We start from the raw sequence: 56,801 nt of genomic DNA on the forward strand, positions 1-56,801 counted from the left end.
CGCCGATCAGGTCCTGGAGATTGGAGGATGCAGGCGGCAGGATGACCCGCCCGCCGCCGTCGGTGCTGCGGGCCGCGATCAGATCCTTGAGGAAGTCCGTCGCGGTCTTGCTGAGCTGGGTGATCCGGTTCTGCGTCACGTCCAGGCGTCCCGAGACGAGACCGTTGGTGTCGACGAGCTGGTCGGCAAAGCTCCAGTCCGCCCGCAGCGTGAGGTCGCTTCCCGTCGTCGCACCGAGTTCCAGACCAACGTCGTAGAAGCGGCCGGTGGTCGCTTCGGTCGAGGCCTTGCTCAGCGCCGCCTGGTTGTTCGTGATCGAATACCTCAACGACGAGGACAGCATCAGGGTGGAAACGTAATTCGCGCTCATCATGGCTCAGTTCCCCACGGCGGCCAGCAGGCTCTGCAGCATTTCATCGACGGTCGAAATGATCTTCGACGAGGCCGAATAAGTGCGCTCGACCTGGAGCATCAACGCCATTTCGTCGTCCATGTTGACGCCGTTGACGTTGGACAACGCCGTGATGCTGCGGTTGAGCAATGTGCTCTGGTACTCGGAGTTGGCGTCGGCGGTCTTGCGCTGGTTTTCGATCCAGCTCGCCGACGACGATGCGAAGTCGATCAGGCTGCCGCTCGGCTTGCCTTGCGTCGTTGCGTCGAACGGCTGCGCGGCATCCATGCCGCCGATGAGCTGCTGCAGCCGGGCCGAATAGCCGCCGTTGCCGGCGGTGTTGTATTGGTAGGCGGGGTTACCGCTGATCGCGCCGTCGCGCAGCAGATTCGGGTTGCCGCCCAGGCTCGGATCGACCGAGGCCGCGACCGAGATCGTGCCGGCGAGGCCCACCGAGACGGTCGCGCTCGCCGGCATCGCCGGCGCGCCCGGATAGGTGAAGAGACCGGGAACGTCGGGCAGCGCCGCGGCGGTCTGATCGCTTTCCCTGAACGTATTGATCAGGCCGCGCGCGATTTCGTCGAGCTGGCCCTGATAGGTGACGGTGTCCTGGTCGCGCAGCTGGGCGAGGCCTGCGAGCTTGCCCGACTTCAGCGGCATCACCGAATTGGCGCCGGTCACCGGGACCCCGTCGATGTAGACGGCGTTGCCCGTGGTGCCGGCGGTGTAGGCATTCGTCGGCGCAAAGCTCACCGTCCGCGCCGTCTTGTCGAACAGCACCACGCCGCTGTCAGCGTAGAGCGCCGCGTCGCCGTTGGGGCGGATCGACATGTTGACGCCGACCTCCTGCGACAGTTGCGAGACGATGCTGTCGCGCTGATCGAGATAGTCGGTGATGTCGTCGCCGGAGATCGTGCCTTTCACGATCGCGGTGTTCACGGTCTCGAACCGGGACAGCAACTGGTTGATGTTCTGAACCGACGTCTTCATGTCGGCATCGGCGCTTTCGCGGACCGACTGCACGGTCCGGGTCGCCTGGTTGAGCGCGGTCGCCATGTCCTTGGCGGACGCGACGGCCGCCTGCGCCAGGGTGGCGTTGTCAGGGGCGTTGGCATATTTCTGCAACGCCTGCTTCAGCGCGTTGAGCTGCGCCGTCGGCGACTGGTCGAGCTCCGGATCGTCCACCGTCGCGGTGGCGATCTTCTGCAGGCCGTCATAGATCGCGGTCTGCTTGGCGGACGACGAGGTCGCGATCAGGACGTTGTTGTAGAGGCCCGAGCTGGCGGCGCGCTGGATCGCCGCGACATAGACGCCGGCGCCGGGCAGATTGTCCAGCACGGTGAGCTTGCGCGAATAGCCGGTGGCGCTGGCACCGGCGATGTTGCGCGAGATGACCGACGACTGAACGCTCGACGCCATGAGCGAGGAGCGAGCCGAGTTGAGAGCGGCGGTAAGCGACATGGCGTGCTCTTGCCCGAAACGAGCGCCTAGGAGTTCAGCGCTTCAAGTTGACGACGACATCCAGCAGATCCGAGCCGGTCTGGAACGATTTCGAGTTCGCCGTGAAGCCGCGCTGGGCCTCGATCATGCCGGTGAGTTCATCCGCAAGGTCGACGTTGGAGTCCTCCAGGGCACTGGACTGGATCGTGCCGAGCCCACCCGTGCCGGCATTTCCGACCTGCGCGTTGCCGGAATTCATGTTGGTCGAATAGACGTTGCCGGGCTCGGGCGTCAGATTGTCGGGGCTCGCGACGTCGGCGAGCATGATGGTGTAGAGCGTCAGCTGCTGCCCGTTCTTGAGGATCGCCGTCACATGGCCGGAATCGTCGATATCGACCTTGTCGATCGCCGAGGGAACGCTGCCGTTGACAGTGGCCTTGAAGCTGAAGTCGGTGCCGACCTGGGTCAAGTTCGACAGGTCAAAGGTCATCGCCGCACCTCCGGGAACGGTGAAGGCGAGACCGGTCGGGCTCGCCGCGGCGAGCGCGCCCCTGCCGGCCGCCGTGGTGTCGAAGGTGAAAGTGGTGGCGGCGCCGAGCGAGGTGCCCGTCGCGGAGTCGTAGACCCCGATCTGCCAGGTATCCGAGCCGGCAGCCGTCGCCGTGTGGGACATATAGACGTCGAGCGTAACGGCCTGGCCGATATTGTTGTAGGCCACGATCGAGCTCTTCGATGAATATGACGCCGGGCCGGGCGGACCAGCAATGACAGCCGCTTTCGGATCCAAATTGCCGGTCGTGAGCGTCCCCGCCGTCGACGGCACCGGCACCTGCGAGACCTGGGCGATGTTGACGATCTGCATGCCGGACAGGCTGTTCTGCGAGAAATTGCTCACGTTGCCCGGCTGGCCCAGAAGATAGAAGCCGGCCGCGTTGACCAGATTGCCCTGGCTGTCGGGCACGAACGAGCCGGCCCGCGTCAGATATTGCTGCGTGTTGTTGGCGTTCGACACCACGAAGAAGCCATTGCCCTGGACGCGGAGGTCCGTGGTCGACGTGGTATACTGCGTATTGCCGCCGTCGCTGATGGCATAGCGGACCTTGGTTTCGACAGCGCCGGAATCGTAATTGCCGGAGCCGCTCTTCAGGATCAGCGAGGAGAACTCCGTCGAAGCCCGCTTGTAGCCCGTCGTGTTGACGTTGGCGATGTTGTCCGAGACCGTCGACAGCTTGTTGGACTGCGCGTTCATCCCGGAAACGCCGGTGCGCATAACACCATACAGGCTCATGAATTGGGCTCCTTTGGTAGGCTGCAGCTACAATGGGGGTTCTTGCTTGCGCGGGGCTGATGATTGGGCGCGATGCACAACTTGTCGTGGTCCGGTCAGCTCTGCTTCAGCTCGTCTTGGGCTGGCAGAACGAGCGCGCCTTGTCCGTCCACGCGCCGAAACCGCTCGAGACGAGATGCGCAACGATGTGACAGACATAGCGCTTCTGCGCCGGCTGATTGTTGGGACCCGCGTTGTAGCGCGCGACAGCCATGGTCCAGCTGCCCTCGCGCTGCTTCAACTCCTTCAGGAACCGCGCGGCGTATTCGACGTTCCCCGCGGGATCGAACATCGCCCGGACCGAAGCGAACTTGTCGCCGTGATAATAATGGTTGATCTGCATGCAGCCGAGATCGATCAGCTTGATGCCTTTGCTGCGCATCGCCTCGAAATTCGCGATTGCATCGTTGATGTCCTTGGCGAACACGGTCTGGCCGTCGGCCCCGAGCGCGTAAGGATGGAGCGCGCCGCGCCGGCCGGTCTCGGTGAGGCCCACCGCATAGAGAATGCCGAGCGGAATCCCATGCTGCCGGGCCGCGCGCGTCATCTCGCGCTCGCAGGGGCGCGCAGTCTCGGCGGCGGCTTCCGAAGCGCTCGCGTTACAGATAAACAGGGCCGCGACGGTGATGCGGCGCCACGTCCTGCTCATGACGCGTCTCCTGGTTGAACTGGCGCTCCTGGCGAGCCTGTTTCGCGCCGCCGTCGGATTGCCCCGACGACGTGTCGGCACCGCCGAACGCGCCTTGCGACTGCGGCGAGGATTGTTGCTGGCCCGAGAGCTGGGGCTGGGACTGGCCGGAGCCGCTCTGGAATCCGTCCAGCGAGCCGTGCTGGACCGGCGCGACGTCGGCGACGTAGCCGGCCGACTGCATGAGCTCGCGGATCTGGTCGCGCTGCTGGTCGAGCATCTGGCTCGTGTCCTTGCGCTCGGCCGCGAGCTGGACGGACACTTCGGTGCCGACGAGACGCAGGCGCACCGTGACGTTGCCGAGGGCGGGCGGTTCGAGATTGACCGTCAGGATCCTGAGCGGCTGATCCGGTGCGTTGGTCTGGGATGCGGCGAGATCGGGTGCCGCGGACGCAGCCGGTGCCGAGGACTCCTTCAGCTCGGCGACGACTGCATTGGCAACCTGCTGCGGGGCGTTGAACTGCGCCGGTGGCAGATGGGTTTCCTGCTGGACCACGGTGACCTTGGTTGTCTCGGGTAGCGCGGCGCGCGCCGAAGCCTTGGCAGCGCGCTCGACATCGGCCGTAACCGCCTCGAAGCCGGGTGATGCCGGCCTTGCGCTCGAGGCTTCCGCACCTTGCGTCAGCGCAGATTGCGACGCCGCCATCGCTTGCGAAGCCGCCGCCTGCGAGCGCGCGCCGGCCGGGGCAGGACTGGATGGACCGGCATCGCCGGTCGCCGCCTTCACCGCGCCCGGTGCCTCGTGCTTCGCCGAGGGCGACCGCTCGTCACGCGCGGGCGCGTCCTTGTCTGCGGAGGGCACTTGCATCTGCGGTTTCACGGCAGACACAGCAGCGATCTCCTGCCCGACCATCACAGCGATGCCGGATTGATCCTGGCGATCTGTCCCGGTGAGATGATCGACCGGACGTGGTTTCTCCGCCAGCTTGTCGGACTTGGTGTCGGAGGTCTCGTCCATGGACTTTGGATCAGCAATGGTCGCGACGCGTTCGCGCAGCGCCGCCTCCTTCGGCTGCTCCTGCTCGGCCGGATGGATCGGACACGTGCGCAGCGTTCTGGTCTTCGCGGCCGCCTCGCTGCCGTCTTCGCTCAGCGCCTGCTTGGCGAGGTTCGAGACGGTGTGGAGCAGATCGTTGAAGGACGAGTTCGCCTGTGGTTTGGTCGCGGCACCCTTTGCCGCGCGCGACCCGCGCATGTTGAGACTCTCGGCGAGACCGTTGAAGAGCTGTCCGGAGGTTCCACTGAGCTTGGTCATGGCCGGCGATCCTTGGTCAGGAGTTCGAGCTCCCCGAGCTGCTTCTGCGCGCGTGCGAGCGTCGCGGTCGATGACGCCAGATCGAGTCGCGCCGGCGTTGCCGGAGGCTTGTCCGCTGCCGCGGCGGATCCGCCCGCGAACGGCTTGCGAACGTCGAGCGCGAGCTGCACCGTGGCATTGAGAAGGGGGACGTCGCGTTCGGGCAGCTTCGACCGGTCGAGCGCCTTCAGTTCGGCGAGACCGCCGTCATATTCGTCGGTGAGCACGCGCGAGGCGCCGCGGAGGAAATGGGCGCGCTCGCGTTCCGCCGATGCATCCGCGCTCAGGGTCAATGCCCGCTCGCCCGCAAGTCGGGTCACGGTCAGCCGTCCGCGCACCATCGCGGCGCGCGCCATCATGAGATAGAGCTTGAGGCGGCTGGCGCGATCGATCTGCTCGAGCAAGGCTGAGATCCGCGCAAAGCGGCGCTCGTCGAGTGCCAGGCTCGATTGCGTCAGCCCCGCGGAGAAGCGCTGCCAGAAATCGCCCGCATAGATCGAGTTGCGGTAATGGCGGATATAGGCCAGCGTCAGGAACTCGAACTTCTCGAAATCCTCCGCCTGCCCCACCAGCAGGATCTCGCGCCGCAGGGCCGCCTCCTCGACCAGCGTGCCGGGCAACAGCAGGCGCGCATCGTCCAGGCGCTCGATCGCGAGCGAGGCCTCGGCGCGCGCGAACAGCGCGCCCTGAACCAGCGCGACCTGTCCGCCCAGTCCCGAAGGAATCGTCCGCGGCTTGATCTCCTTGAGCAGCTCCCGTGCTTCCTCTTGGCGACCCTCGACATAGGCGAGCGCACCGTTGAACAGCCGCTCGTCGACGTTCAACTTGTCGCGCGGCAGTTTGCGGACGATTTGCGGCGCACCGCCGCTGAGCAGGTAGATAACGACCGCCTGGCCGTTCCGCGGATTGCTCCACACCGCGGGATCGGCCGCGAGAAACTTCTCGCCGATTTGCCGGATCAGCGCGATATGACTGCCATGTGCGGCGGTGTCGCCATTGGCGATGCCGTCCTGCACCGCTTGCAGCGCGCGGACGAGCTCATAGGGTTCGCTGCCCTGGGGTGCAGGCTGGGCAAGCGCATTTGCCGCGATGAACGGCAGCAGCAAGACGGCGCGGCGCAGCAGCCTGATCAAGGTCGCTTCTCCCGGATCAGGATTTCGATCCGGCGGTTCTGGGCGGCCGCCGGATCGTTCGGGAGCTTCGGCCGCCGATCGGCGTAACCTTCGATGTGCTCGATCCGCCGCGCATCGACGCCGGAACGGACCAACATGTAATAGGCCATCTGCGCACGCGCGGTCGACAGCCTCCAATTGTCGTAGGTTTCCGATCGATACGGCCGATTGTCGGTATGCCCGCGGACGATGATCATGCCCTGGCGCTTCATCAGCAGCGGCCCGATCTTGTCGATCACGCGGATCAGCTCGGGCCGCGGCTCCGCCGAGCCGACCGCGAACATGCCGAAGCTCGCATCGTCGGTGAGGCTGACCAGGAGCCCTTCCTCGACCTGACGCACCTCGGCCGCCGGCCCCGCCCCTGCTTTGATGTCCGACAGCGCCTCCGCGACCGCGGACTGAAGCTGCTTGAGGGTGGGCTGCTGTGTTTGCGCCGCGTCGCGCGCCTCCGGCTCCTTCGCCGCATCGTTGGGACGAGCCTGCGGGGCGGTGCTCACCTGGACGCCAGCTTGGGCGCTGCCCTCGCGCGGCGACTGCGTCGGTGCGGCGCCCGGCGGCATCAGCGGCGACAGGCTTGCGGACGAGCTCTCCGGGCCCGGAGCCACGTTGCCGCCGGCATCATCCGTCCTGCTCCGGCGCGCCTGTACCTCGCCCGGATTTGCTCCGGCTGCGCCGTCTCGCGCGGAGGCATTCGGCTTCGGCTCGCTCTCGATGAAGCGATCGGCGTCCTTGGACGCCTGTGGCGCCAGCTTCCAATAGCCCGGATCGAATGGATCGCGATAGGCATCGCCTCCCTTGAGGCCGTCCTCTTCAGCGGAGGTCAGAGCGCCGGCGCGCCGCTGGCCCGTCGACTGGTTCGCGCTGTTGGCGATCTCGGCGAGCGTCGCATAGGGGTCACGGAACAGGACCTTCTCCTCGAAAGAGGCCGGCTTCTCAGCCGTCGGAGAATCGCCGCGCCTTTCCTCGTTCGTACCGGCCGGCTGACGCTTGCCGTCCTGGCCTTCGAACGACGACGGCTCCTTGTTGGAGAGATCCTTGAGGCCCTTTGGGGCAGGTGAGTTCTCAGCGAGCTTGATCGGATTGAAATAGCTCGCGACGACCTGCTTCTGGTCCTGGTTGAGCGCGTTGAGCAGCCACATGACCAGGAAGAACGCCATCATCGCGGTCATGAAGTCCGCATAGGCGATCTTCCAGACGCCGCCGTGATGCGCCTCCTCGGCGAAGGCGCTGCGGCGGCGGACGATCACGATCTCATGCTTGACCTCCTCCATGGCGGACTACCGGCGCGCTTCCTTGAGGCGTTCACTCCAGGCGGAGATCTGCGTCTCGATCACGGTCTGGTCGGCCACGACGCGCACCTCGAGCGTCTCGGCGGCCACGTATGCGATGCCCGTTCGCCTGGACGCCTCGAGCTGCGTCTTCACGAGGTCCAGCAGCTCGCTCGGGCCGGTGACCTTGAAGGCGGGCGCCGACGAGCTGCCGGTCAGCGCCGCGATCTGCTCGACCAGCGATCCGATCGCCTTGTCGCGCACCGCATCGGCGAGGAACGGCAGCAGGATCCGCGCCACGGAGCTTGCGATGTTGGTCTCGATCTCGCGGCAGGCCGCCTCGAAGCCGCTGACGATCGCGACCGCCTGCTGGTCGGACCATTTGGCCCGCTCTTCGCCGAGCCGGATCGCACTGCGGACGCGCTCCTCGGCCAATTTGGCGTCGCCTTCCGCGACGCCCGCGGCATGGCCGCGCCGATAGGCATCGTCCAGGAGATTGACCGGCGGCGCTTCCGTCGCGGGCGCAGGGGACTGAGCCTGAAGCTGCGTGTGGGCCTGCGGCTGCGATTGAGGCTGCGGATCGCGCCTCGCCTCCTTTGGCCTGGTCAGCACGTCCTGGATTTTTGGAGGCGGGGGCGGCGGCGACGACTTGACCCGGCCGTTCGCATCGAACTGCGTCAGGAGTTTTCCGATTGCCGCGTTCATGCCGCCTCCTCGCGTCGCATCCAGTCTTTAAGGATCGCCGCCGCCTGCATCTGATCGAGCCGGACGATCTGCTCGAGCCGCTTCTGCGGCGTTCGCTGCATCTTGCCTTCGAGGTCTTCGACGAGGTTGAGCTCGGCCTCCTCGCCGTCGGGCAGCGCAAGGGCCGCCGAGGCCTCGAGCTGGGCGGCCTCGGCCGCCTCGGCCTGCTCCTGCTCCGCGCGATGGGTCAGGATGCCGTTGACCGCCGGCCGCAGCCCGAACCAGACCAGCATCGAAGCCACGGCCAGGATCGTGATCGCGTTGATGACGCTGCCGAGCTGCTTGTTGATCATCTCGACGAAGCTGATCGGCGGCACCGGCGCCAGCTCACGCGAGCCCTCGATGAAATCGACAGCCGTCACCTGGATCTGATCGCCGCGCGCCTTGTCCAATCCGCCCGCGGTCGCCGCGAGCTGGCTGATCTCGGCGAGCTTGCTGTCGATGATGGCCTGGTTGCTCTTGTCGCCGAGATCGGCGACCAGCCGAGCGCGATTCACCAGGACGGCGATGAACAGCTTCTTGACGGAATAGCCGTCGCTGATCGTCGTTGTGGTCTTGGAGGAGACCTCGAAATTGGTGACGTCCTCGCGGCGGGTCTTGTCCTCGCTGGAGTTCTTGCCGCCGCCCGCATTCACCTGCTGATCGGGGAGATTCTGCTGCACCGTGGTCGGCGACGAGCGGTCGGCGTTCTGCGAGGATTCCTTCTCGCGTACGGCCCGCACCGAGCGCTCGGCGCGGTTCTCGGGATCGTAGACCGTCTCGTTGATCTGCCGCTTGTCGGTGGACAGCTGCGGAGCGACGCTCACCTCGAAATTGTCGAGGCCGAGATACGGCGTCAGCGCCTTGCGAATGCTCTCCTGCACCATGCCGCTGACCGTCTTCTGCAGGCTCGCCATCTTGGTTGGCGCGGCGCTGGCCTCGTCCTCTTCGGCGAGCAGCATCGAGCCGTCGGCATCGAGCACCGTCACCTTGTCGCGGCTCATGCCGGGAATGGCGGCGGCGACGAGATGCCGGATCGACTGTGCCGTGCGCGCCTCGATCGCGCCGTCGGTGCGCAGCACGACCGATGCCGAAGGCGGCTGCTGCGTGGCGCGGAACGAGCCGCGCACCGGCAGCACGATATGCACGCGCGCCGCCTTCACGCCCTTCATCAGCTGGACGGTGCGGGCGATCTCGCCTTCGAGCGCGCGCAGCTTGGTGACCTCCTGCATGAACGAGGTCAGCCCGAGCGAGCCGATCTTGTCGAACAGCTCGTAACCGGAATTGGCGCTGGTCGGCAGCCCCTTCTCGGCAAGCAGCATCCGCGCCTGCATGGTCTGGCTCGGACGCACCGAGACCGCATCGCCGGCGGGATTGACGTCGAAGGTGATGTTCTGCTCGCGCAGTGCCGCGCCGATGCGCGTCACATCTTCGCGGGTGAGGCCGGTGTAGAGCGTTCCGAACTCGGGGCGGCTGAGATAATAGGCGCCGCCGACGACGGTGACGAGAACCGCAAAACCGACCAGTCCCAAGGCCATCAGGCGTCGCGGCCCAAGCTCCAGCAGATTGTTGAGCAGTTGCTGTACCTGCGCACGACTGAGCATATGACCTCGTACCAATGCGAATGGTGACGACACTCAGCTGCCAACCTTGTCTGAAGGTTGCGCGAGGCGCGAATGTGTGGGTTCGCTGGCGAGGCGTTGCAATTATGCAAGACGGGGCGACGCAATCGGTTTGGCAGCCGCGAGCGAGCGCTCGGGCGCACGGCAGCCCGACCGGCCGCGGCATGTCGCAAGACGTATGACGAAGGTTCGATTGCCGGCACGTCGCGAGTCGGCGCCCACCATCACGGCGGAGACCGTGCTCCCTGAGGGAGCACGGTCGTTTTCGAGAGCGCCGCTTAGCCGCGGAACAGCGACAGGATGCTCTGGCTGTTCTGGTTGGCGATCGACAGCGCCTGAACGCCGAGCTGCTGCTGGGTCTGCAGGGCCTGAAGGCGGGTCGATTCCGCGTTCATGTCGGCGTCGACGAGCTGGCCGACGCCGCGATCCACGGAGTCCATCAGGGTCTTGACGAATTCCGTGTTGGTCGAGATGCGGTTCTTGACCGCGCCGAGATCGGCAGCGGCCGAGGCCACCGAGTTGATGGCGGCGGTGACCTGCGCGATGTAGGCATCGAGCGTGGTCTGGTCGGCCGCCGAGTCAGTCAGCGCGGAGATGTTGATCGTGTCGACCGAAGCGCTGCCGGCCACGGTATCCAGAATGCCGGTCTGCGTCGTGGAGTACAGCGTGTAGTTGGCGGTCGTCACGGTGATCGAGCCGATGGTGGGCGTACCGCCGACGCGGGAGTAGGACGACACGAGGTTGAAGCTCGTCGGGGTGGTACCCGTCGTCGTGCTCAGCCAGTTGATGCCGTTGAAGGTCGCCGAATTGGCCTTCAGCTTCATGTCCTGCTGGATCTGGGTGATGTCCGCCTGGATCTTGGTGCGGTCGATACCCGCGGTCTTGGCTTCGACCAGCAGCGCCTGGAGCTTGGTCAGACCGGATTCCTTGTCGCCGATCACCGAGGTCAGAGCGGTATATTCGGTGTCCACGGTGGCAGCCGACAGGCCGAGCGAGTCGGAGACAGCGGACAGCGCGGCGTTGTCGGAGCGCATCGAGGTCGCAATCGACCAATAGGCGGCGTTGTCCGAGGCGGTGGACACGCGCTGACCGGTGGAAATCCGGTTCTGCGTGGTGGCGAGTTGCGTGCTGACAGACCGCAGGGTCTGCAACGCGGTCATGGCGGAGGAGTTGGTGAGAAGACTAGAACCCATTTTGATGTCCCTTTGAAGATTGACTTGAGTTGGGGACATACCGGGCTTGCACCGGTACGACAGGGCGGCGTCATGCCTTTGGGCGTGCCGCAAACGCGGGTTCAAGGCCCAATCTGTCGTAGCGGCGAGGTTAGCGAGCGAAGCTTGTGCGGGGCTTGTGGCCCTGTGTTCCGGCCGCAACAGGCGGCCGGACTTGGGCGCGCGTGGCTGCCCAAGCGAAAGGGCCGCGCTTCGCGAGAAGCGCGGCCCTCCCCCGATGACTTCCGTCTTAGCGGAACAGCGACAGGATGCTCTGGCTGCTGTTGTTGGCGATCGAGAGCGCCTGCACGCCGAGCTGCTGCTGGACCTGAAGGGCGGCCAGGCGGGTGGATTCCGCGTTCATGTCGGCGTCGACGAGCTGACCGACACCGCGGTCAACCGAGTCCATCAGCGACTTCACGAAGTTCGTGTTGGTCGAGATACGGTTCTTGACGGCACCGAGATTGGCGGCGGCCGAGGCCACCGAGTTGATTGCAGTCGTGACCTGCGCGATGTAGCCATCGAGCGTGGTCTGGTCGGCCGCCGAGTCGGTCAGCGCGGCGATGTTGATCGTGTCGACCGACGCACTGCCGGCCACGGTATCCAGAATGCCGGTCTGCGTGGTCGAGTAGAGCGTGTAGTTGGCCGTCGTCACCGTGATCGAGCCGATGGTGGGCGTGCCGCCGACGCGCGAGTAGGATGACACGAGGCTGAAGCTCGTCGGGGTGGTACCCGTCGTGGTGCTCAGCCAGTTGATGCCGTTGAAAGTCGCCGAGTTGGCCTTCAGCTTCATGTCCTGCTGGATCTGGGTGATGTCCGCCTGGATCTTGGTGCGATCGATACCTGCGGTCTTGGACTGGACCAGCAGCGCCTGGAGCTTGGTCAGACCCGAGTCCTTGTCGCCGATCACCGAGGTCAGAGCGGTATATTCGGTGTCGACGGTCGCGGCCGACAGGCCGAGCGAGTCGGACACCGCCGAGAGCGCAGCGTTGTCGGAGCGCATCGACGTTGCGATCGACCAATAGGCGGCGTTGTCCGACGCGGTGGCGACGCGCTGGCCGGTCGAGATCCGGTTCTGCGTGGTGGAGAGTTGCGAACCCACAGACCGCAGGGTCTGGAGTGCGGTCATGGCAGTCGAGTTCGTAAGCAGGCTTGACATTGCGAATGTCCCTTTATGTACGCGTTTACATTTTCACGAGGGGACATACCGGGCTTTCACCGGTACGGAAGGGCGGCATCATGCCTTTGGACCGATCTGTGTGGGTCCAACCCGCCGTGCCGCATTGCTAGCACGCCGAATCTTGCTTCCGGATTAAGACGAGCTTGAATTCCGCAGTAGAATCATATGGTTAAAATAACGCGCCGCTAACCAAATCCAGCACCTTTCGCTTAACCATAACCGGCCGGCCAGTGCTCACGAGAACGAGCGGACCAGCCCGGAGGCCAGCAGATTCCAGCCGTCGATCAGCACGAAGAACAGCATCTTGAACGGCAGCGCGAGGATCGTCGGCGGCATCATCATCATGCCCATCGACATGGTCAGCGTCGCCACGATCATGTCGATCACCAGGAACGGCAGGATGATGAGGAATCCGATCTCGAACGAGCGCCGGAGCTCGGAAATCATGAAGGCCGGAATGATGACGCGCAGATCGACCCGCTTGTCGTCGAACTTCCTGCGGAAGCTTTCGGCGGCGAGCGCTTCGAAGGTCTGGAGATCCTTGTCGCGGACATGGGCCAGCATGAACTCGCGGAACGGGTCCGTGATCTTCAGATAGGCTTCCTCTTCCGATATCTCGTTCTTCATCAGCGGCTGGACGCCGCTCTCCCAGGCCCGGTCGAAGGTCGGCGCCATGACATAGAAGGTCATGAACAGCGCGAGGCTGATCAGCACCAGGTTGGCGGGCGTGGTCTGGAGGCCGAGACCGGCGCGCAGGAACGACAACGCCACCGCAAATCGCGTGAAGCTCGTCACCATGATGAGCAGCCCCGGCGCCACCGACAGCACCGTGATCAGCGCCATCAGCTGGATGATCCGGCCGCTGGTCGAGCCGTTTCCGGGCGGCAGCAGGGAATTCAGGTCCGGAATTTGGGCCAGCGCCGCTTCGGGCAGCACGACCAGAACCAGCGCGAGCAGCAGGACTTTCACCCTCACTGGATCACCAGCGTCTCGATGATCAATTCGCGGACCTTGCCTGACGAGCGGATATTGGCGCGCTCGGTCAGGTCGTCGCGCAGATGCTGGAGCCCGCGCGATCCCTCGAACTGCGCGACCGTCGCCGACCGCAGATAGGTCACGATGTCCTCGCTGATGTGGGCGGCCAGAATGCCGGCATCCTCGTCGCTCATGCTGTCGGTCACCATCGAGGCTTCTATGCGCGCCCAATTATTCGCCGGCGCGGCGAGATTGGTCACGATCGGGGACAATTTCCGGAGCCGCGCACTGCCGGTGTAGCTCGACGCGATCGGCGGCGAAGTGGCGTTCTTCTTGGCGTCGGCAACGCGTTCGGCGGTCGCGATCAGATGCAAACCGGCAATCGCGCCCGCGCCGATCGCGATCAGGGTCAGCACGACGATGGCGGCGATCAGGCGCATGGCGTCGCCCGCCATCGCGGCGCGATCCGGCCGGCTCGGGCCTCAGAATGGTGCCACGGCGTCATAGATCCGGTGTCCCCATCCAGGCTGCTGCACGTCCGACAGATTTCCGCGCCCGCCGTAGGACACGCGCGCCTCGGCGATCTTGTCGTAGGAGATGGTGTTGGCCCGCGAGATGTCACGCGGACGCACGATGCCGCCGACCTTGAGCACGCGCATCTCCGTGTTGACGCGAAATTCCTGCGAGCCGCTGATCATCATGTTGCCGTTGGGCAGCACGTCGGTGACGATGGCCGCTATCGAGAGCCTGATGTCCTCGGTGCGGTCGATCTGGCCGTTGCCCTTGATCTGGGTATTGGTGCTGAGATTGGCGTTGGCCGAACCCGTGTCGTTCCATCCGGCGATGTCCATCAGCCAGTCGAGACCGAACTTGACCTGCGAATCGCGCGAGCGGCCGGTCTTGTTGTCGAGCTTGGCCTTGTCCTGCATCGAGATGATCACCGTCACGACGTCGCCGGTGCGGCGGGCGCGCGGATCGCGGTAGAGATCGGTGCCGTCGTCCCAGGTCGAGCGATAGCTGACGGGCGTGCGCATGCGCGGCGTCACCGGGATCGGATCGGCCTGCATCCGCAGGCCGCTGCCGACGGGCGACATCTGCGGACCGGTCAGGACTTCGGCCGGATCATGGAAGCAACCGGCAAGAAGTACGGACGCCGCGAGCAGCGAGAGGATGAGGATCGGCTTGGTCATCTATTTGCTCTTTCCGTCGTCCACGCGACGCATGCCGCCGAGCAGGTCTGCGAGGTGCGCCGCGCGTGCCGTGTCCATCTCGTTGAAGATCGCGCTCGAACTGCGCGGGCTGAGCTTGGCGAGCACAGCGGCGGCGGTCTCGTCAGCCATGCCGGCAATCTGCGTCGCCGCAGCTTCGGGCTTCATGCGCGAATAGATCTCGACGACGCTCGCTTCGGCTTTCTTCAGGAAGTCGTCGCGCAGCGCCATCCACTTCTCGTATTCGGCGCGCTTGGCCTCGACCTCGGCGATGCGCTCGCGCAGCAGGCTCTCGGCCTTCTCGAGCTCCTTGAGCTGCCAGGCCAGCCTGGCATCGACGGCGGGATCGGCGACGTTGCTGCAGAACAGCGCGATTTCGTTGTCCGGGGGCGGCGCAGCCTGCGGCGGTGCAGGCTTCGGCGGCGCCGTGACGCTGCCAGGCTTGGCCGGACGGGCAGGCGCCGGTGTCTCCGGCACCGCACCGGTGACCGCGGGGCCCGAATCTTCGGCCGCCCATGCCGTGGCCCGGACCGACGCATTGTCGACAGGTGTCGCGGTGGCCGACGGCTGCGGCTTCTGCGGTCCGCCAGCGCGGGCGCGGGCGAAGGAGAGCAGGTTGAGCGGTTTCGACGGCTTGGCCTCGTCCAAGGCGAGCGCGGGCGAGGCGCTCGCGAGCATTGCTGCCGCGGCCAGCAGGAGGAGTTTGCCTTTGTGATCCAGCTTCAGCATCGGGCCGCGTGCGATTCTCGCTTCAGACCTGAGCATTGAGCGACCAAGCTTGCACGACGCTTGCGCATCATTGCACGATGACGTCGGCCTGGAGCGCGCCTGCCGTCTTGATCGCCTGCAGGATCGCGATGATCCCCGATGGCTTCAGGCCAATCTGGTTCAGCCCGCGCACCAAGCGCTGGAGATCGACCCCGCTCAGGATCGCCACCTGCGATCCGGCCTCGTTGGCTTCGACCACGGTCTGCGGGACGACCACCGTCTGTCCCCGCGAGAACGGCGCCGGCTGCGACACAACCGGCATCTCCGTGACGCGAACCGTCAGATTGCCGTGGGTCACGGCGACGGTGGATATCCGCACGTCGCGCCCGATCACGACCGTGCCGGTGCGCTCGTTGATCACGACCCGCGCCGGCGTATCCGGCTCGACCACCAATTCGCCAATCTCGGCGAGGAAGCGAACAGGGCCGACATGACGCGGCTTCGACAGCACGATGGTGCGGTAGTCGCGCTCGAAGGCGATCTGCGCGCGGTAGCGACCGCCGGCGTAGCGGTTGACAGCGTCGAGGATGCGCGTTGCGGTGACGAAGTCCGGGTTCTTCAGCTGTAGCACCAGGAACTCCATCTCGTGGAGACTTCCCTGCACCTCGCGTTCGACCAGCGCACCGTTCGGGATGCGCCCGGCCGTCGGCGTGCCCTGGCTGACGTTCTGCGCCTGGCCTCCGACGCTGTAGCCGGCAACCGTGATCGCGCCCTGTGCCACCGCATAGACGGCGCCGTCCGCCGCGCGCAGCGACGTCATCACCAATGTGCCGCCGAGCAGCGACGTCGCATCGCCGAGCGAGGACACGGTGACGTCCATGCGCTCGCCGGGCCCGATCGAAGGCGGCAGGTCCGCCGTCACCATCACCGCTGCGACGTTGCGCGTGCGCAGCGTGGTCGGACGCGGGGGATTGTTGGTGCTCGTGGTCTCGTTCCTGACGTTGATGCCCATGTTCTCGAGCATCGACTGCAGGGACTGTTCGGTGAACGGAGCGTTGCGCAGCGTGTCGCCGGTACCGTTGAGGCCGATGACGAGGCCGTAGCCGACGATCTGGTTCTCGCGCAAACCCTTGATGTCCGCGATGTCCTTGATGCGGACGGCGGCCTGGGCGCCGGCGGCCGACACCAGCAGCATGAGCGCAAGCAGGAGCCTGGTCATGACCCGTCCATGACCTTGACGCTGCCGTCCGGCTGGACGACGCCCCTGATGATCACGCCGGTGTCCGTATTGCGCACGGGGATCAGCGCGCCGGCCGCACCCGACTGCATGGCCGAGCCGTAAGTGACGATGGAGAGGCCGCTGTCCTCGACCACGACCTTGACCATGGCGCCGCGCGCGACGGTCCAGGGGTCCTCCACCGCGTTCGTCGGAATGGGCTGGCCCGGTAACAGCGCGCGCCGCGCCATGCGGCCGACCAGGATCTGACGCGCCTCGATGAACATGGCGACGCCGAGCAGGCTCGGCGCGAAGGCGCGCTCGGTGATCATCTCCTCGCGGATCAGCTCGCCGGCGCGGATCGAGACGGCCGGCACGGGAAGCCGCTTCTCCTCGGCCGCGGCGACCCGCGCCGTTACGAGAACCAGCAGCACGGCGGCCAACCCGCGCACGATCAGGCCCACCCTGTTCAACATCGAGACACCGGAACTAGCGCATGCCCTTCGAGACCGTCTGGGCCATTTCATCCGAGGCCTGGATGACCTTGGCATTCATTTCGTAGGCACGCTGTGCCGAGATCAACTCGGTGATTTCCTTGACCGGGTCGACGTTCGAGGCCTCGAGCCATTTCTGGTTGATCTTGCCATAGCCGGCATCGCCCGGCAGACCGACGACCGGCGTGCCGGACGCCGTGGTCTCCTTGTAGAGATTGCTGCCCAGCGGCTCGAGACCCGCTTCGTTGGCGAAGTTGGCGAGGTTGAGCTGGCCGATCTGCCGCGGATTCACTTCCGTGTCGAGCTTGGCAAACACCTGGCCGGTCTGGTTGACGGTGACCTCGACCGTCCCCTGCGGGATGGTGATCGCGGGATCCAGCAGGTAACCGTCGATCGTGACCAGCTGAGCGTTGGCGTTGACGTTGAACGAGCCCGCACGGGTGTATTGCACCTCGTTGTTGGGGCCGAGCACCTGAAACCAGCCACGTCCATTGATCGCGAGATCATAGGGATTGCCGGTCTGCGTCAGCGCGCCCTGGATGTGCAGCTTGCGGATCGCCGCGGACTTGACGCCGAGGCCGAGATTGGCACCTTCCGGAATCGGCGACGAGCCGTTGGTGTTCGCGACCCCCTGCATGCGGTCCATCTGGTAGAACAGATCGGTGAACTCCGCGCGCGCCCGTTTGTAGGAGGTCGAGTTGATGTTGGCGATGTTGTTCGCGATGACTTCGATGTTGGTCTGCTGGGCGTTCATGCCCGTGGCCGCGATGGCGAGCGATTTCACTGGTCCCACTCCTTCAGATCAAATCGACATCCGAACGACTTCCTGGTAGGCCTGGACGACCTTGTCGCGAACCGCGACCGCCGTCTGCAGGGCCTGCTCGGCCGACATCAGCGCTTCCACGACGCGGCGCGTCGATTCCTTGCCCTGCATTGCAGAGATCGATGCCGCCTCGCCCGCCTTCAGCGTCCCGATCGCATCCGACGTCACCTGCTTCATCACCGATTCGAAGCCGACGTCGTCACTGGTCTGGATCGCGGTGGTCGCCGCCGGCGAGACGGCCTGCGTCTCGGTCGCACGGCTCGCGGCTTGCCCTGCGGAAATCGCGGTGGATGAAATCGCCTCAAGCATGGTCAGCTCCTCAAGAGATCGATGGTCATGCCGAGCATGGACCTCACCTGCTTCACGACCTGGAGATTGGCCTCATAGGAGCGGTTGACCTCCCGCATGTCGGCCATCTCGATCATCATGTTCACGTTCGGCAGCTTGACGTAGCCGGCCTTGTCGGCGGCGGGATGCCCCGGATCGTACTCCACCCGGTAAGGCGTGGTGTCGACCCCGATCTCCTTGACCTTCGCGAGCTGTGCGCCCGAGGCGCGATCCATCGCCGCATCGAAGGTGATGGTCTTGCGCTGATACGGATCGGCGCCGGCGGCGCGCCCCGTCGAGGTGGCGTTCGCGAGGTTTTCCGAGACGATGCGCATGCGCGTCGACTGCGCTTCGAGCCCGGAGCTTGCGACCGTCAGCGAGGCGCTCAATGAGTCCAGCATGTCAATTCACCTCAGGCCTTTGCACTCGACAGCACCATGCGGTGAAACGACCGCACGATCGCCGCGTTCATCGAATAGTCGCGATTGACGTCGCTGCCCTTGATCATTTCCTGCTCGAGGCTGACGGAGTTGCCGGAGTGAACCACTTCCCAGCTGTCCTTCTTCGCGGTCGCCCGCGTGTCGGTCTCGGCTGCGGCCAATTGCATGTGCGAAGGCGACGTCGTCGCAAGCCTCACCGGCATGCCATCGAGCACCTTGTTGAACGGCTCGACGTCGCGCGCCCGAAAGCCCGGCGTGTTGGCGTTGGCGACGTTGGTGGCGATGGTCGACTGACGCAGCTCGAGATAGCGCGCCTGCGACGATGCGAGTTCGAAGAGAAAAAGCGGTCCCACGACGGCCCCATTCTGATCCATTCGGGACGAGCCTAGGGCGTTAAGCTTTCGTCAAGCTGTTGCGCGAAGCACCATCCTCGGAAATCTATCGAACGTTCTCGGGCCGCGGCGCCTGCTTGGATTGGAGGAAGTAGATGATCTCGGCAACGGGCCGGAAGAATTCCGCCGGAATCACCTGATCGACCTGGACTGCCTCGTAGAGCGCGCGCGCCAGCGCCTTGTTTTCGATGACGGGGATTCGGTTCTGCTCGGCAATCTCGCGGATCTTCAGCGCGATCACGTCCATGCCCTTGGCCACGACCAGCGGCGCGGCGTTTTCCTCGCGCTTGTAGCGCAGCGCGATCGCGAAGTGCGTCGGATTGGCAATCACCAGCGTCGCGCGCGAGGCCGAGGCGATCATGCGCTGGCGCGAACGGTCGCGCGCCAGCGAGCGCAGGCGCGCCTTGATCAGGGGATCGCCTTCCGCCTGCTTGTGCTCGTCCTTGATCTCCTGCTTGGTCATGCGCAGCTCGCGCCGCCAGTGGAAGCGCGCCCAGGCGAGATCGATCGCCACCAGCACGATGGTGGCGATGCAGATCGCCGAGACGATGCGCATCGCGATGTTGAGGATCATCTCCGGCAGCGCGACCGGGTCGGTGTACATGGCCTCGAACGCCCTCGCTTCGGACGCGCGCAGCACGAAGGCGACCACGGCGGTCACCGCGGCGAGCTTGAACAACGACTTGGCGAACTCGATCAGGCCCTGCGTCCCGAACAACCGCTTCCAGCCGCTGACTGGAGAGATTCGCGACATGTCAGGCTTGATCCGCTCGAGCACCAGGCGCGGCGCGTTCTGCAGCAGCGAGGCCGCGAGCCCGAACACCACCAGGATGACCACCAAGGGTACCAGGAACCGCAGCGCCTGCAGGCCGACCACGGTGAGCAGGTTCTGCGCGTCCGCACCGGTCGAGAGCGGGAAGCCCTCGGGATCGTCGAGCAGGCTCTTCAGCGTCGGCGTCAATTGCTGCACGCCCTGGCCGATCAGGAATGCCTGGATCACCATCAGCGCGGCCATCGAGGCGAAAATGGAGGCCTCCCGAGAGACCGGAATCTTGCCCTGTTCGAGCGCATCGCGGACTTTCTTCTCGGTCGGCTCTTCTGTCTTGCTCTCCTGATCGGATGTTTCTGCCATGCCCGTTCAGCGGTCAGCGGAAGACCAGCCCATCCTCCTGCTCGGGGTTGAGCTCGATTTCGCCCTTCTCCGCGAGGTCGAGTGCAAGGTCGGTGATCACACGGCGCGCCTCGAGCACGTCGCGCTGGTTCGACGGCTCGCCGATCGCGAGCTCGGCCTCGACGACGCGGCGGACGCGCGAGGCGACCGCGGACAGGATCACCTCGCGGAAATGCTTGTCGGTGCCCTTCAGTGCGACCACGATGCGGTCGGTCGGAACCTGGTCGAAGATCATGGTGCGCGCCTTCGGCGCCAGGTTGATGACGTCGTCGAAGGTGAACAACAGCTCCTTTAGCACCTCGGCCGACTTCGGACGCTTCTCCGACAGGCTCTTCAGGATGTCCTCGATGTGGCCGCGCTCCATCTTGTTGATGATGTCGGCGACGCGGGCGTAGGTGTCGGCGCCGAGGTTGCGGGCGAAATTCAGCGTCAGATCTTCGTGCAGCGTCTTCTCGAGGACCTTCATGGCGTCATCAACGATCGGCTTGAGGCTGAGCACGCGCCGCATCAACTCGTTGCGCAGACTCGACGGCAGCTGGCTCATGACCTTGGCGGCGCAGGACGGCTTGACTTTGGACAGGATGAGCGCCGCGGTCTGCGGATGCTCCTTGGACAGGTAGGTGGCCAGCGAATTTTCCGACACCGACGAGACGCGGTCCCACACAGAGCGGCTCGAATTGCCGAGTAGGTCCGTCATGATCGCCGAAACCTGATCGGCCGGAAGCACGTCGCCGAGCACCGCTTCCAGGCCACCGAGGGTGCCGAGAATGTTCGCGCCCATCGAGAACTGCTGGGCGAACTCCTCGACGATCCCCTCGAGCTCCTGCGCGGTGATCGGCCGCAGCTCCGCCGCCGCCTTGGTGACGATGCGGATCTCCTGCGGCTCGAACTGCTGAAGCACGCTCGCCGCCGCCTGCCGGCCCATGGCCAGCAGGAGCGCGGCGACCTTTTCCGTGCCGCCCAGCGTGGTAACGCCTCGCTGCTTGACGGGAGCGATGCCGACCGGTGCCGCCATGGTCAGGTATCACCCTGCCCCAGCGGTCCGACGATCTCCGTGAGTGAGACGCCGAAGCGGGAATTGTCCTCTTCGACGACGACCACCTCGCCGCGGGCGACGATGCGGCCGTTGACGACGACGTCGACGGGCTCCCCGACCCGGTGATCGAGCGGAACCACCGCGCCGCGTCCGAGCTTCATCAGGTTCGCCACCGGAATGGTCGCCGATCCCAGCACCACCTGCATGGTGACGGGAATGCGCAAGATGGCGTCGACATTGGCGAACTTGCCGGTCTCCTCGGCCGTGCGCTGGGCGATCTCGGCCAGGCGTTCCAGCGGTGACGTCTCGGTCTCAGCCGATGCAGGTGCAGACTCGTAGTCGAATGATTGCGCCATATGGTATCGCCTCTTGGTACTTCCGCTGCCGGAGCGCCGTGGCGTTCCGGCCGTATTGCTCTGCCGGTGCCGGCATTCAGTGCTTGTTCAGCTCGGCGGTCGCGGCCGTCGCCGCGGGTGCGAGCCCGCTGCGCGCATCGAGCGCTGCGATCGCCTCGTGAGCCTGGTCGATCTTCGTGCTCAGCACGTTGGCGAGGCGTCCGAGATTCGCCGTGGAATCGTGCGCCGCGGTGATGACCGTGTCGAAGGCACCCGCGGTCTCGTGCATGATGGTTGAGAATTCGCCCTGATAGCTGCGCAGCCGCGCCAGCTCGCGATGCATCCTGGTCACCCGCAGGCTGGTGAAGGCGAGCGCAACCAGCAGCACGATATCAACGAGATAGGATATCATCGACGAACTCCCGCTTCTGATCGACGGGATCTGCCACCTGCATGGCGTAATAGCCGTCGAGCTGGCCGATCTGACACCAGAACAACACCTGATTGTTGCTTTCGAGACGGGCCAGCGTGCGCGGCGTGGCCTCGAGCTCGAGCACCTGCCCGACCTCGAACTTCACGACGTCGCCGAGCGTCACCATCTTCTCGTCGAGGACGGCGCTGAGGGTCACCTCGGTCCGCTGCACCTCGCTTTCCATCTGTTCGCGCCAGCGTGGGTCGGCGGCGCGACCGTCGCTGACGACCACGTGAGCGAGCTTCTGACGCAGCGGGTTGAGCGCGGAGTGCGGAATGATCAGGAACATCTGACCGCCGCGGTAGAGTGCCTGCACCATCATGTTCGCGCAGATCGACATGTTGCTGGCGCGTCCGATCGCCAGCGACGCCATCGCGGTCTCGACACGCTCGACGCGGAAGGTGACGTTGGACGTTCCGGCGAAGGCGCCTTGCAGCGCCTTGGCGAACCGCTCGAACAGCGCCTGGACCAGCCGTATCTCAATGTTCGAGAACGTCCGTTCGACGTCAAGCGGCGGTTCCGCTCCGTCAGAGCCGAACATCGCCTCGACCATCGTGAATACGAAGTCGCGGTCGAGCATGATAATGACGCGCGAATCCCACTGCTCGGCATAGAGCACGGCCGCGACCGCGTTGCCCTCGTAGTCCTTGATGATGTCGCCGAGCGGATCGTTGGTGATGCCGTTGACCGAGAAATAGCAGGGCGTTCCGGCCATCGGCTGCAGGCTGTCGGTGCACGATGCCGCCATGCGATCGAAGATCACATTGAGCATCGGCATACGCTCGATCGATATGCCGGCAGCGTCCAGCAGGTAGTTCGGCAGCTGCTTGCGCTGGTCGACTTCGGCGTCTTCCATCATCATGCGCGCGCCGCCTTGGGTTCAGCGTCGGCAGCGACGGGCTTGGGACCTGCGATCGTCTCGTTTTCGACGACGTCGATCGAGGGACGCTCGCTGCTGGAGATCATCTTGCGGCCGTGCTCGACGGCGATCTGCGGCATGGCACCGTTCATGAATGCCAGCAGCGTCTGCTTGACGATGATGTAGGGCCGACACTTCTTCTCGCGCGTCATCTTGATCTTGATCGCGAAGGGCGAAAGCACGCCATAGGACAGGAAGATGCCTGCGAAGGTGCCTACCAGGGCTGCACCGATAAAGCCGCCCAATAGCTTCGGAGACTGGTCGAGCGCGCCCATCGCCTTGATGACGCCAAGCACGGCGGCGACGATGCCGAGCGCCGGCAGCGCCTCGGACACCGTCACCAGCGCATGATAGGGCGCCAGCTTGCCTTTCACGATGGTATGGATCTCCTCGTCCATCAGTGCCTCGATCTCGTGCGTGCGCGCATTGCCCATGATGATGAGACGGACATAGTCGCAGATGAACTGGAGCAGCGAGGGATCTCCGAGCACGCTCGGGAACGCCTTGAAGATCTCGGAGTTCGAGGGGTCGTCGATATGCGCCTCGACTTCGTTGCGCCCCTTGCCCCGCAGCTCGCGCATCAGAGCGTGGAGCGCGCCGAGCAAGTCAAGGTAGTAGCGCTGGCCGGGCACCGCGCCGGTGATGGCCTGCATGCAGGCGACGCCCGTGTCCACCACCGTCTTCCATGGATTGGCCACGATGAAGGTGCCGACCGCGGTTCCCATGATGATCACGAACTCCCACGGCTGCATGAGCACGGCCAGGTGCCCGCCCATGGCGGCAAAGCCGCCGAGCAGCGCCGCTACCGTGATGAAAATCCCCACGAAACTGCCCAACGCGCCGCTCCATCGCCGATCCCACCTGGAATACCTAGTCGGCGACGCTTGCGCGAAGCTGGCTTCGAGGTCGACAGCCCCGCGCAAGCAATTGGCGGCAGCTTGAAGCGGGGTCGCGACCTGCGGCCAGAGGGGCGCGTGTCATGCTATCCACCATCGCGGACTACACCAGGCTGACCAAGGACATGGGCAAGTCGCTGACGCAGGTCGCGAAGCAGCCGGACGTCAGCCGCGACACCGACTATTTCCTCGGCCATATCGGCAAAGTGAAGACCATCGACGATTTCCTGAAGGACTATCGTCTCTATTCCTATGCGATGAAGGCCTATGGCCTCAGCGACATGACCTACGCCAAGGCGTTCATGCGCAAGGTGCTGACCGAGGGTGTCGCGAGCAAGGACGCCTTCGCCAACAAGCTGACCGACACCCGCTACCGGCAATTCGCGACCGCCTTCAATTTCGCCGCACTCGGCGACAAGGCGACCCAGACCGCCGCGGCCACGACCGGCACCGCGACCCAGTACGTCACGCAGACGATGGAGGAGAAGGCCGGCGATCAGAACGAAGGCCTGCGTTTGGCGCTGTATTTCACCCGCAAGGCTTCCACGATCACGACCGCCTACCAGATCCTGGCCGACAAGGCGCTGACGCAGGTGGTGCAGACCGCGCTCGGCCTGCCGTCGACGATCAGCGCGGCGAACATCGACGCCCAGGCCAAGATGATCGCGGACAAGATCAAGCTCACCGACTTCCAGGATCCCGCCAAGGTGACCAAGTTCGTGCAGCGCTTTGCGGCGATGTGGGATGCGACCCAGGCCCGGAACGACAGCTCGACCAATCCCGCGCTGGTCCTGATCGCCGGCGCCGCGACGTCGGTCAGCATGGATACCAACGTGCTCACGACGCTTCAGAACATCAAGTTCAACAGGTAAGTCATGCAATCGGCTCTCTATGTGGGATTGTCGGCGCAGGTCGCCCTCGAAAAGCGCCTCCAGACGATCGCCAACAACGTCGCCAACGTCAACACGGCCGCGTTCCGCACCGACGTGGTGAAGTTCGAGACCGTGCTGTCCAAGGCGGGGCCGACGCCGGTGGCGTTCTCCTCGCCCGGCGACAACATCATCTCGCGCGAGATGGGCAACATTACCGAGAGCGGCAACCCGCTCGACGTCGCCGTGGTCGGCCAGGGCTGGATCGCCTTCGCCGGTCCGAACGGCACGGTCTACACGCGCGACGGCCGGCTCCAGATCGCCCCCAACGGCGATCTTCAGACCGTGAGCGGCTTTCCGATCGTCGATTCCGGCGGCGCGCAGATCACGCTCGACCCGAACGGCGGACCGATCTCGATCGCGCGCAGCGGCGCAATCATCCAGGACAACAACGAGATCGGCACCATCGGCCTGTTCAGCATTCCGGCCGACGCCAATCTCGAACGCTACGGCAATTCCGGCGTGACGCCCGACCGGCCTGCGACCGCCATCGCGGACTTCTCCCGGGACGGCTTCAAGCAGGGCTATGTCGAAGGCTCCGGCGCCAATCCGATGCTCGAACTGACGCGGCTGATCTCGGCCTCGCGCGCTTTCGATGGCACCAACTCGATGATCGAGGGCACCGAGAGCTCGCTGCAGAACGCGATCCGGACCCTCGGCGAACCCGGCAAGTAGATTGCGCGCCAAGCGCGCAGGATGAGGTTGGACGGTTTCCTTGAACGCTCTTCGGCAACTCGAGTGGGCGCTGCTGGAGCTTCGGCAGAGCACTCCCCTGGCAAGCGTCAGTGGCGCGATCTCCGAGATCGCGCCGACGCATTTCCGCGTCTCCGGCCTGTCGCGCTTCGTCAGGCTCGGCGAGCTCATCGGCGTCGATTGCGGCGGTAAGCGCCAGATCGGCGAGGTGGTGCGGATCGACAGCGACGGCATCATCGCCAAGCCGTTCGACCGGCAATTTGGCGGCGGGCTCGGCTCGGCGGCCTACCGGATGCCGCCGCTGTCCTTCGCGCCCGATCCGAGCTGGAAGGGCCGCGTCATCAACGCCCTCGGCGCGCCGCTGGACGGACAGGGGCCGCTCACGCAAGGGTCGCAGGCGGTCTCGACGGAGGCGGAGGCGCCGTCGGCCATGAAGCGTGCGCGCGTGCACAAGCCGCTGCGCACCGGCGTACGCGTCATCGACCTGTTCGCGCCGGTCTGCGCCGGCCAGCGCGTCGGCATCTTTGCCGGATCGGGCGTCGGCAAATCGACGCTGCTCGCGATGCTCGCCCGCAGCCAGGGCTTCGATACGGTCGTGCTGGCCCTGGTCGGCGAGCGCGGCCGCGAGGTGCGCGAGTTCATCGAGGACGTGCTGGGCAACGACCGTCATCGCGCTGTCACAATCGTCTCGACGGGCGACGAAAGCCCGATGATGCGGCGACTGGCGCCGAAGACGGCGATGGCGGTGGCCGAATATTTCCGCGACCGCGGCGAATCGGTCCTGCTGATGGTGGATTCGATCACCCGTTTTGCCCACGCCGCCCGCGAGGTCGCGCTCGCCGCCGGCGAGCCCGCGGTGGCGCGCGGCTACGCGCCGACGGTCTTCACCGATCTGCCGCGCCTGCTCGAGCGCGCCGGTCCGGGCGAGGAGGGATCCGGCACCATCACCGGGATCTTCTCCGTGCTGGTCGACGGCGACGATCACAACGAGCCGATCGCCGACACCATCCGCGGCACGCTCGATGGGCACATCGTGCTCTCAAGGCACATCGCCGACCAGGCGCGCTATCCGGCCGTCGATGTTCTGGCCTCGGTCTCCCGCCTCGCCCACAACGTCTGGGACCCCGAGGAGCGCGAATTGGTGAGCAAGCTGCGCGCCATGATCGCGAAATACGAGGACACGCGCGACCTTCGCCTGATGGGCGGTTATCAGCCCGGACGTGATTCGGGCCTCGACCAGGCGGTCGAGATGGTTCCGCGAATCTACAACGCGATGCGACAGGGCGCGTCGGCCCCGCCGAGCGCCGATCCTTTCCGCGAGCTTCGGGACATGCTCAAGGGCGACTGACGGGTGGAGAGGGTGAGGCGCCTGCCGTCCGCCCGGCCCGTGGTTTTCGACAAGAGATTGCGCATGTCGCTACGCTTCCAGCGCATGCGCGTGCACACAGGCTCACCGATTTTCGTCGTGAGCGAATTCGCCGCTCGGGTGTGCACGAGCTGGCAAGCGCTGTGCAAGCAATCGAAGAGTCTATTCTGCAAACACGACGGGAACAACCGCCGCGTGCAATTCCAATGAGTTCCCTCGACGATTCCGCGGCAGAACGCACAAGTTGTGGATGACGTGCCGCCAAACGTCATCGTGATGCACAAGCTTCGATCAGTTTGCATCAATGCAAGACAACAACGCGCGTGCAATCAAACTCTCACAATATCGAGTGCATATTACTCGCCGCGCCATGTATTGCGTTCACCATCATGTGTCCCGAACAACGAGATTGCCCTTGAACGTTACATTCGCCTGCGACGACATCCAGCCTGTGAGAGGGTCTCTACTTGATTTTGTTGAGAAGCTCATCCATCGTTTTGGTTGAGTATAAGAAACGTCTGCTTGTGACTTGAACTTTGGGGGCTTCGGTTGAGCTACTCCGATCCACCGTTTGCCGGCGACGGCAACCCGAGCTCCCGCGCGACGACCACGCCGTTGGCATGCCATCAGCGATACGGCTTCTCGCTGCGGACGATGCGACGCTCATCGGCCGAGGTCGGGCGCGGTGCGATCCGCGCCATTGTGCGAGAGTTCGACAGGGCATGCTCGTCTGACACTCAGGGCGCAAAGCGGCTTCGGGACGCCGCAGACGAAGTTCCGGGGACGAGGTAGATTCATGCCATTGGCGCGGGAAGCCGTCGAGCTGCTGGTTCAGGCGGCGCGGGCTTGGTATTTCGAAGGCAATCAGCATGGATTGCGCGATCGGGAATGGATGGCGCTGCGCTTTCTGGGGCGCGCCAACAGGTTTTCGCGCACGCCGTCCGCACTGGCCGGCTTCATCGGCGCCACACGCGCGACGGCGTCGCAGATCGTGAAGACTCTGGAGAGCAAGTCGTTCCTGGTGCGAAAGCCGTCGCATGAGGACAAGCGTTCCGTCGTCCTGCACGTCACGCCGCAGGGCGAGAAATGCCTGAGCCAGCACGACCCGATCAATCACGTGGTCAACGCGGTGACGTCGCTCGGGACCGAGGAGTGCATCAGGCTGCGCGACTCTCTCCGCGAGATCCTCAATCACCTCGATGCTGCCCATCAGCGGCTCGAAGCGAGCATCTGCCGGGACTGCATGTTTCTCGCAGAGCGCGGGCCGGGCACCGGCAAGGGGCGTGGAAACGCCGAATTCATGTGCCGGCTCTATCGTGCTCCGATCTCGCTCGAGGAGACCGAGCTGCTCTGCACCAGCTTCGAGCGCACGCGTGACCGCCCCAAGATCGAGCAGCATCTCGACCGCGAGCGCATGGCGAGCCAGGGCTGAGGCCGCCAAGAAGCGGCGCTCCATCAACGTCATTGCGAGCGAAGCGAAGCAATGACGGAGTATGAGGCGATAGCTCGCTCTCCGAGTGACGGCTGTCATTCCCCGCGAAGGCGGGGAATCCAGTACGCCGCGGCCTCTGCATTGAACAACTGTCGTCTCGGAGTACTGGATCGCCCGGTCAAGCCGGGCGATGACAGCGAGTGTGTGGTCGCAGACGTGCATATTCATTCTCGCGACTGATTTCGCCCGAGCTTTGCTTCGTCTCGCCGCCCTCATCGGCAAGAGGGCGCAGGGAAGACCGGGTGCTGACATCGCACCCGCGGTCCGCTGCGCAAAACGCACACGCAGAAAACCGCACAGCAGCATACAGGTGGTGCCAATCACTCGGCCTTCCCTGCGCGATGGTCGGACGGCTTATGCCGTGCTCTCCCGGGAGCCGAGTTCCTTCTGGCCTCCCTCACCCTCGCAAAAGTCACCGGCACCGCGCCGGTTGACGCCAATGCCGCATTCGCGAGAGCTTGACCGTAGCAACGACGGCCAGGACCACACGGTTTTGCCGTACGCACGGCCCGCCATTTCGCCCGCAGTATTCCCTGACACCGTCGACAGAGCCGGAAACTTACAGACGAGACGAAACCTAGCAGCGCCGTTCGTCCGCGCGCGGCCGCGAGCTCACCGGGGACTACCCTTCCTGCCCGCACCTTTCGCGCCCGACGCTGCCGCGTCCACCGCAAGCCCGGCTCGCGACAATGACGACCTCATGATCGCCCCTCGAATTGAGCCGGGATGACCGACACATACGACAAATCCGAATTTCGGTAAGGAAGAATATCTTTGCTTCACTGGGTTGACACGAGACCGAAACAGGCCGCCAGGCTGGCCCTCGAACCCGCGGGGACCAGACGCACCCTTGTATGCATTATCCCAGTTGCCATTCCCATGCGCTTCGCTTTACATGCCCTCAACTGCCCCGCGGAACGGCCGGGGCCGGAAAAATCACACAGATTTCCAGGGGACGGAGCATGGCGCACAACATATTGATTCTTGGGGCTTCTTACGGCTCCCTGCTGGGCACGAAGCTGCTGATGGCCGGGCATAACGTGACCCTGGTCTGCCGCGCAAAGACTGCGGAGCTGATCAACCGCGACGGTACCGAGGTGCGCATTAAGCTACGCGACGAGGCGGTGCACCGGGCGATCTTCTCCCGCAACCTCCCTGGCAAGCTCGACGCGGTGACGCCGGCCAATGTCGACCTCTCCCGCTACGATCTGGTCGGCCTCGCGATGCAGGAGCCGCAATACACCAACCACACGGTGCGCGTCCTCATGGTCAAGATTGCCGCGGCGAAGCTGCCGTGCCTGTCGATCATGAACATGCCGCCCCTGCCCTACCTGAAGCGGATTCCGGCACTCGCCGACATGGATCTCGAGGAGGCCTACACCAATGCGCAGGTGTGGGAGCGGTTTGAGCCCGGGCTGGTGACGCTGTGCTCGCCCGACCCGCAGGCCTTCCGGCCGCCGGAAGAGGCCGCCAACGTGCTGCATGTCGGCCTGCCCACCAACTTCAAGGCGTCGGTCTTCGCCGACGAGAAGCACAACAAGCTGCTGCGCGAGCTGGAGGCCGACATCGACGCGGTGACGCTCGACGGCCACGACGTGCCGGTGAAGCTGAAAGTTTTCGATTCCCTGTTCGTGCCGCTGGCGAAATGGTCGATGCTGCTGACCGGCAATTACCGCTGCATCACGCCGAACGAGCCGCAGTCGATCCGCGACGCCGTGCACGGCGATCTCAATCGTTCGCAGACGATCTACGACCATGTCGATGCGATCGCCCGCCGCCTCGGCGCCGATCCGCAGGACCAGGTGCCGTTCGCGAAGTACGCCAAGGCCGCGGAGAGCCTGCTCAAGCCGTCATCGGCGGCGCGCGCGGTCGCGAGCGGTGCGCCCTTCATCGAACGCGTCGACCTGCTGGTGAAGCTGATCTCGCATCAGCTCGGCGTGCCCAACGCCGAGATCGACCGCACCGTCGACACCGTGGACCAGAAGCTGAGCGAGAAGATCGTGCAGGGCGGCTCCGGCGCGCAGTAGCGCGGCGCGCCCTGGCAACGCCGGCGCTCAGGCAACCAGGAAGGATTGCAGCCAGATCAGCCCGGTCACCGCGACCAGCGTAACCGCGCCGGTGCGCGTGACGAGGTCAGGGCGCCCGAGGCGACGGGCGCCGCGGCCGAGCGTTGCGCCGAGAATGATCCACGCGGCGCCGGCGGTGAGAATCTGCAGCACGATCACGCCGAGCCACGGCAGCAGTTCGAGCGGCCCGGCCCCAAGCGGCAGCAGCAGGAACGCGAAGACCAGTGCTTTCGGGTTGAGCAGCGTCGTCAGCAGCACCTGGCCGAACGTCACCGCAGCGCCGTCGCGCAGCTCGCGCGTATTGACGCGCCAGAGCATGACCGCGAGGCACAGGATGTAGATGGTCACGGCGACGCGGAGCAGCAGCGCCGCAATCGGGATGTCGCTGATGACCGGACCGAGCGCCAGCCGCAGCACCGCGATCGCCAGCAGATAGCCGCACAGTTCCGCCGCAAGCAGATGAAGGGAGCGCGAGATGCCCGCTCCGGCCCCCGATGTCGCCAGCAGGGTGTTGGTCGGCCCCGGCACCGCCAGCAGGAAATAGGTCGCCGTGAAGAAGGTCAGAAAGGTCATACGGCCGGATAGCAGGTCTCGGGCCCGTCGATCTTGATCTGCGTCATTTCGGGCCGAGCGATGGCGGTCTGCACCATCTTCCCCGAGCCGGCGCCGTTCGGCACCGGGTTCCTGCCGCGCGCGGCGGAGCTTTCCGGTTTTGGCGTGGGCAACACCATCTGATTCGCGCTGGAGCGCTCGACGCGCCGCGGCTGGATTGATAAGCCGCTGTCCGCGAATGACGGGACTTTGAGTCGGGGACATGACGGTTGCGATCGAGATGGGGCAGACCACGGCAGGCGCCGCGGCCGCCATGGACCTCGAGGAACTGCTGGCGACCCGTCTCCTGGTGCAGGGCAATTCGGGCTCCGGCAAGTCGCATCTCTTGCGGCGGCTGCTGGAACAGAGCGCCCCCTGGGTGCAGCAGGCCATCATCGATCCCGAGGGCGACTTCGTCACGCTGGCCGAGCGCTTCGGCCATCTGGTGATCGAGGCCGAGGATCACACCGAGCGCGGCCTCCAGGTCGCGGGCGAGCGCGCACGGCTGCATCGCGTCTCCACCGTGCTCAATCTCGAAGGTCTCGACGCCGAGAACCAGATGCGGCGCGCGGCTGCGTTCCTTGGCGGGATGTTCGACGTCGACCGCGATCATTGGTACCCGATGCTCGTCGTCGTCGACGAAGCGCAGCTGTTTGCGCCGGCGGTGGCGGGCGAAGTCTCGGACGAAGCACGCAAGCTCTCGCTCGGCGCCATGACCAATCTGATGTGCCGCGGCCGCAAGCGCGGGCTTGCCGGCATCATCGCAACCCAGCGCCTGGCCAAGCTCGCCAAGAACGTCGCGGCCGAAGCCTCGAACTTCCTGATGGGGCGGACCTTCCTCGACATCGACATGGCCCGCGCCGCCGACCTGCTCGGCATGGAGCGGCGGCAGGCGGAAGCCTTCCGCGATCTCGAGCGCGGTCAGTTCATGGCGCTGGGACCTGCGTTGTCGCGCCGGCCGCTGCGCCTCAACATCGGCCCAACCGAGACCAGCCCGCGCAATTCGACGCCGCGGCTGATGCCGCTGCCGGAAGCCACGCTTGAAGATGCCCGCGCGGTCATCCTCGCCGCACCGCCGCCCGATGCCAGCCGGCCGCAGCGACGGCCGGCTCCGGATCTGCTCGAGCAGCTTCGCGCGGCGAAGGCCGCCGCGGTGCCGGAGATTCGGGTCGAAGTGGTCGAGGCTCCCGTCAGTGCCGAAGAGCTCGCCGAGCGGCGCGAGCGCGTGGATCGCACGCTGCGTGCCGTGATGGCCGAGCCCGATGCCGGCTTCCGCGCCATCGGCGTGCTCTATCAGGAGTTCGTGGTTCGCTGCCGCATCGAGGGCTTAGGGGCGGCGGTGCCCGATCTCAACGAATTCCGTCGCATGCTGACGCATGCGCGCGCCGGGCTCGGGACGGATCTCACCGAAGACGACGCCTGGCAGGACGTGGCGCTGCGCGCCTCGATCCTGCCCGACGACATGCAGGGCGTGTTCATGATGATCGCGCGCGCGGCGAAGGAAGGCTGGCCCTGCCCCGGCGATGCCGCGATCGCCCGTGCCTACGGCTCGCACTCGCTGCGCCGCGCGCAGCGCCTGCTCGGCTACATGGAGGAGCAGGGCCTGATCGTCGTCCAGCTCGACGGCGGCGGCCGCCGGATCGTGACGCTGGTGGAGCTCGCCTGGGCGACCGCGCCGGGCGATCCCAACGGCGATCATCAGCCGGCGGAGCAGGTCGCGAGCGCGGCGTCGGCTTGAGCGTCAGGCCGCCTCGGAGCCACCGAGATAGGCGTCGCGGATGCGGGGGTCGTCTTTCAGCGCGCGCGCGGGGCCAGACAGCACGATCTTGCCGGTCTGCAGCACATAGGCCTCGTGCGCGATCTCGAGCGCGAGGCTGGCGTTCTGCTCGACCATGAAAACCGAGACGCCCGCCTGGTTGATGCTGCGGATCAGCTCCAGCACGCGATCGACATAAAGCGGCGACAGGCCCATGGTCGGCTCGTCCATCACGATCATGCGCGGGCGGCTCATCAGCGCGCGCGCCATCGCCACCATCTGCTGCTCGCCGCCGGACAGCGAGCCGGCGCGCTGCGACAGCCGCTGGCCGAGCTTCGGGAACAGCGTCAGCATCCTGTCGAGATCCTGCGCGATGGCGTCGCGGTCATTGCGCACGAAGGCGCCCATCAGGATGTTCTCGCGCACGCTCATGTCGGCGAACAGCCGCCGCGCCTCCGGCACCGAGGCGATACCGCGGCGGACGATCTGCGGCGTGGAGAGCCCGATCAGCGAAGCGCCGTCGAACGTCACCTCGCCCGAGCGCGGCTTCACCAACCCTAAGATGATCTTCATCGTGGTCGACTTGCCGCTCGCGTTGCCGCCGAGCAGGCAGACAATGTGGCCGCGCGCAACCGTGATCGACAGGTCGAAATGCACCTGGGCCTGGCCGTAGAAGGTGTTGACATCAGACAAAGCCAGCAGCGGTTCGGGTGCGCTCGTCATGCCGCGCTCTCCTGCTCAGTCGTCCCTGATAGCCCATGGCCGAGATACGCCTCGATCACCTTGGGATCGCTCCGCACCTGCTCGCCCGGCCCTTCCGCGATCTTCTTGCCCTCGTCCATGACGATGACGCGGTCGGACAGGCGCATCACCATCTCCAGCTTGTGCTCGATCAGCAGGATGGTCAGCCCTTCGGCTTTCAATTCGGCGACGAGCCCCTGCATCTCCGCGGTCTCGGTCGGGTTCATGCCGGCGGTGGGCTCGTCGAGCAGCAGCAGCCGCGGCTTCAGCGCGAGCGCACGCGCGATCTCGACGCGGCGGCGGTTGGCGTAAGACAGACTATAGGCGGGCTGGTCGATGCGCGGCAGCAGCCGTTCGCCGAAACGCGCGAGGATGGCCTTCACCTCCTCGCGCAGCCGCTCCTCCTCGGCCCTGACGCGCGAGGGACGCAGCAAGGCCAGACCCAATTCCAGCAGCGAGCCGATCACCGGCACGGCCGGCTTCACCGCGCGCAGCCGCGTGTGCGCGCCGATCAGGACATTGTCCATGACGCTGAGATTGCCGAACACGCGGCCGAGCTGGAAGGTGCGCGCGATGCCTTCGGCCGCGAGCCGCTCCGGCGACAGGCCGGTGATGTCCTGCCCTTCGAAGCTGACGGTGCCGGCATCGGGCCGATCCAGCCCGGTGACGAGATTGAACAGCGTCGTCTTGCCGGCGCCGTTCGGGCCGATGATGCTGATCAGCTCACCCTTGGCGAGATCGAGGTCGATCGTATCGACCGCGGTGAGGCCGCCGAAACGGCGCGTCAGGCCGCGCAGGGACAGCATGGCGTGAAGCTGCTTCTCCATCAGACCGTTCCCAACAGGCCCTGCGGCCTGAACCGCACCAGCAGCAAGAGAACGATGCCGTAGATCAGGATGCGGTACTCGGCCGCGATCCGGAACACTTCGGGCAGGCCGACCAGCGCGACCGACCCGACGATCGCGCCGACGACGTTGCCGAGGCCGCCGAGGATCACGACGGTCAGCGCCAGGATGGATTGCTGCGTGTTGAAGGTCTCGTGGTTGATGTAGGAATAGAGATGTGCGGCGATGCCGCCGCTGACGCCGGCGGCGAAGCCGCCGAAGATGAAGGCGATCGACTTGTAGCGGTTTAGGCTGAGGCCATAGGCGCGCGCGGCGATGTCGTCGTCGCGGATGGCGCGAAAGCTGCGGCCGAGATGCGAGGTAAGCAGCCGTCCCTGCAGCAGCGCCAGCACGACCATCACCGCAAGGCTGAACCAATAGACCGAGGTCGGGCTGATCAGGTCATAGCCGAACAGCGACAGCGGCGGGATGCCGGAGATGCCGATCGGGCCGCGCGTCACGCTCTCCCAGTTCAGGATCACCAGCGCCACGATCTCGCCGATCGCGAGCGTCGCGATCGACACGTAATGCCCGCGCAGGCGGAAGGACGGCGAGATCAGGAGCGTGCCGAGCGCGGCGCTCATCAGGCCACCGCCGATGACGGCAAGTCCGGCCGGAACGGCCAGCGTCAGCGACAGCAATGCGGAGGTGTAGGCGCCGATCGCAAGCAGCGCAGCATGCCCGAGCGAGACCTGCCCCATCGTGCCCGCAACCAGCGTCAGGCTGAGCGCGAGCATGCCGAGCAGCCAGGCGTTGATCAGGGTCTGGAGCACGTAGAAGGACACCGGAAACAGCGGCAGGATCGCAAAGCCGGCAACCGCGACCAACAGCGCCCAGCGGGGAATATTCACCGGGCGGCTCGGCGCGATGAACGTGCCGGTGAGCGGCTCGGGCGGCGCCTGCCGTGCGCTGACGAACAGGCCGTTCGGCCGCAGCACGAGCACGACGACGAGCAGCAGGAACGCGAACAAATTGCGGTAGCTGGTGCCGAGCACGGCGACGCCGTAGCTCTCGACGAGGCCCAGCAGCAGGCTGCCGATCACCGCGCCCGGCACGTTGCCGGCGCCGCCGACGACTTCCGCGACGACGCCCTTGAGCGTCGCCTGAAGGCTCATCGCCGTGTCGATCTGGTTGTAGTACATGCCGACCAGCATGCCGGAGACGCCGCCGAGCGCCGCCGCGATACCGAACACGGCCTGATTGACCCGGTTGACGTCGACGCCCATCTGCATGGCGGCGTCGCGGTCCTGCGCGGTGGCACGCACGGCCCAGCCGAGCTTGGTGTAACGCAGGAACACGAACAGCAGCAGCGCACTGGTGAGGCCGACGCCGGCAATGAGCAGATCAAGCGGCCCGATCGTCCCGCCACCGACCTGGAAGCGGACATCGGGCAACTGGCTCGGCAGCGCGCGCGGATTGGGCGAGAAGATCAGCATCACCAGTTGGTCGAGCACGAAGCTGATGCCGATGGTCGCGAGCAGCGGCGCGATGCGCACCGAGTTTTGCAGCGGCCGCAGACCGAACCGCTCGATGATCAGACCGACGATCGCCGCGGCCGCGGCGACCACGATGATGGTAAGAGGCAGCGGCGTGTGCAGCTGCACCACCGCGATCCAGCCTATATAGGCGCCGACCAGATAGATCGAGCCTTGCGCGAAGTTGATCAGTCGGCTGACGCCGAAGATCAGCGCGAGCCCGACTGCAACGAGCGCGTAGACATTGCCGACGATCAGCCCGTTGATGGTGTGGTCGAGCCAGGAGGACACGCAGCATTCCTAATCAGGGAGAAGCGGCCGGAGCGATCGCTTCGGCCATCACATCAGGTCGGCTTGCCGTCCCAGAGCGCGAACTGGCCCTTGCGCACGACGAGTTCGGCGTTCATGGCGCCCTTGACGCGGCGGCTCTCGACGTCGAACGTGGCCTGACCGAAGATGACGCTGGAGACGTCCTTCACCTTGGCGAAGGCATCGCGGATGGCGCGGCGGTCGGTGCCGCCGATCTTCACCACGGCAGCGGCCATGTTCATCGCGTCATAGGAATAGGCATTGAAGGCGTCGGGCTCCTGCCCGTTGTACTTGGCCTTGAAGCCGTCGATGAACTTCCTCACCTCGGGCCGCGGATCTTGCGGGAAATAGCGCGTGCCGAGATGGACGTCCTCCACCGCCTCGCCCCCGAGCTCGATGAATTTCGGCGAATACACCGAGCTGGCCGCGCAGATCGTCTGCTTCAGGCCGACCTGGCGGGCCTGGCGCGCGATCAGCGCGCCGTCGGAATAATAGGAGATCAGGATCAGGCCGTCCGGGCTGGCGTCGCGCACGCGCACCAGAGTGGAGCGGAAGTCGCGTTCCTCGGCGATGTAGCCCTCGGTGATCGCGACCTCGGCGCCGTATTCCTTGGCCGCCTTGACGAAATGGTCGCGGCTGGTGCGGCCCCAATCGGTGTTGAGGTGCAGCACCGCAAGCTTCTTCAGACCGAGCCGCCTGACGGCGTAGGACGCCAGCAGCGGCTGCTCGTCGGCCTGGCTCACGGACGTGCTCCACATGAAGTCACCGCCCTTGGTGAAGTCGGGGTGCGAATTGGTGAAGCCGAACTGCACCAGGCCGCCGCGCTGATAGATCGGGGAGGCCGCCATCGAGGCGGGACTGGAGAAATCGCCGAGCTCCATGACGATGCGGGGATCGGAGACGAATTTCTGGGCGATCGCGACCGACTGGCGCGGATCGCTCTGGCTGTCCTCGAACTGGTAGGCGAGCTTGCGGCCGTTGATGCCGCCGGCGGCGTGAATCTCGTCGAGCGCGAGATCAAAGCCCTGCTTCCACTGCGCGCCATATTGCGCGTTCGGTCCCGTGAGGGGGCCGCTGACGCCGAGCAGGATCGGTTCGGCGGATTGCGCCCATGCGGCGCGCGAGAAGGCTGTGCCAGCCATCATGGCGGCGAGCGAGCCTTTGACCAGGGTACGGCGATCGATGTTGCTCATTCACGGCTCCATCCATTCATGTTGATACAGCAGCAATTCTCGTGCCGGTGAGATTGCCTATTTCGAGGGCTCGCCGAGCGACAGCATCAGCCGGTTCGCCCAGTTGAAGAACGAGGCGCCGTTGATGACGTCGACGATCTCGGCGTCGTCGAGACCGGCGCGGCGCAGCTCGGCGATATTGTCAGGCCCGAATGCGATCGGCGTTGCGGCCAACGCCACCGAGGCCTTGACCACCGCATTCCAGCGATCGCCGAGATCGGCCCCAACGCCCTGGTCGAGCAGGCGCTGCACGTCGTCGCGCCGCTTGGAATAGGTGCTGGCGAAGCGCGCATGCACGGAGGCGCAATAGATGCAGCCGTTGTAACGCGAGGTCGCGGCAGCGGCGAGCTCGCGCTCGGCGCGCGGCAGGCCGTCGGCGACGTTGTAGAAGATGTCCTTGTCGGTCTTGGTGCGGGCCTCCAGAACTTCGGGATCGCGCACCAAGAGACGAAAATATTCCGACTTGGCGCGGGCGCGGTCGACGAGGCCGGCGTAGTGCCGCTCGGTCAGCTCGGCCTCGGGCAGAGGGTCGATCCACGAGACCCAGCCGAGCTCGTCCTGGGTGAAGGCGACGGGCGGATTGACGGTGCTCATGATTGGACCTCCTACGCGTTCGCTGCGGCGAGCGTGCGCAGGCCGGTGACGACGCGCACCTGGAACGACAGGAACGCAACGAGCTGGGACAACGTGACGATGCCGGTGGATGACCAGCCGGCAGCCAGTAGCGCCTTCATGTCGGCGGACGCGGCGTCGCGCGGGTGGAAGATAAGGAGATGCGCGTGCTCCAATGCTGCAACCAGCCGGGCGCCGAGGACCGGCTTGCGCTCCGCGCTGACGCGATAGATCAAGCAGGCCTTGTTCTCGATCGACAACGGACCGGCCGGATAGGCGCCGTATGGGCCGGAGGTCTTGCCGCGCTCGATCTCGGCGTTGATCGCATCGAGCAGAGGCGCGCCATCCGCAGTCGCGGCAAGCTTGTCGCGATAGAAGGCGGCGACGGGGGACTCGCCATGGAGCCCGGTCGCGAAGGCCGCGACCACCGCGCGCTCGGCAAGCGAAAAATCGCCGGCCTCGATCGGCTCGAACAAAGCGAGATAGCTCTTCTGCGCATTCTCGCGCGCCTGCAGGCGGCGCGCGCGGATGGCGTCGAGCGTGGAGCCGGGCTCGATGCCGGCGAGCGTGTCGATGATGTCTTGCGTTCCCATCATTCAGCCTCGTGCAACGCGTTTTTCGTTCATTCCGGCTAACCTGCGAGGGCAATGTCTTTGGCGGCCGTCCGGGTCCAGCCCAGCACTGGGGCGACCTTGTCGGCGACGAGCTCGATCGAGCGCAGGACGTCAGCATGCGGCGCATCGACCGAATGCACCTGGAAGACGAGATCGGTCACCCGTTCCAGCGTGGCGTCGGCGCGAAGCGAGGCGATGACGTGGTCGGCATCGCCGACATGGGTGTCGAACGCGGTGATCATCTCCTCCAGCGTCTCGCCCGGAGGGGGATGTCCGCCCTTCATGAATTGCGGCAGCGCGCGGCGCAGTCCGATATCGGCAAGCCGCAGCGCCTCGCGATGGTCGTCGGCAACGAAGATGCTGCGCGAGGCCATGATGCGCGGCTCGCAGCCCGGCGGCAGCGCGGCGAGATAGGCATCGATGATCGGGTTCTGGATCTCGGCGAGCGTCGCGTTCGGCGCGTCCTTGGCCCGTGGCTGCGTGCGCGAGAGCAGGAGGCCGTCGCCGGCCTTGCCGGCGCGGGCGCCGCCGGCAACGGAGAACGTCGCCTGCCAGATGCGCTTATCCAGTTGCGGCCGCTGCGGATAGAGCGTGTCGCCGCCATTGAGCGGCTCGCCGGTCAGGGCCTTGCGGACGATGTCCAAATTGCGGGCAAAGATCTCGTTGCGCTGGGCGCTGTCGAGGCCGAAAGCGGCGAAGGCCGACGGGTTGCCGCCGGTGCCGACGCCGAGCTCGAAGCGGCCGTTGCAAAGGAGATCGAGCACCGCGGCGTCCTCCGCCACCCGCACTGCGTTCTCCAGCGGCAGCGTGACGATGCCGGTGCCGAGGCGGATGCGCGAGGTCTGCGCGGCCGCATAACCCAGGAACGTGAAGGGCGACGGCAGGCCGCCCTCGCGCTCATGGAAATGATGCTGAGCGATCCACGCGGAATCGAGCCCGGCCTTCTCGGCGCGCACGATCTGCTCGGCGGCGAAGCGATAGCGGTCCGCCGCCGGCGCCTCGTCGAGCAGCCGCGTGAAGAAGCCCAGACGTTTCAGGTTGGCAAAGCGTTTCATACGATCCCTGTCGGGCGAGGATGGGCCCCGATGATGTCGGTTGCCGCAGTTCCCGACAAGCGGGCATTACGCAGGGCACATACGCAAGATTCCTGCGCAAGGCTGATCGCAAGGCTGCCCGCCGGATCGCCTTGATGTGGACTCTGGGCGGGCAGATTGCCTACCAGCTCGGCAGCACCGCGCCCTTGAACTTGGTCAGGACGAACTCCTTGACCTCAGGCGTGTGGTAACTGTCCACGAGGATCTTGACCCAAGGCTTGTCCTTGTCGGCGCTGCGCACCGCGATCAGGTTGACATAGGGCCCCTTCGGGTCCTCGCGCAGGATCGGATCCTTGACCGGATCGAGGCCCGCCTGGGTTGCATAGTTGGTGTTGATCGCGGCGGCATCGACGTCGTCGAGCGCGCGCGGGGCCTGCGCCGCGTCGACCTCGATGAACTTCAGCTTCTTGGGATTGTCGGTGATGTCGAGCACGGTCGGCTTGAAGCCGGTGCCGTCCTTCAGCTTGATCACGCCCTTGTCGCGCAGCAGCAGCAGCACGCGGCCGCCATTGGTCGGATCGTTCGGGATCGAGACCTTGCCGCCCGCGGGGATATCGCCGAAGGCCTTGTGCTTCTTCGAATAGACGCCGATCGGGAAGTTCACGGTCAGGCCGACGGATTCGATCTTGTAGCCGCGGTCGGCCTTCTGGTTGTCCAGGTAAGGCTGGTTCTGAAACGAATTGGCCTGGATCTCGCCGGCATCGAGCGCGGCGTTCGGCACCACGTAATCGGAGAACTCCAGGAGCTGGATGTCGAGGCCCTGCTTGGCGGCGATCGGCTTCACCGCTTCGAGGATCTGCGCATGCGGCCCCGGCGTCACGCCGATCTTGATGGTCTCGGCCGCGGCTGCGGCGGACCATGCGGCCAGCACGGCAGAGAGAATCAGGGGAAGGCGAAACGGCATCTTGGTCTCCTTAGGTCTTGCGGCAACGGACCCGTATTCCCTTTTCTGCGGTGCGAAATCAATGAAATGGAAATCCATATTGTCCGCGGCTCGGGGCCAGCCTTTCTCCATTCGGCCGCAAACGGAAAACGAATGCAGAGTGCGACAAAGTGCGCGCGCGTAACCCGGATGAAGCGCCGCGCAAGCAGGGCTGCTGCCGCTCGTGGCAAGAATCCCGGATTACACTTTCGTTCCATCCGCAGCCGGGCCGGCGTCCTTCTCTTTGACTCCACCACGCCCGACGTGCTGAGTTAGCGCGCACTGAGCCGGTGGCGACGAAGTGGGGATCATCCAATGAACGAGAACGAAATCCGCAATCTGGTCGCAGAGGTGAAGCAAGGCACGCTGTCGCGGCGCTCATTCATCAGGACAATGGCCGCGGTCGGAATCGCGGCGCCGATCGCGAGCCAGATCCTGGTCTGGCACGACGTCGCGATGGCTGACGCCACGCTGCCGTACAAGCCGGCCAAGGCCGGCGGCGGCGGCACGCTCAAGATGCTGCTCTGGCAGGCGCCCACCCTGCTCAATCCGCATTTCGCGCTCGGCACCAAGGACCAGATCGCCTCGCGCATCTTCTTCGAGCCGCTCGCCGGCTGGGACAAGGAGGGCAACCTCATTCCCTGCCTCGCCGCCGAGGCGCCGACCAAGGCGAACGGCGGCCTTGCGGCCGACGGCATGAGCGTGATCTGGAAGCTGAAGCGGGGCGTGACCTGGCATGACGGCAAGCCCTTCACCGCCGACGACGTCGTCTTCACCTGGCAATACGCCGCGGATCTCGCCACCGCGGCCTACACCACGGGCTCCTACAAGGACATCAAGGTCGAGAAGATCGACGACCACGCTGTCAAGGTGATCTTCCGGGCGCCGACGCCGTTCTGGGCGGATCCGTTCGTCGGCTCGGTCGGGATGATCCTGCCGAAGCATCATTTCGGCGAGTATGTCGGGGCCAAGTCGCGCGAAGCGCCGGGCAATCTGAAGCCGGTCGGCACCGGCCCGTACAAATTCGTCGAGTTCAAGCCCGGCGATATGATCCGCGCCGAGCGCAATCCCGACTATCACATCAAGAACCAGCCGCATTTCGACATGGTCGAGATCAAGGGTGGCGGCGACGCGGTGTCCGCGGCGCGCGCCGTGCTGCAGACCGGCGAGTACGACTTCGCCTGGAACATGCAGGTGGAGGAGGAGGTCCTCAAGCGCATGGAGGCCGGCGGCAAGGGCAAGCTCGAGATCACGCCTTCAGGCAATGTCGAGTTCATCATCCTCAACACGACAGACCCCTGGACCGAGGTCGACGGCGAGCGCTCGAGCGTCAAGACCAAGCATCCGACGCTGTCCGATCCCGCCGTTCGCCGCGCGATCAACTTCCTGATCGACCGCGATTCGATCCAGAAGTTCATCTACGGCCGCGGCGCCATCGCCACCGCGAGCTTCGTCAACGCGCCCAAGCAGTTCAAGTCGCCCAAGCTGAAATACGAGTTCGACATCGACAAGGCCAATAAGATCCTCGACGAGGCCGGCTGGACCAAGGGCGCGGACGGCATCCGGGAGAAGGACGGCAAGAAGCTCAAATACGTATTCCAGACCTCGACCAACGCGCCGCGGCAGAAGACGCAGGCCATCATCAAGCAGGCGTGCCAGAAGGCCGGCATCGACATCGAGATCAAGGCGGTCACCGCCTCCGTGTTCTTCTCATCCGACGTCGGCAATCCCGACACCTACTCGAAATTCTATGCCGACATGGAGATGTACAACACCACGCAGCCGCAGCCCGATCCGGAGCGCCTCTTGAACCAGTGCGTGTCCTGGGAGATCGCCACCAAAGACAACAAATGGCTCGGCCGCAACAATTCGCGCTATTCCGACCCCGAAGCCGACAAAGCCTACAAGGCCGCGCAGAACGAGCTCGATCCGGTCAAGCGCGCCGCGCTGCTGATGAAGGTCGACGAGATCTTCTGCGAGGCAAACGTGTTCCTGCCGCTGCTGTCGCGCCACGTCGTCAACGCCGGCGCCAACAATTTGATGATCGACATCTCCGGCTGGGACACCATCACGTGGAACCTGGCGGCGTGGTACCGGACCTGAGGGGGCTCGTGAGCGCACTGATGGTTGCAGCGCAGCGCGGGATTCAGATCGCGATGCCGAATCCCGTCCACTGTGTGCTCCAGATCACAGCGGAATCGCGCAACCTCGCCTACAAGGATCAGGCATGGCCGCAAACAAGGTAACGGCGGTACGCACGAGGCTGGGAAGACCATCAACAGCTACGGACTTTGTGACGCCGCCAGGGTGAACAACCCGGCGGCTTTTTCCTTGCTCGCGCGACCGGAACCTGCGGTCCGCGCGCAGAGGACGGAGATACCGCCCGGCGCTATGAAGCGCCCGAACTCTTTCGCTCCTCGCGTTCATCTTCGATCTGACGTTCGGCTTCCAGCCAGAACTCCAACTCGCGATTGCTCGGCCGTCCCGCCTGCTCCCAGAGCTCATAGGCGCGTGTGCGCACCCTGCCACGGCGCATTATGCGAAGCAGCTTTCGTTTCAGTTCCTCCGCGAAGCTCCTGAAGCGTTGTCCGGTGGTTTCATCCCTGACGAGCGAGGCCGCTCGCGTTGCGAGTTCGATCTGGTGCTCTAGCTTCTTCTGCTCGTCCACCACCGAAACTGCCGCGGAAAGAATTGTTGTCGGAGCCGTGCGGACACTAAATTCCTTTCCGGGATGGTCCGTTCCCTGAGGTGCAGCGTTTCGGAAGTGACCAGCCGAGCAGGCATCGGTTGGGCGCCGCTAGTGCCACGTCGTGTCGGCTTCGACGATCACCACCCTGATTTCAGGGTCCTCAGTCGTGTTGCAGGAGCAGGGCATGCCCTCGCCACAGCGGCAGCCGCCGAGCTTCTCGCTCCAGACCCGGAGCGGATGGTTTTCGCAGACCCATCCAAGACCCTGGCAGAATGGGCAGATCTTGTCGGTCACAGCGTATCCGGCGTCCGCAGCGTGCTCGACCTGTCCTCGTTGCGCAGCTCCTGCTCCGCCGCGTGCCAAAATTCCTCCTCGCGCCCTTCGGGCTTGCCCGCCTGCTCCCACAATTGGTGCGCGCGTTCTCTGATCTCTTGCTCGGTCGGCTCGGACAATTGCACCTCCTGCTTGGAAGCACGGCCCCACCCTGGGGGGTATGGGGGGCTTGGAGGCGGGGCCGTGCAGGCCAGCGATCGGCGGCGATGCTGACCCGCGGAGTCAAGTTTCGATCGGGCGCGAGAGTTCCAAGCTGCGCCTGTGCGGCACGACGCCGCGAAGGAAAATCCAGGACGCGGCAAACAATCCACCATGTTCCCAAGGCGAGCGGCCGCAGCAATTGCCTCAAGGCAGTCGGCACTCGGGGCACAGCTGCTGCTGTGCCCCTTTCTGAGATGCCAAGGACGCGCGTTAGAGCAATCCCACCCTGTGCATGATTTCCCGGATCTGCGCCGGATTCGGATCCACCATCATGGGCGCGACTGCCGCGCCTGCGGTCTGTGCGGGACCGTGAGCGACGGAGCTCGATCCGTTCTTGATCGGATCGACGGACTGCAGATTCATTGCGGCCGCCGTTTGTGCCGGACCGCGCGCCACGTGGATCGCACTGCCGTGCACGGGATCGGCGGACGGCGGCGGCGACCCCACGGGAACCATGCTCGGCGCTTCGACCGACTGCAATCCAAGCAGACGCCGCAACGTTGCCAGCGCAGGGTCGGTTGCGGTAGCGGCGGCGATCACCGGGGCGACGCCGGTTTCCAGGCCGAGTGCCCGCATCACGTTCGGCAATCCCGCGCCGGTCCGATTTGGGTCGCCAAACTGCAGCGGCGTCGCGGTTTCCTTCAGAATTTGGAACAGCCGCTCGACACGGCGTGCGTCGCGATTCTGAAAGTTGCCTTTGGTGAAGTCCGGATGATGCGCCAGCACCAGCGCGGCCAGGCCCGTGACATGGGGAGTCGCCATCGAGGTGCCGTCCCATGCTCCGAAGCCATCGGCGGGAAGCGACGAGACGATCGCCACACCAGGCGCGCAGACGTCGACCTCCGGACCGAAGCAGGAGAACTTTGCCGGAAAATATCCGTCGCGGCTCTGGAAGCCGTCGAGGGCCTGCTGCGAATGATAGCTGTCGTTGGGGAATTCGCCCCACTTGCCGATCGCGGCAACCGCCAGGCAATGCGGCGTCGACGCGGGAAACTGCACCGGCCCCGAGGAATTGCCCGCGGCGATGATGCAGGCCATACCCATTTGCTTGGCCCGGATGATGCGTTCCTCGATAATGCGCGAAGGCTCGCCGCCGCCCAGGCTCATATTGGCAACATCGATGCCATGCTCCATGCAGTAATCGAGCGCGGAGACGAGATCGCTGAACCGGCCGCCGGGGAAGATGCGGCAGACGTGGATTTCCGCCGCGGGAGCGAAGCCGCGGATGCCGCCACCGGCGCCGACGGGTCCGCCAGCGATGATTCCAGCGCAATGCGATCCGTGGCCGATCGTATCGACGGTCCAGGCCGCCTTGTCGGTCCCGACGATACTGGTGCCTGCCGTGATGCCGTGCAGATTGCGATGGGTCGGCGCCAGGCCGGAATCGATGACTGCGATCTTCATGCCGGCGCCATCGAAGGACGGAGGCAGACGATCAAGGCCCATCGCGCGCTCACCCCATCCCATCAATTGCTGGCCGGGGAAATTCCGCAACACCGCGCCGAGCGCCCTGACAACGATCCGGTTGACGCTGTTAGGAACGAGCTGCGGACGATCGAGCCAGAAGGTCCAGTAGTCGATCTTCGGTTTGACCAGGATCGAGCGGATGGTCTCGGGTCTTTCGCCTTGCAGGGTCACTGTGGCGCGGCCGGTGGCGTCGGTGATGCCTTGGGCCGGCCACATGCTGCCGAACACATAAACCTCGGCTTCAGGCAGCGGACCATCCTGGCCCAGCACTTCGATCGTGGTCGTGAAGCCGTCGGCCAGCGGTGTCAGCACCCCCGGATTGGGCAGCTGCGGCGTGGTCGGATCGAGCATGTAGCTCAGCCGCTCGTCGCGCTCCACCGCGCAACGCTGTCCCGCCTGGGTCTGCAGCAACTTGGCCTTGTCAGGAGTCATCTTGGCGAGGACCAGCGGGCTGAGCGGCACTTGTCCGAGCTCTGCGCTCTGAAATCCGAACAGGCGCGGCGGAGAGACCGTTTTCACCACTTCGATGTCGGGACTGTTGCTGAGCTGCTGAGTCAGGAAATCGACGCTGAAGGTCGCAAGCCCGGGCTGCTGCTGCGGCGCGATCATGAATTGCGCCGGGCGCGCTGCGATCGTTGCGGGCTCCTGCCCCCGTGACGATGATGGAGCGGTGCCCTGGTCCGGAACGGACCCGTTGCCGTTCATCGCGGCTTCGGTCGCGTCGTGCTCGCCCTGCGTGGAAGTTCCTGATTTGCCTTTCGTGGCCATCTGCGGCCTCCTTGATGTTTTGCGTGTCCAATGTTTGCCCACCGACGTCAGTCGGCATCGAATGGCTTCAGCGCTGAATCCGGTTCGACCACCAGCGTGGCAAACGTCGATTTCAGGCGATCGGCCTGTGTCGTCGTCATCGACAAGATGACGACATCGGGTGCGACTTGCGCGACTCGCTTCACGCCGGGTTCACGCTGCAAGTGTTCGTTGAGCTCACCGGATTGGACCGGGCCTCCCTGCACGATGAATTGCTGCGACGCGGTTGAATCGGCCATCTGGTTTCCATTCACGTCTAAGCGCAGAGGGCGGGCTTGCGCCCGCCCCCACGCGTTGGGTCTAGTGCATCGTGCCAGCGGGCTGGCCGGCGTTGAAGACTCCGAGCTGACGGCCGATATCGAGGCCGGTCTGGGCGCCCTGGCCGATCTTCTTCAGCACGCTCCAGAAGCCCTGCAGCTCGATGTCGGAGACCTGCGCCGCCGCGGGCTGCAGGCCGGGCTGGGCGCTGAACACGCCGAGCTGCTTGCCCACATCCAAGCCGGTCTGCACGCCCTGGCCGATCTTCTTCAGCACGCTCCAGAAGCTCTGCAGCTCCATGTCGGAGACTTGCGCCGCCGCGGGTTGCAGGCCGGGCTGGGCGCTGAACACGCCGAGCTGCTTGCCCACATCCAAGCCGGTCTGCACGCCCTGCCCGATCATCTTCAGCACGCTCCAGAAGCCCTGCAGCTCCATGTCGGAGACCTCCGCCGCCGCGGGCTGCAGGCCGGGCTGGGCGCTGAACACGCCGAGCTGCTTGCCGACGTCCAAGCCGGTCTGCACGCCCTGGCCGATCTTCTTCAGCACGCTCCAGAAGCTCTGCAGCTCCATGTCGGAGACTTGCGCCGCGGCAGGCTGACCGCCGGGGCCGGCACTGAACACGCCGAGCTGGCGACCGATATCGAGGCCGGTCTGGGCACCCTGGCCGATCTTCTTCAGCACGCTCCAGAAGCTCTGCAGCTCGATGTCGGAAACCTGCGCCGCGGCGGGCTCCAAGCCGGGCTGGGCGCTGAACACGCCAAGCTGCTTGCCGACATTCACGCCGGTCTGCACGCCCTGACCGATCTTCTTCAGCACGCTCCAGAAGCTCTGCAGCTCCATGTCGGAAACCTGCGCCGCCGCGGGCTCCAGGCCAGGCTGGGCGCTGAACACGCCGAGCTGCTTGCCGACATTCAAGCCGGTCTGCACGCCCTGGCCGATCTTCTTCAGCACGCTCCAGAAGCCCTGCAACTCCATGTCGGAGACCTGCACGGTATCTTGCATGTCCGGACCGGCCGAGAACGGCAGGAAGCCACCACCGATGTTGCCGATCGCGCCGCCGATCTGCTTCCCCTTCTTGCCGCCGAGCAGGTTGCCGATAACGCGTCCGGCCGCGCCGCCGAGGATCGAGCCGAAGATCCCCTGCGGGTCCAATTGGCCGTAGTCCTCAGTCTGTTGCTGAAATCCAGTCATGTTCAAAATCTCCTGATGAAGTGCTTGAGCCGTGAGCGACACGCGCTCCCCACAGGGAGGCGGGATCACTGCGCACGATTGTGCGAGCGGCTGAAGGCTACGACAGGGATCGTGATGCAGGCGTCACGTCGAGCGTGAAAGTTGCGTCAGAATTCTTATCACGAGGCAATTTGAGTGAAGTAGATCTCACAGCGGCTCGGAACGTGTGCCGGATTTCGAGCTGCAGCCGTTCCGTCTCTCGCTCCGGCGCTGCGCGAACCTCGCGCCACAGTACGGAGCGGCAGAGATCGTACTGACGGAGCGCATCGGTCCGGCGGCCTTGCTGCGCGTAACAGCGCATCAAGATGCGATGAATCTCTTCCTGCAACGGGTCGATTGCGAGGATCCGTAGCGCGAGTGCGATCGCGATATCCATGTGTTCGCGCCCGCCGGAGTCGAGCAGGCCCGCAAGCGCCCGCATCGCCTGGGTCCGCAGTCGCTGGCGCTCGGCAGACAGCCAGGCCTCGAATTGGCATGAAGTCGAGCCGATGCCCTCGAGAAGGTCGCCGCGATAAAGCACCGCCGCGCGGGCCAGACGTTCGGGATCCCCTCCCGTCAAAAGCCGCTCGAATTCCCCGACATCGGTGCTGATGCTGTTCGGACAGATGCGTATATCATCGCGATCGGCCAGGATCACATCCGAATATCGCGGCAGCTCACGCCGCAACGTGAGCAGGGCTTGTCGAAGACTGGCGCGCGCGCGATCGCCGAAATGACCGTCCCACAACAGCGTCGCGAGCTTGCCGCGCGAAATGGCGCGAGGAGAACTGAGCGCCACGTAGCCCAGGAGAGTTGCAGCCTTGCGACTGGGGATCAACACCGACTCGCCGGTCGCACACACGACCTCGACACCGCCGAAGAGATTGATCTGGAGCAGCGACATTGTCCTTTTCCTTCGGTCATTGTCTTCTGTCCCTCATTCTATCCGGGGGCGAACATTCTTCTTATGATCATGATCACTAGGACACGGACAGCGCCGATTGGCCGCACATCGTCGATCAGACCGGATGCTCTTACGGGCACCATACAATCTAGGTTAGACAAAGCAATGGAACTCGCCTTAGCTCCGCGTCAGCAATTTGTGAGAGCGGAAATTTCAGATGTGTGAGGTAGTCCATAGTCAGCATGCAAATTGCAGGCGCCACAATTGCTCGCATTTGATGCATTTTTCGTGCGGACGCCGGACGCCGCAAGCTGTCGCATGACGTGACGCACCGAATGCCGTGCAAGTTGTCTCACTCGGCGGTACTCGACAAAGCGAAGTCATCGGTCACGATTGCATCCATATAGAGCAGATCCGTCGACAACGGGTTCCGCGGCTTCGCGACCGCCTTACGTCATCCGAACCCAGACGCCATTACCCGCGGACGACTTCACCGCAGCATCGATCAACTTCACGCCGGCGAGGCCATCCTCGACCGTCGGGAAGACGACATCGGGATGCGGCTTTTCACCGACCGCTGCCGCGCGGATGGCGCGCGCCGCCTCGGCATAGATCGTTGCGAAGCCTTCAAGGTAGCCCTCAGGGTGGCCTGATGGGATGCGGCTAACGCGGGCGGCCTCGCCCATTGCGCCGGCTCCGCCGCGGGTCAGGAGCTGCCTGGGCTTGCCGTAGGGTGTGAACCAGAGATGGTTCGGATTCTCCTGCGCCCATTCAAGGCCGCCTTTGCTGCCGTAGACGCGCAGCGTGAGCCCGTTCTCGTTGCCGACGGCAACCTGACTCGCCCACAGCATGCCCTTGGCGCCGCCCTTCCACTTCAGGAGGATCTGGACATCATCGTCGAGCCGCCGCCCCTCGACGAAGATCGACAATTGGGCGAGCAATTCGTCGAGCTCGAGCCCGCTGACGAAGCAGGCAAGATTGTAAGCATGGGTGCCGATGTCGCCGATGCACCCGCCGGCGCCGGACCGGGACGGGTCGGTGCGCCACGCCGCCTGCTTCTGGCCGGTGGTTTCCAATGGCTCGGTCAGCCAATCCTGCAGATACTCGACCTTGACGAGACGGATCTCGCCGAGATCGCCATTCGTGACCATGGCGCGCGCCTGCCGGACCATGGGATAGCCGGTGTAATTGTGCGTGACGGCGAAGATCCTGCCGGTCTTCCTGACCAGCGCCACCAGTTCCTCGGCGTCCGCAACGGTGGTCGTCAGCGGCTTGTCGCAGATGACGTGGATGCCGGCTTCGAGGAAAGCTTTCGCGACCGGGCGGTGCATGTGGTTGGGCGTCACGATCGAGACCGCCTCGATGCCATCCGCCCTCGCCGCTTCAGCCCGCGCCATCTCCTCGAACGAGCCATAGGCCCGGCCGTCGGCGATACCGAGCTCCTTTGCGGACGTCTTGGCGCGAACCGGATCCGACGCGAGCGCGCCGGCGACCAGCTCGAACTGGTCGTCGATGCGCGCGGCAATGCGGTGGACGGCACCAATGAAGGCGCCCTGGCCACCGCCGACCATCCCGAGCCGGATACGACGATGGCCGCCGGTTTCGTTGCTTGCTTCGATCGCCATGTTGCACCCTCTTTTTTAGGAGATGCCGAGCATCTTGCGGTTGGCAGCCGCGTCAGCGCCGCTGCCTGCGAAATCGTCGAAGGCTTTCTCCGTCACCCGGATGATATGGTTTCGGATGAACTCGGCGCCCTCGGCCGCGCCTTGCTCGGGATGTTTCAGGGCACACTCCCACTCGAGCACCGCCCAGCTGTCGTAATCGTATTGCGTGAGCTTGGAGAAAATGGCGCCGAAATCGACCTGACCGTCGCCGAGTGAGCGGAAGCGGCCGGCACGGTCGACCCAGCTCTGGAAACCGCCATAGACGCCCTGGCGACCGGTCGCATTGAATTCGGCGTCCTTGACGTGAAACGCCTTAATGCGCTGGTGGTAGATGTCGATGTAGTCGAGATAGTCGAGCTGTTGCAGCACGAAGTGCGAGGGATCGTAGAGCAGGTTCGCGCGCGGATGATTGTTCACCCGCTCGAGAAACATTTCGTAGGAGACACCGTCGTGGAGGTCCTCGCCAGGATGGATCTCATAGGCGAGATCGACACCGTGCTCGTCGGCATAGTCGAGGATCGGCCGCCAGCGCTTGGCGAGTTCGTCGAAGGCGGTCTCGATCAGGCCGGCGGGGCGCTGCGGCCAGGGATAGACATAGGGCCAGGCAAGCGCGCCGGAAAACGTTGCCTGGGCCGTCAGCCCGAGCCGCCGAGACGCCAGGATGGCGCGCTTGACCTGATCGACGGCCCATTCCGTGCGGGCCTTGGAATTGCCACGCACGTCCGGCGCGGCGAAGCCGTCGAACGCCGCATCATAGGCCGGGTGAACGGCGACGAGCTGGCCTTGCAGATGGGTCGAAAGCTCGGTGATGGAAAGCCCGTGCCGAGCCGCAATACCCTTCACCTCGTCGGCATAGGTCTGAGACTCCGAGGCTTTGTTCAGGTCGAAGAGCCGCCCATCCCAACTCGGAATCTGAATTCCCTTGTAGCCAAGCGAGGCGGCCCATCCGCATATGGCATCGAGCGAATTGAACGGCGCCGCATCGCCAGCGAACTGAGCGAGGAATATCGCAGGCCCTTTGATCATCTTCATCGCGTGCTTCCTTCCTTGGACGTTTTTGGGCGCTTTTCCGCGCACTTGGTTCGAGGATGCCGGCCATCAAGGGAGAGAGCAATACCGGACTATGCAACGAGAAAAGCTTCAAACGGCCGCAGGACAGATCCAGGCCGCAGCTTCATCGCTTCTGCAACACGCTGGAAAGCGCCGGACCGTCGTTCAAGATCGAGAAGATTTCCCGCGAGGATAGATGCTCTGCGGCCTCCTCGAAAGTTTCGCTTGCATCGACCTTGGCACGGCCGACCGCCAGGTTGGCGTCGACCGTATCGGGCTTGGTGGCGCGAGGAGGCAGCAGCTGCGCGAGGTGGAAGGCCAGGAGCGCGGGGTCTTGGCGCAGCTCCACCAAGGCGGGGCTGCCCCCTGCGTCTGCCGACGCGCTGAGTTCGTTCGCTCGCCGCAGCACGGAAGGCGGCTCTCGTTCTTCGGGAGTAACAAACAATCTTCCGGAGGCGGGCATGGCGGTCAGCGCGCCTATGGGAACGGCGAACAGCAGCCCAACGATGACCGGCGACATCCAAAGCAGAAGGGGCACCGAAACCGCGTACGCGCTTGCGGCCATCGCAACGCCGCACAGGGTTGGAATGCCGTACTTCCGATAGAGTTCGCGGCGCTCCACCGTGCCGTCGTCGCGCCTCTGGGTCTGCCAGCCGGCATCGCGGCCGGCCAGAATCTCGACGACGGCGATCGACTGAAAGATCATCATCACCGGCGCCATCAGCGCGGACACGACGATCTCTGCGAGAACTCCGGCCGAAGCACGCAACGCGCCGCCGAACTGGCGTCTCACGGAGCCGCGCATCCAGACGAGGACGAGGCTGAGCAGCTTCGGCAACAGCAGCAACCCCATGGTGGCGACGAATACCCAGATGGCGAGCACGGGATCCTGGGCCGGCCACGTCGGAAACAACGAGAAACCCTTCGGAAAATACTCCGGCCGCACGAAGCGGGCCTGCAGCGAGATCAACATTCCCAGCAAGAGGAACAGCAGCCAGAGGGGCGCCGTCAGATATGCCCCTATCCCCACCATGAAATGCACGCGCGAGACCCAGTGGAGACCCCGCGCAGGCACGACGGCGAGATGCTGAAGATTGCCCTGACACCAGCGCCGGTCGCGCGCCGCGAAATCGAGCAGCGACGGCGGCACCTCTTCGTAGCTTCCGCCGAGCGCCGGCAGCATGTAGATGCCCCACCCGGCGCGCCGCATTAGCGCTGCCTCGACGAAATCATGGCTGAGGATGTGCCCGCCGAACGGCTTGCGCCCGCGCAACTGCGGCAGCGCAGCCGATTCCGCGAACGCCTTCACCCGGATGATCGCGTTGTGGCCCCAGTAATTGCCTTCCGAGCCGTGCCACCAAGCGACGCCAGCGGCGATCATCGGTCCGTACAGGCGGCCCGCGAATTGCTGGACTCGGCTGAACAGGCTTCGCGCGTTGACGACCATGGGGAGCGTCTGGACGAGGCCGGCGCTCGGATTGCTCTCCATGGCATGGACCAGTCGGACGATGGTCTGCCCGCTCATGAGACTGTCGGCGTCGAGCACGATCATGAAGTCGTAGGCGCCGCCGAACCGCGTGATCCACTCGGAGATGTTGCCGGCTTTCCGAGCCGTGTTGTCAGCTCGATGGCGATAGTACAGCCTTGGCGTTCCGACGGCTTGTCGCAGCACGAGGAGCGCTTTTTCCTCGGCGACCCAGATGTCGGGATCGGTGCTGTCGCTCAGAACGTACCAGTCGAACAGCCTTCCTTGGGAGGTCGTCTCCAAGGATTCGATGATCGCGCGAAGCCGCGCCGTCAATCGGTGCGGATCTTCATTGTAGGTGGGAAGCAGCATGGCGGTGCGGCTTGCGATCGCAGGCAACTCCGCCTCTGGCGCGAGGGCGCCTGGACGATGGGCCAGCAGCACGAAGAAGCCGGCCAGCGCGGAGGCGAACGAGAAGGCGACCCAGGCGAGCAAGACCAGGAAGAGCGCCAGCACCATGGCTTCAAGGATGGTGACGCCGCCGACCTGCAGCACGCGATACATCTCATATCCGCCGGCCCCCGTGAGCGCCGCCGTCGAGAGCAGGATGAGGCCGCGCCGCCAGGCCATTGCGGGGGCAGCCGGCGCAGGAATACGGTCGGGTACCAGGCTTTTTCCGAGGTCGCCAGGAGCCATCGGAAGGGGGGCCTCCGTCGGCAGCAGGCGCTGGGTCGCGATATCGCCGGCAATCGGCCGCGGTGCAGTGCTCAGGGTGCCCATCGGTAGACCCAGATTTCCGACAAGGGCTTGTCGCCTTCTGCCAGAAATGCCCGCAGCTCGATCGGCTCGCTTTTCACCTGGCACTGGAAGCTGAGCCGCCACCCACCGGTGTAGGGATTAGGCTGCGTGACGATGTTCTTCACCTCAGACTTCCCCGCCGACACCACGCCTTTGACAGCGGCAGGATCGACGCCCTTGAGGTTGTCGCCATGCAGATCGAGCACGAACAGGCGCGCATCTCCGCCCCTCGCCCCTATCCCGCTTCGCGTAAATCTGGCCAGCGAATGCGGCTTCGGGCTATCTGGCCCCCAATGCAGCCGATAGGTGTAGTTGTGTTCGCCCTTGGCCTGGAGCGGGCTTTTCGGGCGCCAGAATGCGGCAATGTTGTCGTGAACCTCCTCCTTGGTCGGGATCTCGAACAGCGTGACGCCGCCCTCGCCCCAATCGCCGATCGGCTCCATCCAGAGACTTGGACGTTTTTCGAAACTGGATTCGATGTCTTGGTAGGCGAAGAAGTTTCTCTCCCGCTGCATCAGCCCGAAGCCACGCGGATTGAGATCCTGGAAGGTGCTGATCTGGAGATCACGGGGATTGCTGAGCGGCCGCCAGAGGCTTTCGCCCTTCCCGTTGAAGATCGCAAGGCCATCGGAATCGTGGACGGAGGGGCGGAAATCGTCGATGTCGTTGCGGTCGTTCGGACCGTAGTAGAACATGCTGGTCATGGGCGCGAGCCCGGCCCGCGGCATCTCGACGCGCGGGTAGACCGACATCTCGACGTCGAAGACCGTGGTCTCCCCGGGGCGCACGGTGAACCGGTAGCTCGCGGTGCAGCTCCTGCTGTCGAGCAGAGCATGAATCACCAACGAGGTCGCACCCGGCGCCGGCCGTTCGAGCCAGAACGTCTTGAAGAGCGGAAATTCCTCGCCCTTGGCTTCGCCCGTATCGATCGACAGCCCCCTCGCGGAAAGCCCGTAGGTCTGCCCCTTGGCCACGGCGCGGAAATAGCTCGCACCTAGGAAGACGCAGACCTCGTCGTAATAGTCGGGACGGTTCATCGGCGCATGGATGCGGAAGCCCGCGAACCCGAGATCGCTGTCCTCGAACGGCGGGACCTTCTCGCCGAAGGAGAAGTCCGCCTTGCGGTACTTGAGCTCGGATGCCTTTCCGTCCGCGACCTCGAAGATGTTCACTCTGTTCTTGTAGAAGAAGCCGCGGTGGAAAAACTGCGCTTCGAACGGAAGATTCTTGCCGCGCCAGAGCGCCCGCTCGGGCAAAAAGCGGATCGAACGATACTGATCGTAGTCCAGGTCCTTCAATCCGCCCGGGAGCTTCTCGTCCGGCGCCTCGTACGGCTTGCCCGCCAGCCTCCGCGCCAGGTCCCTCACGGTGGACGGCCCGAAAATGTCATCCGAAGGGGCGGCCAGACTGCATCGGGAAGCAAGCAGCAACGCCGGCAGCACTGCCGACCCTTGAACAAGCTGGCGTCGGTTCACGTGCTCTCCCCGATCGTTACTGCTGCCCCGGCCAAGCAAACGACCATCACGCCCACGAGTTCCAGCCCGTCCGGCGCCCAACTCGAGGAGCGGCCAAATAGAGGTAAGCTAAATGCCCAAACCGGATGAAATTCGCCGTCCGGCAGTGTCTCTGTGCGAACGCGCGCCATCGAGGGCGCCAGCGCCGTCTTCAAGATCCAGGACATGCCCAAGCCGGTGCTCCGCACGCGGGTGGCGCCGATGTGCCTGGTGCAAGCGCTGGCGATCGGCTTCAATGTCGCAGCGGAGTGACATAGCAGGAAGAGGACCATGGCATCGCCTGACAGGACGAGGATTTTGGCTGGGCAGGTGGCCCTGGTGACCGGCGCAGGGCGAGGGCTCGGCCGCGCCTTTGCGGAAAAGCTCGCCGCGCTCGGTGCCAGCGTCGCGATACACGGCATGCGCGAGAACGGACCGGCCGAATATGGCGAGGGCACCACGCTCACTGCCGTTGCCGCGGAGATCAGCCGAGAATTCGGCGTGAGCACCGTGCGCGTGCTTGGCGATCTCACCAGGACCAACGATATCTCGCGGGTGATTGCCGAAACCGAGGCCGCTCTCGGTCCGATCGACATCCTCGTGCACAATGCGGGCGGCGATATCGCGGCTGCGGGTGGCAAGCCCGATCCGAACGATGCCGTGAACATCAAGGAAGCCGACATAAGGGCCGTGCTGGAGCGGAACCTGCTCTCGACCATCCTGACCTGCCAGGCGGTCGCGAAGGGCATGATGGAGCGGCGGCGCGGCCGCATCGTCACGCTCGGCTCGGTCGCCGCCTTCAAGGGCCGCACCAACGGCTCGATCTATGCGGTGGCGAAGGCCGGCGTGACGCATTACACGCGTTGTCTTGCCGACCAGCTCCGTGCCTACAACATCGCCGTCAATTGCATCGCGCCCGGCGACACCCGCACCGGCCGATTTCTTGGCACCCGAGCGGTCGACCCCAACCGGATGGTCGAGACCGGGACGCTCGACCGCATCGCCACCGTCGACGAGGTCGCGCGCGTGGTCGAGTTTTTTGCAGGACCCATGGGTGCCTTCGTCTCGGGCCAGGTGTTGCGGATCGACGGCGGTGGACAGGCGTGGCCGGCGTGAGCCGCCGAAAATGTCACCCATGTCGCAAGTCCGATTGCCGGGCACGATGCGTGACCCGCGGACAGAGCCCTTGCGCCGATGGACCAGGGGGCAACATGCCTCCGACAGGCGCCACTCATTGCAGGCGACCTAGCAGCGCCGTTCGTCCGCGCAAGGATCAGCCGGGATGGGCGGGGTGTACGATATTCCGAAATTCGGCTCAATACCGTGAATTTTGGCCGGCGCGACAGCCAAAGCCTTGCGTCTCATTTCCCGGCAACGAAGTAAAAATCCTGCCGGCCCGAGACCGATCCGTAGCTGAACGGCTTTTGTGCACGATTGGTCGCCTCCATGACGTCGTCACGCACGACGTCGAACAGCCGGCGCACCTCGAGGCCGGGCTTGCGCATATTATTGACGAACGCCGTGGCGAACGGGCTGTTCCTGCCCTCTCCGTCGAGCGCCATCTCTCCGTCCTTGGCGGCATACACCACCAGCGTGCCCGCCTCGGGCTCGATCGCCGCAAGGCCGCGCGACACCGAACGCGACGCCAGCGTCATGGTACGCTTCATCCGGTTGGCGAAGGGATTGTCGCGGCAGGCATCGAGGACGATGAGGCGCAGCCGCTTGGCGCGTTCCGCCGCGTTCAACACCTGGTCCAGCGCCACGGCTTCGAAGCTGACGTCGCGGTCGGAGGCGATCTTCGCGTCGATCGGGATCAGATAGTTGACGCCGCCGACCTCCATGCCGTGACCGGCGTAATATACCATTGCCCAGTCGGCGATTTCCGCCTGACTTGCAAAGTCGCGCAGCGCTGCGGTCAACGCATCCTTGCGCAGATCGGTCAGCAGCGTGACGGATTCG

At 65.0% G+C, this 56,801-nt stretch carries 57 protein-coding genes (2 of these 57 only partly in view); 9 read left to right on the top strand and 48 right to left on the bottom strand.

The annotated features are described in order from the left end of the window. The 27 genes from I6F24_RS19645 to motA form a co-directional block, all read right to left on the bottom strand. Positions 1-373 carry the beginning of a flagellar hook-associated family protein gene (locus tag I6F24_RS19645; protein ID WP_036007038.1) on the bottom strand. Its footprint begins 674 nt before the window's first position, so 373 of the gene's 1,047 nt are visible here — the first part of the coding sequence; the start codon lies at positions 371-373; its stop codon lies beyond the left edge, outside the window. 3 nt (positions 374-376) lie between these two features. After that, the gene (gene flgK, locus I6F24_RS19650; protein ID WP_057030131.1) at positions 377-1,852 is read right to left on the bottom strand and encodes a flagellar hook-associated protein FlgK; all 1,476 of its coding nucleotides are present in this window, start codon (positions 1,850-1,852) and stop codon (positions 377-379) included. A 34-nt stretch (positions 1,853-1,886) separates the two neighbouring features. Then, the gene (locus I6F24_RS19655) at positions 1,887-3,119 is read right to left on the bottom strand and encodes a flagellar hook protein FlgE (RefSeq protein WP_225149173.1); all 1,233 of its coding nucleotides are present in this window, start codon (positions 3,117-3,119) and stop codon (positions 1,887-1,889) included. Between the two features lie 106 nt (positions 3,120-3,225). Then, positions 3,226-3,807, bottom strand: coding sequence for a transglycosylase SLT domain-containing protein (locus I6F24_RS19660; protein ID WP_057030130.1), 582 nt, complete (start codon positions 3,805-3,807; stop codon positions 3,226-3,228). Next, entirely contained in the window at positions 3,758-5,101 is a 1,344-nt protein-coding gene (locus I6F24_RS19665; RefSeq protein WP_225149174.1) for a flagellar hook-length control protein FliK, read from the bottom strand. The genes I6F24_RS19660 and I6F24_RS19665 overlap by 50 nt, the downstream gene beginning before the upstream one ends. Continuing rightward, complete coding sequence (locus tag I6F24_RS19670; RefSeq protein ID WP_036027420.1) at positions 5,098-6,273, bottom strand: chemotaxis protein; 1,176 nt, start codon at positions 6,271-6,273, stop codon at positions 5,098-5,100. The genes I6F24_RS19665 and I6F24_RS19670 overlap by 4 nt, the downstream gene beginning before the upstream one ends. After that, positions 6,270-7,583: a MotB family protein gene (locus tag I6F24_RS19675; RefSeq protein WP_036007025.1), complete on the bottom strand. Its 1,314-nt coding sequence runs from the start codon at positions 7,581-7,583 to the stop codon at positions 6,270-6,272. The genes I6F24_RS19670 and I6F24_RS19675 overlap by 4 nt, the downstream gene beginning before the upstream one ends. A 6-nt stretch (positions 7,584-7,589) precedes the next feature. Then, positions 7,590-8,285 carry a hypothetical protein gene (locus I6F24_RS19680; RefSeq protein WP_036027422.1) on the bottom strand — a complete coding sequence of 232 codons (696 nt, stop codon included), beginning with the start codon at positions 8,283-8,285 and terminating at the stop codon, positions 7,590-7,592. After that, positions 8,282-9,907, bottom strand: a complete 1,626-nt coding sequence (fliF, locus tag I6F24_RS19685) for a flagellar basal-body MS-ring/collar protein FliF (protein WP_225149175.1) — start codon at positions 9,905-9,907, stop codon at positions 8,282-8,284. Before fliF ends, I6F24_RS19680 begins: the two co-directional genes overlap by 4 nt. A gap of 296 nt (positions 9,908-10,203) precedes the next feature. Then, positions 10,204-11,118, bottom strand: coding sequence for a flagellin (locus I6F24_RS19690; RefSeq protein ID WP_057030126.1), 915 nt, complete (start codon positions 11,116-11,118; stop codon positions 10,204-10,206). A gap of 268 nt (positions 11,119-11,386) precedes the next feature. After that, positions 11,387-12,295: a flagellin gene (locus I6F24_RS19695; protein ID WP_057030125.1), complete on the bottom strand. Its 909-nt coding sequence runs from the start codon at positions 12,293-12,295 to the stop codon at positions 11,387-11,389. A 255-nt stretch (positions 12,296-12,550) separates the two neighbouring features. Further along, entirely contained in the window at positions 12,551-13,291 is a 741-nt protein-coding gene (gene fliP / locus I6F24_RS19700) for a flagellar type III secretion system pore protein FliP (RefSeq protein ID WP_036007014.1), read from the bottom strand. Next, complete coding sequence (locus I6F24_RS19705) at positions 13,288-13,731, bottom strand: flagellar basal body-associated FliL family protein (RefSeq protein ID WP_036027480.1); 444 nt, start codon at positions 13,729-13,731, stop codon at positions 13,288-13,290. Before I6F24_RS19705 ends, fliP begins: the two co-directional genes overlap by 4 nt. Positions 13,732-13,773: 42 nt before the next feature. Then, positions 13,774-14,481 (bottom strand): flagellar basal body L-ring protein FlgH, encoded by a 708-nt coding sequence (gene flgH / locus I6F24_RS19710; protein ID WP_036027425.1) that lies wholly within the window; start codon positions 14,479-14,481, stop codon positions 13,774-13,776. After that, the gene (locus tag I6F24_RS19715; protein WP_036027426.1) at positions 14,482-15,228 is read right to left on the bottom strand and encodes a MotE family protein; all 747 of its coding nucleotides are present in this window, start codon (positions 15,226-15,228) and stop codon (positions 14,482-14,484) included. A gap of 67 nt (positions 15,229-15,295) precedes the next feature. Beyond that, positions 15,296-16,426: a flagellar basal body P-ring protein FlgI gene (gene flgI, locus I6F24_RS19720; RefSeq protein ID WP_036007006.1), complete on the bottom strand. Its 1,131-nt coding sequence runs from the start codon at positions 16,424-16,426 to the stop codon at positions 15,296-15,298. Beyond that, a complete protein-coding gene (gene flgA, locus I6F24_RS19725) occupies positions 16,423-16,899 on the bottom strand; it encodes a flagellar basal body P-ring formation chaperone FlgA (RefSeq protein WP_074447553.1) in 477 nt (158 codons plus the stop codon). The genes flgI and flgA overlap by 4 nt, the downstream gene beginning before the upstream one ends. A 13-nt stretch (positions 16,900-16,912) precedes the next feature. Beyond that, the gene (gene flgG, locus I6F24_RS19730) at positions 16,913-17,701 is read right to left on the bottom strand and encodes a flagellar basal-body rod protein FlgG (protein ID WP_036006992.1); all 789 of its coding nucleotides are present in this window, start codon (positions 17,699-17,701) and stop codon (positions 16,913-16,915) included. An 18-nt stretch (positions 17,702-17,719) separates the two neighbouring features. Next, entirely contained in the window at positions 17,720-18,049 is a 330-nt protein-coding gene (locus I6F24_RS19735) for a flagellar hook-basal body complex protein FliE (RefSeq protein WP_036006990.1), read from the bottom strand. Between the two features lie 2 nt (positions 18,050-18,051). Continuing rightward, positions 18,052-18,468, bottom strand: coding sequence for a flagellar basal body rod protein FlgC (gene flgC / locus I6F24_RS19740; protein ID WP_036006988.1), 417 nt, complete (start codon positions 18,466-18,468; stop codon positions 18,052-18,054). 11 nt (positions 18,469-18,479) lie between these two features. Beyond that, positions 18,480-18,881: a flagellar basal body rod protein FlgB gene (gene flgB, locus I6F24_RS19745; protein ID WP_036027427.1), complete on the bottom strand. Its 402-nt coding sequence runs from the start codon at positions 18,879-18,881 to the stop codon at positions 18,480-18,482. Positions 18,882-18,945: 64 nt separating this feature from the next. Further along, on the bottom strand, positions 18,946-20,031 hold the full coding sequence (flhB, locus tag I6F24_RS19750; RefSeq protein ID WP_036027429.1) for a flagellar biosynthesis protein FlhB: 1,086 nt from the start codon (positions 20,029-20,031) through the stop codon (positions 18,946-18,948). A gap of 13 nt (positions 20,032-20,044) precedes the next feature. Continuing rightward, on the bottom strand, positions 20,045-21,085 hold the full coding sequence (locus I6F24_RS19755; protein ID WP_036027431.1) for a flagellar motor switch protein FliG: 1,041 nt from the start codon (positions 21,083-21,085) through the stop codon (positions 20,045-20,047). Between the two features lie 2 nt (positions 21,086-21,087). Next, on the bottom strand, positions 21,088-21,462 hold the full coding sequence (gene fliN / locus I6F24_RS19760; protein WP_036006979.1) for a flagellar motor switch protein FliN: 375 nt from the start codon (positions 21,460-21,462) through the stop codon (positions 21,088-21,090). 76 nt (positions 21,463-21,538) lie between these two features. Continuing rightward, entirely contained in the window at positions 21,539-21,853 is a 315-nt protein-coding gene (locus I6F24_RS19765; protein ID WP_036006976.1) for a hypothetical protein, read from the bottom strand. Then, positions 21,834-22,775, bottom strand: a complete 942-nt coding sequence (locus I6F24_RS19770; RefSeq protein WP_036006973.1) for a FliM/FliN family flagellar motor switch protein — start codon at positions 22,773-22,775, stop codon at positions 21,834-21,836. The genes I6F24_RS19765 and I6F24_RS19770 overlap by 20 nt, the downstream gene beginning before the upstream one ends. Beyond that, positions 22,772-23,668, bottom strand: a complete 897-nt coding sequence (gene motA / locus I6F24_RS19775; RefSeq protein ID WP_036027433.1) for a flagellar motor stator protein MotA — start codon at positions 23,666-23,668, stop codon at positions 22,772-22,774. The genes I6F24_RS19770 and motA overlap by 4 nt, the downstream gene beginning before the upstream one ends. A 143-nt stretch (positions 23,669-23,811) precedes the next feature. Between motA and I6F24_RS19780 the strand changes: the two genes are divergently transcribed. From I6F24_RS19780 to I6F24_RS19800, 5 genes are all read left to right on the top strand, one after another. After that, positions 23,812-24,600, top strand: coding sequence for a DUF1217 domain-containing protein (locus tag I6F24_RS19780; protein ID WP_036027435.1), 789 nt, complete (start codon positions 23,812-23,814; stop codon positions 24,598-24,600). A 3-nt stretch (positions 24,601-24,603) separates the two neighbouring features. Next, the gene (flgF, locus tag I6F24_RS19785; RefSeq protein WP_036027436.1) at positions 24,604-25,332 is read left to right on the top strand and encodes a flagellar basal-body rod protein FlgF; all 729 of its coding nucleotides are present in this window, start codon (positions 24,604-24,606) and stop codon (positions 25,330-25,332) included. Between the two features lie 40 nt (positions 25,333-25,372). Then, positions 25,373-26,698 (top strand): flagellar protein export ATPase FliI, encoded by a 1,326-nt coding sequence (gene fliI, locus I6F24_RS19790; RefSeq protein WP_225149177.1) that lies wholly within the window; start codon positions 25,373-25,375, stop codon positions 26,696-26,698. A gap of 814 nt (positions 26,699-27,512) precedes the next feature. After that, complete coding sequence (locus tag I6F24_RS19795; RefSeq protein WP_036006959.1) at positions 27,513-28,148, top strand: MarR family transcriptional regulator; 636 nt, start codon at positions 27,513-27,515, stop codon at positions 28,146-28,148. Between the two features lie 1,022 nt (positions 28,149-29,170). Continuing rightward, positions 29,171-30,235, top strand: coding sequence for a 2-dehydropantoate 2-reductase N-terminal domain-containing protein (locus tag I6F24_RS19800; RefSeq protein WP_036027457.1), 1,065 nt, complete (start codon positions 29,171-29,173; stop codon positions 30,233-30,235). A gap of 27 nt (positions 30,236-30,262) precedes the next feature. Here I6F24_RS19800 and I6F24_RS19805 read toward each other — a convergent pair whose 3' ends face one another. Continuing rightward, positions 30,263-30,847 carry a LysE family transporter gene (locus I6F24_RS19805; protein WP_036027459.1) on the bottom strand — a complete coding sequence of 195 codons (585 nt, stop codon included), beginning with the start codon at positions 30,845-30,847 and terminating at the stop codon, positions 30,263-30,265. A 241-nt stretch (positions 30,848-31,088) separates the two neighbouring features. Between I6F24_RS19805 and I6F24_RS19810 the strand changes: the two genes are divergently transcribed. After that, the gene (locus I6F24_RS19810) at positions 31,089-32,603 is read left to right on the top strand and encodes an ATP-binding protein (protein ID WP_225149181.1); all 1,515 of its coding nucleotides are present in this window, start codon (positions 31,089-31,091) and stop codon (positions 32,601-32,603) included. A gap of 3 nt (positions 32,604-32,606) precedes the next feature. Here I6F24_RS19810 and I6F24_RS19815 read toward each other — a convergent pair whose 3' ends face one another. The 8 genes from I6F24_RS19815 to I6F24_RS19850 form a co-directional block, all read right to left on the bottom strand. Then, positions 32,607-33,344, bottom strand: a complete 738-nt coding sequence (locus I6F24_RS19815) for an ABC transporter ATP-binding protein (protein ID WP_225149182.1) — start codon at positions 33,342-33,344, stop codon at positions 32,607-32,609. Continuing rightward, a complete protein-coding gene (locus I6F24_RS19820; RefSeq protein ID WP_225149183.1) occupies positions 33,341-34,189 on the bottom strand; it encodes an ABC transporter ATP-binding protein in 849 nt (282 codons plus the stop codon). Before I6F24_RS19820 ends, I6F24_RS19815 begins: the two co-directional genes overlap by 4 nt. Further along, the gene (locus I6F24_RS19825; RefSeq protein ID WP_225149184.1) at positions 34,189-36,012 is read right to left on the bottom strand and encodes an ABC transporter permease; all 1,824 of its coding nucleotides are present in this window, start codon (positions 36,010-36,012) and stop codon (positions 34,189-34,191) included. The genes I6F24_RS19820 and I6F24_RS19825 overlap by 1 nt, the downstream gene beginning before the upstream one ends. 53 nt (positions 36,013-36,065) lie before the next feature. Further along, positions 36,066-37,223 carry an ABC transporter substrate-binding protein gene (locus tag I6F24_RS19830; RefSeq protein ID WP_225142112.1) on the bottom strand — a complete coding sequence of 386 codons (1,158 nt, stop codon included), beginning with the start codon at positions 37,221-37,223 and terminating at the stop codon, positions 36,066-36,068. A 57-nt stretch (positions 37,224-37,280) separates the two neighbouring features. Further along, positions 37,281-37,856, bottom strand: a complete 576-nt coding sequence (locus I6F24_RS19835; RefSeq protein ID WP_225149185.1) for an alkylhydroperoxidase domain protein — start codon at positions 37,854-37,856, stop codon at positions 37,281-37,283. Between the two features lie 11 nt (positions 37,857-37,867). Continuing rightward, the gene (locus I6F24_RS19840; protein WP_225149389.1) at positions 37,868-38,467 is read right to left on the bottom strand and encodes a CMD domain protein; all 600 of its coding nucleotides are present in this window, start codon (positions 38,465-38,467) and stop codon (positions 37,868-37,870) included. Between the two features lie 38 nt (positions 38,468-38,505). Beyond that, entirely contained in the window at positions 38,506-39,543 is a 1,038-nt protein-coding gene (locus I6F24_RS19845; RefSeq protein ID WP_225134431.1) for a putative FMN-dependent luciferase-like monooxygenase, read from the bottom strand. A gap of 160 nt (positions 39,544-39,703) precedes the next feature. Next, entirely contained in the window at positions 39,704-40,486 is a 783-nt protein-coding gene (locus tag I6F24_RS19850; protein WP_036027487.1) for a MetQ/NlpA family ABC transporter substrate-binding protein, read from the bottom strand. A gap of 333 nt (positions 40,487-40,819) precedes the next feature. Here I6F24_RS19850 and I6F24_RS19855 point away from each other — a divergent pair, with 333 nt between their 5' ends. Then, positions 40,820-42,607: a peptide ABC transporter substrate-binding protein gene (locus tag I6F24_RS19855; RefSeq protein ID WP_057026455.1), complete on the top strand. Its 1,788-nt coding sequence runs from the start codon at positions 40,820-40,822 to the stop codon at positions 42,605-42,607. Positions 42,608-42,893: 286 nt separating this feature from the next. Here I6F24_RS19855 and I6F24_RS37785 read toward each other — a convergent pair whose 3' ends face one another. The 11 genes from I6F24_RS37785 to I6F24_RS19910 form a co-directional block, all read right to left on the bottom strand. Next, positions 42,894-43,172, bottom strand: a complete 279-nt coding sequence (locus tag I6F24_RS37785; RefSeq protein WP_225149186.1) for a DUF2934 domain-containing protein — start codon at positions 43,170-43,172, stop codon at positions 42,894-42,896. 129 nt (positions 43,173-43,301) lie between these two features. Continuing rightward, on the bottom strand, positions 43,302-43,487 hold the full coding sequence (locus I6F24_RS19865; protein WP_225149187.1) for a hypothetical protein: 186 nt from the start codon (positions 43,485-43,487) through the stop codon (positions 43,302-43,304). Continuing rightward, the gene (locus I6F24_RS19870; RefSeq protein WP_074447557.1) at positions 43,484-43,645 is read right to left on the bottom strand and encodes a DUF2934 domain-containing protein; all 162 of its coding nucleotides are present in this window, start codon (positions 43,643-43,645) and stop codon (positions 43,484-43,486) included. The genes I6F24_RS19865 and I6F24_RS19870 overlap by 4 nt, the downstream gene beginning before the upstream one ends. A 292-nt stretch (positions 43,646-43,937) precedes the next feature. Continuing rightward, positions 43,938-45,962: a S8 family serine peptidase gene (locus I6F24_RS19875; RefSeq protein ID WP_109144835.1), complete on the bottom strand. Its 2,025-nt coding sequence runs from the start codon at positions 45,960-45,962 to the stop codon at positions 43,938-43,940. 47 nt (positions 45,963-46,009) lie between these two features. Beyond that, entirely contained in the window at positions 46,010-46,240 is a 231-nt protein-coding gene (locus tag I6F24_RS19880) for a hypothetical protein (protein WP_036006916.1), read from the bottom strand. A 61-nt stretch (positions 46,241-46,301) separates the two neighbouring features. Continuing rightward, positions 46,302-47,450: a hypothetical protein gene (locus I6F24_RS19885; protein WP_225149188.1), complete on the bottom strand. Its 1,149-nt coding sequence runs from the start codon at positions 47,448-47,450 to the stop codon at positions 46,302-46,304. Between the two features lie 97 nt (positions 47,451-47,547). Next, on the bottom strand, positions 47,548-48,372 hold the full coding sequence (locus I6F24_RS19890) for a BTAD domain-containing putative transcriptional regulator (protein ID WP_050996197.1): 825 nt from the start codon (positions 48,370-48,372) through the stop codon (positions 47,548-47,550). A gap of 449 nt (positions 48,373-48,821) precedes the next feature. Continuing rightward, positions 48,822-49,997 carry a Gfo/Idh/MocA family oxidoreductase gene (locus I6F24_RS19895; RefSeq protein WP_225149189.1) on the bottom strand — a complete coding sequence of 392 codons (1,176 nt, stop codon included), beginning with the start codon at positions 49,995-49,997 and terminating at the stop codon, positions 48,822-48,824. Between the two features lie 15 nt (positions 49,998-50,012). Next, the gene (locus tag I6F24_RS19900; RefSeq protein ID WP_225149190.1) at positions 50,013-51,068 is read right to left on the bottom strand and encodes a sugar phosphate isomerase/epimerase family protein; all 1,056 of its coding nucleotides are present in this window, start codon (positions 51,066-51,068) and stop codon (positions 50,013-50,015) included. Between the two features lie 142 nt (positions 51,069-51,210). Beyond that, positions 51,211-53,331, bottom strand: a complete 2,121-nt coding sequence (gene mdoH / locus I6F24_RS19905; protein ID WP_225149191.1) for a glucans biosynthesis glucosyltransferase MdoH — start codon at positions 53,329-53,331, stop codon at positions 51,211-51,213. Next, a complete protein-coding gene (locus I6F24_RS19910) occupies positions 53,319-54,824 on the bottom strand; it encodes a glucan biosynthesis protein G (protein ID WP_225149192.1) in 1,506 nt (501 codons plus the stop codon). The genes mdoH and I6F24_RS19910 overlap by 13 nt, the downstream gene beginning before the upstream one ends. A 153-nt stretch (positions 54,825-54,977) precedes the next feature. Between I6F24_RS19910 and I6F24_RS19915 the strand changes: the two genes are divergently transcribed. Together I6F24_RS19915 and I6F24_RS19920 are read left to right on the top strand one after the other, a co-directional pair. Beyond that, a complete protein-coding gene (locus tag I6F24_RS19915) occupies positions 54,978-55,115 on the top strand; it encodes a hypothetical protein (RefSeq protein WP_157785121.1) in 138 nt (45 codons plus the stop codon). A gap of 18 nt (positions 55,116-55,133) precedes the next feature. Beyond that, the gene (locus tag I6F24_RS19920; RefSeq protein ID WP_225149193.1) at positions 55,134-55,958 is read left to right on the top strand and encodes an SDR family NAD(P)-dependent oxidoreductase; all 825 of its coding nucleotides are present in this window, start codon (positions 55,134-55,136) and stop codon (positions 55,956-55,958) included. 245 nt (positions 55,959-56,203) lie between these two features. Here I6F24_RS19920 and I6F24_RS19925 read toward each other — a convergent pair whose 3' ends face one another. Beyond that, positions 56,204-56,801: the end of a tetratricopeptide repeat protein gene (locus tag I6F24_RS19925; RefSeq protein ID WP_225156465.1), read on the bottom strand. It continues 950 nt past the right edge of the window; only the last 598 of its 1,548 coding nucleotides appear in the window; the start codon falls outside the window, past its right edge; its stop codon occupies positions 56,204-56,206.

Source organism: Bradyrhizobium sp. BRP23 (genome assembly GCF_020194135.1).
Classification (GTDB): Bacteria; Pseudomonadota; Alphaproteobacteria; order Rhizobiales; family Xanthobacteraceae; genus Bradyrhizobium; species Bradyrhizobium yuanmingense.

Bases quoted from the DNA above. Each gene is read 5' to 3' on its own strand.
- flgK (WP_057030131.1), bottom strand. From the start codon at position 1,852: ATGTCGCTTACCGCCGCTCTCAACTCGGCTCGCTCCTCGCTCATGGCG.
- I6F24_RS19655 (WP_225149173.1), bottom strand. From the start codon at position 3,119: ATGAGCCTGTATGGTGTTATGCGCACCGGCGTTTCCGGGATGAACGCG.
- I6F24_RS19660 (WP_057030130.1), bottom strand. From the start codon at position 3,807: ATGAGCAGGACGTGGCGCCGCATCACCGTCGCGGCCCTGTTTATCTGT.
- I6F24_RS19665 (WP_225149174.1), bottom strand. From the start codon at position 5,101: ATGACCAAGCTCAGTGGAACCTCCGGACAGCTCTTCAACGGTCTCGCC.
- I6F24_RS19675 (WP_036007025.1), bottom strand. From the start codon at position 7,583: ATGGAGGAGGTCAAGCATGAGATCGTGATCGTCCGCCGCCGCAGCGCC.
- I6F24_RS19680 (WP_036027422.1), bottom strand. From the start codon at position 8,285: ATGAACGCGGCAATCGGAAAACTCCTGACGCAGTTCGATGCGAACGGC.
- fliF (WP_225149175.1), bottom strand. From the start codon at position 9,907: ATGCTCAGTCGTGCGCAGGTACAGCAACTGCTCAACAATCTGCTGGAG.
- I6F24_RS19690 (WP_057030126.1), bottom strand. From the start codon at position 11,118: ATGGGTTCTAGTCTTCTCACCAACTCCTCCGCCATGACCGCGTTGCAG.
- I6F24_RS19695 (WP_057030125.1), bottom strand. From the start codon at position 12,295: ATGTCAAGCCTGCTTACGAACTCGACTGCCATGACCGCACTCCAGACC.
- I6F24_RS19705 (WP_036027480.1), bottom strand. From the start codon at position 13,731: ATGCGCCTGATCGCCGCCATCGTCGTGCTGACCCTGATCGCGATCGGC.
- flgH (WP_036027425.1), bottom strand. From the start codon at position 14,481: ATGACCAAGCCGATCCTCATCCTCTCGCTGCTCGCGGCGTCCGTACTT.
- I6F24_RS19715 (WP_036027426.1), bottom strand. From the start codon at position 15,228: ATGCTGAAGCTGGATCACAAAGGCAAACTCCTCCTGCTGGCCGCGGCA.
- flgI (WP_036007006.1), bottom strand. From the start codon at position 16,426: ATGACCAGGCTCCTGCTTGCGCTCATGCTGCTGGTGTCGGCCGCCGGC.
- flgA (WP_074447553.1), bottom strand. From the start codon at position 16,899: ATGTTGAACAGGGTGGGCCTGATCGTGCGCGGGTTGGCCGCCGTGCTG.
- I6F24_RS19735 (WP_036006990.1), bottom strand. From the start codon at position 18,049: ATGCTTGAGGCGATTTCATCCACCGCGATTTCCGCAGGGCAAGCCGCG.
- flgC (WP_036006988.1), bottom strand. From the start codon at position 18,468: ATGCTGGACTCATTGAGCGCCTCGCTGACGGTCGCAAGCTCCGGGCTC.
- flgB (WP_036027427.1), bottom strand. From the start codon at position 18,881: ATGGATCAGAATGGGGCCGTCGTGGGACCGCTTTTTCTCTTCGAACTC.
- flhB (WP_036027429.1), bottom strand. From the start codon at position 20,031: ATGGCAGAAACATCCGATCAGGAGAGCAAGACAGAAGAGCCGACCGAG.
- I6F24_RS19755 (WP_036027431.1), bottom strand. From the start codon at position 21,085: ATGGCGGCACCGGTCGGCATCGCTCCCGTCAAGCAGCGAGGCGTTACC.
- fliN (WP_036006979.1), bottom strand. From the start codon at position 21,462: ATGGCGCAATCATTCGACTACGAGTCTGCACCTGCATCGGCTGAGACC.
- I6F24_RS19765 (WP_036006976.1), bottom strand. From the start codon at position 21,853: ATGATATCCTATCTCGTTGATATCGTGCTGCTGGTTGCGCTCGCCTTC.
- I6F24_RS19770 (WP_036006973.1), bottom strand. From the start codon at position 22,775: ATGATGATGGAAGACGCCGAAGTCGACCAGCGCAAGCAGCTGCCGAAC.
- I6F24_RS19780 (WP_036027435.1), top strand. From the start codon at position 23,812: ATGCTATCCACCATCGCGGACTACACCAGGCTGACCAAGGACATGGGC.
- flgF (WP_036027436.1), top strand. From the start codon at position 24,604: ATGCAATCGGCTCTCTATGTGGGATTGTCGGCGCAGGTCGCCCTCGAA.
- I6F24_RS19795 (WP_036006959.1), top strand. From the start codon at position 27,513: ATGCCATTGGCGCGGGAAGCCGTCGAGCTGCTGGTTCAGGCGGCGCGG.
- I6F24_RS19800 (WP_036027457.1), top strand. From the start codon at position 29,171: ATGGCGCACAACATATTGATTCTTGGGGCTTCTTACGGCTCCCTGCTG.
- I6F24_RS19805 (WP_036027459.1), bottom strand. From the start codon at position 30,847: ATGACCTTTCTGACCTTCTTCACGGCGACCTATTTCCTGCTGGCGGTG.
- I6F24_RS19810 (WP_225149181.1), top strand. From the start codon at position 31,089: ATGACGGTTGCGATCGAGATGGGGCAGACCACGGCAGGCGCCGCGGCC.
- I6F24_RS19815 (WP_225149182.1), bottom strand. From the start codon at position 33,344: ATGACGAGCGCACCCGAACCGCTGCTGGCTTTGTCTGATGTCAACACC.
- I6F24_RS19820 (WP_225149183.1), bottom strand. From the start codon at position 34,189: ATGGAGAAGCAGCTTCACGCCATGCTGTCCCTGCGCGGCCTGACGCGC.
- I6F24_RS19830 (WP_225142112.1), bottom strand. From the start codon at position 37,223: ATGAGCAACATCGATCGCCGTACCCTGGTCAAAGGCTCGCTCGCCGCC.
- I6F24_RS19835 (WP_225149185.1), bottom strand. From the start codon at position 37,856: ATGAGCACCGTCAATCCGCCCGTCGCCTTCACCCAGGACGAGCTCGGC.
- I6F24_RS19840 (WP_225149389.1), bottom strand. From the start codon at position 38,467: ATGGGAACGCAAGACATCATCGACACGCTCGCCGGCATCGAGCCCGGC.
- I6F24_RS19845 (WP_225134431.1), bottom strand. From the start codon at position 39,543: ATGAAACGCTTTGCCAACCTGAAACGTCTGGGCTTCTTCACGCGGCTG.
- I6F24_RS19850 (WP_036027487.1), bottom strand. From the start codon at position 40,486: ATGCCGTTTCGCCTTCCCCTGATTCTCTCTGCCGTGCTGGCCGCATGG.
- I6F24_RS19855 (WP_057026455.1), top strand. From the start codon at position 40,820: ATGAACGAGAACGAAATCCGCAATCTGGTCGCAGAGGTGAAGCAAGGC.
- I6F24_RS19875 (WP_109144835.1), bottom strand. From the start codon at position 45,962: ATGGCCACGAAAGGCAAATCAGGAACTTCCACGCAGGGCGAGCACGAC.
- I6F24_RS19880 (WP_036006916.1), bottom strand. From the start codon at position 46,240: ATGGCCGATTCAACCGCGTCGCAGCAATTCATCGTGCAGGGAGGCCCG.
- I6F24_RS19885 (WP_225149188.1), bottom strand. From the start codon at position 47,450: ATGACTGGATTTCAGCAACAGACTGAGGACTACGGCCAATTGGACCCG.
- I6F24_RS19890 (WP_050996197.1), bottom strand. From the start codon at position 48,372: ATGTCGCTGCTCCAGATCAATCTCTTCGGCGGTGTCGAGGTCGTGTGT.
- I6F24_RS19895 (WP_225149189.1), bottom strand. From the start codon at position 49,997: ATGGCGATCGAAGCAAGCAACGAAACCGGCGGCCATCGTCGTATCCGG.
- I6F24_RS19900 (WP_225149190.1), bottom strand. From the start codon at position 51,068: ATGAAGATGATCAAAGGGCCTGCGATATTCCTCGCTCAGTTCGCTGGC.
- mdoH (WP_225149191.1), bottom strand. From the start codon at position 53,331: ATGGGCACCCTGAGCACTGCACCGCGGCCGATTGCCGGCGATATCGCG.
- I6F24_RS19920 (WP_225149193.1), top strand. From the start codon at position 55,134: ATGGCATCGCCTGACAGGACGAGGATTTTGGCTGGGCAGGTGGCCCTG.